The 47,100-nt window shown below is 64.7% G+C and carries 37 protein-coding genes and 1 tRNA gene (1 of these 38 cut by a window edge); 19 read left to right on the top strand and 19 right to left on the bottom strand.

From position 1 onward, the window contains the following. The 7 genes from ACT6QU_RS16295 to ACT6QU_RS16325 form a co-directional block, all read right to left on the bottom strand. A protein-coding gene (locus ACT6QU_RS16295; RefSeq protein WP_444564575.1) for a thioesterase family protein crosses the window boundary here: on the bottom strand, positions 1–78 show its beginning. Its footprint begins 468 nt before the window's first position; 78 of the gene's 546 nt are visible here — the first part of the coding sequence; its start codon is at positions 76–78; its stop codon lies off the left edge, out of view. Between the two features lie 99 nt (positions 79–177). Next, positions 178–2,394 (bottom strand): 3-hydroxyacyl-CoA dehydrogenase NAD-binding domain-containing protein, encoded by a 2,217-nt coding sequence (locus ACT6QU_RS16300; RefSeq protein ID WP_444564576.1) that lies wholly within the window; start codon positions 2,392–2,394, stop codon positions 178–180. 22 nt (positions 2,395–2,416) lie between these two features. Then, a complete protein-coding gene (locus ACT6QU_RS16305) occupies positions 2,417–3,625 on the bottom strand; it encodes an acetyl-CoA C-acetyltransferase (RefSeq protein ID WP_444564577.1) in 1,209 nt (402 codons plus the stop codon). 19 nt (positions 3,626–3,644) lie between these two features. Next, positions 3,645–4,100 carry an OsmC family protein gene (locus ACT6QU_RS16310; protein WP_444564578.1) on the bottom strand — a complete coding sequence of 152 codons (456 nt, stop codon included), beginning with the start codon at positions 4,098–4,100 and terminating at the stop codon, positions 3,645–3,647. Positions 4,101–4,109: 9 nt separating this feature from the next. Then, entirely contained in the window at positions 4,110–5,282 is a 1,173-nt protein-coding gene (locus ACT6QU_RS16315) for an acyl-CoA dehydrogenase family protein (RefSeq protein ID WP_444564579.1), read from the bottom strand. Between the two features lie 101 nt (positions 5,283–5,383). Further along, the gene (locus ACT6QU_RS16320; protein WP_444564580.1) at positions 5,384–7,180 is read right to left on the bottom strand and encodes an acyl-CoA dehydrogenase C-terminal domain-containing protein; all 1,797 of its coding nucleotides are present in this window, start codon (positions 7,178–7,180) and stop codon (positions 5,384–5,386) included. 188 nt (positions 7,181–7,368) lie between these two features. Then, positions 7,369–7,821: a MerR family transcriptional regulator gene (locus ACT6QU_RS16325; RefSeq protein ID WP_444564581.1), complete on the bottom strand. Its 453-nt coding sequence runs from the start codon at positions 7,819–7,821 to the stop codon at positions 7,369–7,371. Positions 7,822–8,203: 382 nt separating this feature from the next. On the opposite strand from ACT6QU_RS16325, the gene ACT6QU_RS16330 reads away from it, so the two are divergent. From ACT6QU_RS16330 to ACT6QU_RS16340, 3 genes are all read left to right on the top strand, one after another. Then, positions 8,204–11,638, top strand: a complete 3,435-nt coding sequence (locus ACT6QU_RS16330) for a peptidoglycan-binding protein (RefSeq protein ID WP_444564582.1) — start codon at positions 8,204–8,206, stop codon at positions 11,636–11,638. A 178-nt stretch (positions 11,639–11,816) separates the two neighbouring features. After that, positions 11,817–12,740, top strand: coding sequence for a sulfite exporter TauE/SafE family protein (locus tag ACT6QU_RS16335; protein WP_444564583.1), 924 nt, complete (start codon positions 11,817–11,819; stop codon positions 12,738–12,740). After that, positions 12,740–13,525: a TIGR02186 family protein gene (locus ACT6QU_RS16340; protein WP_444564584.1), complete on the top strand. Its 786-nt coding sequence runs from the start codon at positions 12,740–12,742 to the stop codon at positions 13,523–13,525. The genes ACT6QU_RS16335 and ACT6QU_RS16340 overlap by 1 nt, the downstream gene beginning before the upstream one ends. Before the next feature lie 55 nt (positions 13,526–13,580). Here ACT6QU_RS16340 and pdeM read toward each other — a convergent pair whose 3' ends face one another. Genes pdeM through ACT6QU_RS16355 form a run of 3 tightly spaced genes read right to left on the bottom strand, consistent with a single transcriptional unit; the run spans position 13,581 to position 17,819 of the window. After that, the gene (pdeM, locus tag ACT6QU_RS16345; RefSeq protein WP_444564585.1) at positions 13,581–14,291 is read right to left on the bottom strand and encodes a ligase-associated DNA damage response endonuclease PdeM; all 711 of its coding nucleotides are present in this window, start codon (positions 14,289–14,291) and stop codon (positions 13,581–13,583) included. Continuing rightward, positions 14,288–16,810: a ligase-associated DNA damage response DEXH box helicase gene (locus tag ACT6QU_RS16350; RefSeq protein WP_444564586.1), complete on the bottom strand. Its 2,523-nt coding sequence runs from the start codon at positions 16,808–16,810 to the stop codon at positions 14,288–14,290. Before ACT6QU_RS16350 ends, pdeM begins: the two co-directional genes overlap by 4 nt. A 37-nt stretch (positions 16,811–16,847) precedes the next feature. Further along, positions 16,848–17,819, bottom strand: coding sequence for a methyltransferase domain-containing protein (locus tag ACT6QU_RS16355; RefSeq protein ID WP_444564587.1), 972 nt, complete (start codon positions 17,817–17,819; stop codon positions 16,848–16,850). 107 nt (positions 17,820–17,926) lie between these two features. On the opposite strand from ACT6QU_RS16355, the gene ACT6QU_RS16360 reads away from it, so the two are divergent. After that, entirely contained in the window at positions 17,927–18,937 is a 1,011-nt protein-coding gene (locus ACT6QU_RS16360) for a ligase-associated DNA damage response exonuclease (RefSeq protein ID WP_444564612.1), read from the top strand. After that, complete coding sequence (locus ACT6QU_RS16365; RefSeq protein WP_444564588.1) at positions 18,937–20,541, top strand: cisplatin damage response ATP-dependent DNA ligase; 1,605 nt, start codon at positions 18,937–18,939, stop codon at positions 20,539–20,541. The genes ACT6QU_RS16360 and ACT6QU_RS16365 overlap by 1 nt, the downstream gene beginning before the upstream one ends. Here ACT6QU_RS16365 and ACT6QU_RS16370 read toward each other — a convergent pair whose 3' ends face one another. Then, positions 20,542–21,579: a hypothetical protein gene (locus tag ACT6QU_RS16370; RefSeq protein ID WP_444564589.1), complete on the bottom strand. Its 1,038-nt coding sequence runs from the start codon at positions 21,577–21,579 to the stop codon at positions 20,542–20,544. 214 nt (positions 21,580–21,793) lie between these two features. Between ACT6QU_RS16370 and ACT6QU_RS16375 the strand changes: the two genes are divergently transcribed. Further along, positions 21,794–22,747 carry an NAD(P)H-dependent flavin oxidoreductase gene (locus ACT6QU_RS16375; RefSeq protein WP_444564590.1) on the top strand — a complete coding sequence of 318 codons (954 nt, stop codon included), beginning with the start codon at positions 21,794–21,796 and terminating at the stop codon, positions 22,745–22,747. Next, on the top strand, positions 22,744–23,658 hold the full coding sequence (locus tag ACT6QU_RS16380) for a DMT family transporter (RefSeq protein ID WP_444564591.1): 915 nt from the start codon (positions 22,744–22,746) through the stop codon (positions 23,656–23,658). The genes ACT6QU_RS16375 and ACT6QU_RS16380 overlap by 4 nt, the downstream gene beginning before the upstream one ends. Positions 23,659–23,691: 33 nt before the next feature. Here the strand turns inward: ACT6QU_RS16380 and ACT6QU_RS16385 are convergent, their stop codons facing one another. From ACT6QU_RS16385 to ACT6QU_RS16395, 3 genes are read right to left on the bottom strand one after another with little or no spacing between them, the layout of a single operon-like run. Then, on the bottom strand, positions 23,692–24,492 hold the full coding sequence (locus ACT6QU_RS16385) for an FAD binding domain-containing protein (protein WP_444564592.1): 801 nt from the start codon (positions 24,490–24,492) through the stop codon (positions 23,692–23,694). Between the two features lie 10 nt (positions 24,493–24,502). After that, a complete protein-coding gene (locus ACT6QU_RS16390) occupies positions 24,503–26,857 on the bottom strand; it encodes a xanthine dehydrogenase family protein molybdopterin-binding subunit (protein ID WP_444564593.1) in 2,355 nt (784 codons plus the stop codon). 58 nt (positions 26,858–26,915) lie between these two features. After that, positions 26,916–27,407, bottom strand: coding sequence for a (2Fe-2S)-binding protein (locus tag ACT6QU_RS16395; RefSeq protein WP_024588549.1), 492 nt, complete (start codon positions 27,405–27,407; stop codon positions 26,916–26,918). Between the two features lie 264 nt (positions 27,408–27,671). On the opposite strand from ACT6QU_RS16395, the gene ACT6QU_RS16400 reads away from it, so the two are divergent. Further along, positions 27,672–27,747: transfer RNA gene (locus ACT6QU_RS16400), tRNA-Thr, on the top strand. Between the two features lie 77 nt (positions 27,748–27,824). Here the strand turns inward: ACT6QU_RS16400 and ACT6QU_RS16405 are convergent. Then, a complete protein-coding gene (locus ACT6QU_RS16405; protein WP_444836707.1) occupies positions 27,825–29,927 on the bottom strand; it encodes a PQQ-dependent dehydrogenase, methanol/ethanol family in 2,103 nt (700 codons plus the stop codon). A gap of 226 nt (positions 29,928–30,153) precedes the next feature. Between ACT6QU_RS16405 and ACT6QU_RS16410 the strand changes: the two genes are divergently transcribed. Beyond that, on the top strand, positions 30,154–31,059 hold the full coding sequence (locus ACT6QU_RS16410; protein ID WP_444564595.1) for a helix-turn-helix domain-containing protein: 906 nt from the start codon (positions 30,154–30,156) through the stop codon (positions 31,057–31,059). 55 nt (positions 31,060–31,114) lie between these two features. On the opposite strand, the gene ACT6QU_RS16415 is transcribed toward ACT6QU_RS16410, so the two are convergent. After that, positions 31,115–31,648 (bottom strand): BA14K family protein, encoded by a 534-nt coding sequence (locus tag ACT6QU_RS16415; RefSeq protein WP_024588552.1) that lies wholly within the window; start codon positions 31,646–31,648, stop codon positions 31,115–31,117. Between the two features lie 333 nt (positions 31,649–31,981). Here ACT6QU_RS16415 and ACT6QU_RS16420 point away from each other — a divergent pair, with 333 nt between their 5' ends. From ACT6QU_RS16420 to ACT6QU_RS16445, 6 genes are all read left to right on the top strand, one after another. Then, positions 31,982–33,559 (top strand): ABC transporter substrate-binding protein, encoded by a 1,578-nt coding sequence (locus ACT6QU_RS16420; RefSeq protein ID WP_444564596.1) that lies wholly within the window; start codon positions 31,982–31,984, stop codon positions 33,557–33,559. Between the two features lie 235 nt (positions 33,560–33,794). Beyond that, entirely contained in the window at positions 33,795–34,772 is a 978-nt protein-coding gene (locus ACT6QU_RS16425) for an ABC transporter permease (protein WP_024588554.1), read from the top strand. Positions 34,773–34,803: 31 nt separating this feature from the next. Then, positions 34,804–35,757: an ABC transporter permease gene (locus ACT6QU_RS16430; RefSeq protein ID WP_444564613.1), complete on the top strand. Its 954-nt coding sequence runs from the start codon at positions 34,804–34,806 to the stop codon at positions 35,755–35,757. Positions 35,758–35,761: 4 nt separating this feature from the next. Beyond that, entirely contained in the window at positions 35,762–36,739 is a 978-nt protein-coding gene (locus ACT6QU_RS16435) for an ABC transporter ATP-binding protein (protein WP_444564597.1), read from the top strand. Beyond that, positions 36,736–37,737: an ABC transporter ATP-binding protein gene (locus tag ACT6QU_RS16440; RefSeq protein ID WP_444564598.1), complete on the top strand. Its 1,002-nt coding sequence runs from the start codon at positions 36,736–36,738 to the stop codon at positions 37,735–37,737. Before ACT6QU_RS16435 ends, ACT6QU_RS16440 begins: the two co-directional genes overlap by 4 nt. A gap of 77 nt (positions 37,738–37,814) precedes the next feature. Then, positions 37,815–38,366 carry a DUF924 family protein gene (locus ACT6QU_RS16445; protein ID WP_444564599.1) on the top strand — a complete coding sequence of 184 codons (552 nt, stop codon included), beginning with the start codon at positions 37,815–37,817 and terminating at the stop codon, positions 38,364–38,366. Positions 38,367–38,513: 147 nt separating this feature from the next. Here ACT6QU_RS16445 and ACT6QU_RS16450 read toward each other — a convergent pair whose 3' ends face one another. After that, positions 38,514–38,954, bottom strand: coding sequence for a hypothetical protein (locus tag ACT6QU_RS16450; protein WP_444564600.1), 441 nt, complete (start codon positions 38,952–38,954; stop codon positions 38,514–38,516). 52 nt (positions 38,955–39,006) lie between these two features. On the opposite strand from ACT6QU_RS16450, the gene ACT6QU_RS16455 reads away from it, so the two are divergent. Next, a complete protein-coding gene (locus ACT6QU_RS16455; protein WP_024588560.1) occupies positions 39,007–40,692 on the top strand; it encodes a long-chain-fatty-acid--CoA ligase in 1,686 nt (561 codons plus the stop codon). A 41-nt stretch (positions 40,693–40,733) separates the two neighbouring features. Here the strand turns inward: ACT6QU_RS16455 and ACT6QU_RS16460 are convergent, their stop codons facing one another. Both ACT6QU_RS16460 and pgi read right to left on the bottom strand, forming a co-directional pair. Continuing rightward, on the bottom strand, positions 40,734–41,438 hold the full coding sequence (locus ACT6QU_RS16460) for an HAD family hydrolase (RefSeq protein WP_444564601.1): 705 nt from the start codon (positions 41,436–41,438) through the stop codon (positions 40,734–40,736). Continuing rightward, complete coding sequence (pgi, locus tag ACT6QU_RS16465) at positions 41,438–43,060, bottom strand: glucose-6-phosphate isomerase (RefSeq protein WP_444564602.1); 1,623 nt, start codon at positions 43,058–43,060, stop codon at positions 41,438–41,440. The genes ACT6QU_RS16460 and pgi overlap by 1 nt, the downstream gene beginning before the upstream one ends. Positions 43,061–43,258: 198 nt before the next feature. Here pgi and pdxR point away from each other — a divergent pair, with 198 nt between their 5' ends. From pdxR to ACT6QU_RS16480, 3 genes are all read left to right on the top strand, one after another. Further along, complete coding sequence (gene pdxR, locus ACT6QU_RS16470; RefSeq protein ID WP_444564603.1) at positions 43,259–44,752, top strand: MocR-like pyridoxine biosynthesis transcription factor PdxR; 1,494 nt, start codon at positions 43,259–43,261, stop codon at positions 44,750–44,752. Positions 44,753–44,850: 98 nt separating this feature from the next. Further along, positions 44,851–46,428 carry a trimethylamine methyltransferase family protein gene (locus tag ACT6QU_RS16475; protein ID WP_444564604.1) on the top strand — a complete coding sequence of 526 codons (1,578 nt, stop codon included), beginning with the start codon at positions 44,851–44,853 and terminating at the stop codon, positions 46,426–46,428. A gap of 73 nt (positions 46,429–46,501) precedes the next feature. Continuing rightward, positions 46,502–46,963 carry a CoxG family protein gene (locus ACT6QU_RS16480; protein ID WP_444564605.1) on the top strand — a complete coding sequence of 154 codons (462 nt, stop codon included), beginning with the start codon at positions 46,502–46,504 and terminating at the stop codon, positions 46,961–46,963. Positions 46,964–47,100: the final 137 nt, after the last annotated feature.

Consider the following 47,100-nt stretch of genomic DNA (forward strand, 5'->3'; position numbering starts at 1 on the left):
GCTTTCGTCGCCCGGACGGAACGGGCCGCGCGATTTCGCAGTGGCGACCATGCGCGCGAGGCGCCCCCAAACGTACATTCTTGGCTCCGGGAAAAAGGCCCCCACTCCGTCTTGGACTTCGTCCGAGCCACCTCTCCCCCGAAACTGGGGGAGAGGAAAGACGGCCTAGAGATCGTATCAGGCCGCCTTTTTGGCACCTGCGTAGGGATCGAAGCGCTGGTAGAAGGTGTCGCCCTTGGCGGCCATGTCCTTCAGGAGCGCCGGCACGTCGAACTCCTTGCCATACTTGGCGCCGAGCTTTTCGGCGAGCGCGACGAAGTTTTTGACGCCCATGCCGTCGATGTAGGAAAGCGCGCCGCCCGTATAGGGCGCGAAGCCGAAGGCGAGGATCGAGCCGACATCCGCTTCGCGCGGGTCGGTGACGATGCCTTCTTCCATGACGCGCGCGGCCTCCAGCGCGATGACGACGAGGAAGCGCTGCTTCAGCTCCTCGACGTCGACGCTGTCAGCGTCCTGCTGCGGGTAGAGCGTCTTCAGCTCCGGCCACAGATGCTTCTTGGCGGGCTTCGCCGGATAGTCGTAGAAGCCCTTGCCGTTCTTGCGGCCGTGGCGTCCGTGCGTGTCGACCATGGTGTTGATCAGCTCGAACTGCTTCGGGTCGACGGCGCCCTCGCCCATGTCGCGGATGGTCTGCTTCATGATCTTCTGCGCGAGGTCGATCGCGGTCTCGTCGGTCAGCGCGAGCGGGCCGACCGGCATGCCGGCCATCTTGGCCGCGTTTTCGATCATCGCCGGCGGGACGCCCTCGATCAGCATCTTGAACGCTTCGGCCATATAGCGCAGAACGCAGCGATTGACGTAGAAGCCGCGCGTGTCATTGACGACGATCGGCGTCTTCCTGATCGCGCGGACATAGTCGATGGCGGTGGCGAGCGCCTTGTCCTCGGTCTTCTCGCCCATGATGATCTCGACGAGCATCATCTTGTCGACCGGCGAGAAGAAGTGGATGCCGATGAACTGGCCGGGACGCTTCGAGTTCTTCGCCAGGCCCGAAATCGGGATGGTCGAGGTGTTGGAGGCGAAGATCGCACTTTCGGCGATGACGGCCTCGGTTTTCTCGGTCGCTCCCTTCTTGACTTCCGAATCCTCGAACACAGCCTCGATGACGAGGTCGCAGCCTTCGAGCTTGGCGTAGTCATCCGTGGCGGTGATGAGCGAGAGCAGCTTCTGCTTGTCCTCCTCGCTGGCGCGGCCCTTCTTGATCGCGCCGTCGACGAGGCCTTCCGAATGGGCCTTGCCCTTTTCGGCCGACGCCATGTCGCGGTCGAGGAGGACGACCGGGATGCCGGCCTTGGCCGTGACATAGGCAATGCCCGCGCCCATGAAGCCGGCGCCGAGGACGCCGATCTTGGAGAACTTGGTCGGCGCGACACCCGCCGGGCGGCGGGCGCCCTTGTTCAGTTCCTGCAGCGAGATGAAGAGCGAACGGATCATCATCGCCGCTTCGGTCGAGCGCAGGATCTCGGTGAAGTAGCGCTGCTCGATCTTGAGCGCGGTGTCGAAGGGCACGAGAAGGCCCTCATAGGCGCATTTCAGGATCGCGGACGCGGCCGGATAGTTGCCGTAGGTTTCGCGGCGCAGGATGGCGATCGCCGGGGGCCAGAGATTTGCGCCGGCGGCCGAATAGACGGGACCGCCGGGCAGCTTGAAGCCCTTTTCGTCCCAGGGCTGCGTGGCCTTGAGACCATTTTTGATCATGCCCTTCGCGGTCTCGATCAGCTTGTCGGGGGCGGCGATCTCGTGGATCAGGCCCATCGACTTCGCCTTCTTCGGCGACAGGTTCTGGCCGGTCGTCAGCATCTGGAGGGCCGACTGCGGATCGGTCAGGCGCGGGACGCGCTGCGTGCCGCCGGCGCCGGGGAAGATGCCGACCTTGACCTCGGGCAGCGCCATCTTGACGCTGTCGCTGTCGGCCGCCACGCGGCCGTGGCAGGCGAGCGACAATTCGAACGCGCCGCCCATGCAAGTGCCGTTGATGGCCGAGACCCAGGGCTTGCCGCTGGTCTCGAGCTTGCGCCAGAGCCACGACATGCGGCCCGCGCCGTCGAAGAGCATCTTCATCGCGGCGTCCGGATTGGTCGCCTTTTCCTTGGTGAAGATGCCGAGCATGCGGTTGAGCATGGTCAGGTCCGCGCCGCCGGAGAAGGTGTCCTTGCCCGAGGTGATGACCGCGCCCTTGATCGCGGCGTCGCCGGCGACCTGGTCGATGATCTTGTCGAGTTCGTCCATCACCTCTTCGGTGAAGACGTTCATCGAACGGTCGGGCATGTCCCAGGTGACGAGGGCGATGCCGTCGGCATCGGTTTCGACAGTGAAGTTCTTGTAGTCAGCCATAGTCAAATCTCCTCCGCCCGGCTCAAACGCGCTCGATGATCGTTGCGGTGCCCATGCCCGCGCCGATGCACAGCGTGACGAGTGCGGTGTTCAAATCGCGGCGCTCCAGTTCGTCGAGCACGGTGCCGAAGATCATCGCACCGGTCGCGCCGAGCGGATGGCCCATGGCGATCGCGCCGCCATTGACGTTGATCTTGTCATGCGGGATGTCGAAGGCCTGCATGTAGCGCAGCACGACCGAGGCGAAGGCCTCGTTGAGCTCGAAGAGGTCGATGTCGGAAAGCTGCATGCCGGCGCGCTCGAGGAGCTTTTCGGTCACGTCGACCGGGCCGGTGAGCATCAGCGCCGGTTCGGAGCCGATATTGGTGAACGCCCTGATACGCGCGCGGGGTTTGGACGACAGCTTCTCGCCGCCTTCCTTCGAGCCGAGAAGCACGACCGCCGCGCCGTCAACGATGCCGGAGGAATTGCCGGCATGGTGGACGTGGTTGATGGCCTCGACTTCCGGATGGCGCTGGATGGCGACGGCGTTGAAGCCGCCCATTTCGCCCGGCATCACGAAGGACGGGTTGAGCGAGGCCAGTGACTGCATGTCGGTCGACGGGCGCATGTGCTCGTCATGATCGAGGATGGTGAGGCCGTTCTGGTCCTTCACCGGCACAACCGAATTCTTGAAGTAGCCGTTCTTCCAAGCGTTGGCCGCGCGCTTCTGGCTCTCGACGGCATAGGCGTCGACGTCGTCGCGGGAAAAGCCGTACTTCGTCGCGATCAGGTCGGCGGAGACGCCCTGCGGCATGAAATAACCGGGCAGGCCGACCGAGGGGTCCATGAACCAGGCGCCGCCCGACATGCCCATGCCGACGCGCGACATGGATTCGACGCCGCCCGCGACGACGAGTTCGTCCGAGCCGCCGGCGATCTTGGCCGCGCCGAGATTGATGGCGTCGAGGCCCGAGGCACAAAAGCGCGAGAGCTGGATGCCGGGCGCCTTCATGTCGTACCCAGCCTCGAATGCGGACGAGCGCGGGATAACGGAGCCGGCTTCGCCGACCGGGTCGACGCAGCCGAAGATGATGTCGTCGACATTGGCGGTGTCGATGCCATTGCGGTCGCGCACGGCTTCCAGAACCTTGGCGCCGAGGCGCACGGCCGGCACTTCGTGCAGCGAGCCGTCCTTCTTGCCGCGGCCGCGCGGCGTGCGCACGGCGTCGTAGACGAATACGTCAGTCATCGGGGTTCTCCTCTGATCCTCAGAACTGGGGTTCGACCGTCACATCGGTCGTGACCGAATTGGCAATGAAGCAGGCGTCGTGCGCCTTGTGATGCAGCTCTTCGATGGTCGCCGCATCGCCGTCGGATTCGATGCGCGGGTGCAGCGTGACCTTCACGATGGCCATGCGGCCCTCCGCATTCTTCGTCATCACGCCTTCCGCACGATCCATATAGGAGCGGATGTCGATCTTTGCCCGTTTGGCGAAATCGAGGAACCACAGCATGTGGCAGGAGGCGAGCGAGGCGACGAACATTTCCTCGGGGTCGATGGAGGCGGCGTCGCTGTAAGGCGCAGGCACGATGGTCGGCGCCGCAGAGGCCGACAGGACGGCGCCGCCGTCGAAGCGCAGCTCGTGGACGCGCGAATAGCGGCCTGCGAGGAAGTCCGCTCCGGCTTCCTGCGTCCACTTCAATTCGGCGACGTGGTGCGACATTCCTTATCCTCAGAGCGAGCGGGCGATCAGGAGTTTCATGATCTCGTTGGTGCCGCCATAGATGCGCTGGACGCGCGCGTCGCGGAACATGCGGGCGATCGGATATTCGTTCATGTAGCCATAGCCGCCGAAGAGTTGCAGGCACTCGTCGACGATCTTGTTCTGCAAATCCGACAGCCAGTATTTCGCCATCGAGGCGGTGACCGGATCGAGGCCGCCATTCACGTGGCGCGCGACGCAGTCATTGTAGAAGACGCGGCCGATGGTGGCCTCGGTTTTCAGTTCGGCAAGCTTGAACTGGGTGTTCTGGAACTCGATCACCGCCTTGCCGAAAGCCTTGCGCTCCTTGACGTAGTCGATGGTGAGCGAGAGGGCGCGTTCGATCATCGCGATCGCGCCGGCGCCGATCTGGAGGCGCTCCTGCGGCAATTGCTGCATCAACTGGATGAATCCCTGCCCTTCCTCATGGCCAAGAAGGTTCGAGGTCGGCACGCGCACATCGTTGAAGAAGAGCTCGGAGGTGTCGTTCGACTTCAGACCGATCTTGTCAAGGTTGCGGCCGCGCTCGAAACCCTCGACCTCGTCGGTTTCGACGACGATCAGCGAGGTGCCCTTGGCGCCGGCCGACGGGTTGGTCTTGGCGACGACGATGATGAGGTTGGCGAGCTGGCCGTTGGTGATGAAGGTCTTGGAGCCGTTGATGCGGTAGTGGTTGCCGTCCTTCTCCGCGCGCGTCTTCACGCCCTGCAGATCGGAGCCGGCGCCCGGCTCGGTCATGGCGATAGCGCCGATCAGCTCGCCCGACGCCATCTTCGGCAGCCACTTCTTTTTCTGCTCCTCGGAGCCGTAGTGGAGGATATAGGGCGCGACGATGGAATTGTGCAGCGAGATGCCGAAGCCGTCGACGCCGACATGCCCGATCGCCTCGATGATGGCGCTCTCATGGGCGTAGGTGCCGCCCGAACCGCCGTATTCTTCCGGCATGGAGGCGCAGAGAAGTCCCGCCTCGCCGGCCTTCTTCCAGCTCGCACGATCGAAGCATTCCGCCTTCTCGAATTCCTCGTAGCGTGGCGCGATCTCGGCATCGAGAAATTTCTCGGCCATGTCGTAGAGCATGGCGACGTCGTCGCCGGCCCAGTCGGGCTTCGGCAGGCCGAGAACGGTTGCGGGATGCGTTGCCAATTGGGTCTCCTCCGACGACCGCGCCCCCTCTTCCGGGCGCGGCCAGATTGGTAGCAAAAAAGTTCAAGCCTGAACAGATCAGGCTCGAATGGCGGCAGAGCTTAGAAGGCGTCCGCCGAAAGCGCCATCATGGAATCGGCGCCCGACGAGATGCGCGCAAGATGGGCCGAGGTTTCGGGCATCAGGCGGTCCATGAAGAAGCGCGCGGTGGCGAGTTTGTTCTCGTAGAACTCGGCCGAGCCGTTGGCGCCGGCGGCGATCTTTTCCTGCGCGGTCTTGGCCATCATCGCCCACATGTAGCCGAGCGAGACGAGCCCGAAGAGGTGCATGTAGTCGGTCGAGGCGGCGCCGGCATTGTCGGGCTTGCCCATGGCGTTCTGCATCAGCCACATGGTCGCGGCCTGAAGGTCGTTGAGGCCCTTCTTCAGCGACTTGGTGTAGGGTGCCATCTTATCGTCGGCGCGGTTTTCCTCGCAGAAGGCGCCGACATCCTTGAAGAAGGCCTGCACGGCGCGGCCGCCATTCTGGCCGAGCTTGCGGCCGACGAGGTCGAGCGCCTGGATGCCGTTGGCGCCCTCGTAGATCTGGGCGATGCGGGCGTCGCGCACGAACTGGCTCATGCCCCATTCCTCGATGTAGCCGTGGCCGCCATAGACCTGCTGGGCCATCACGGCATTATCGAAGCCCTTGTCGGTCAGGACGCCCTTGATGACCGGCGTCATCAGGCTCATGTGGTCCTCGGCCTGCTCGCGGGCGGCTGCATCTTCCGAGCGGTGGGCGACGTCGGACTTGAGCGCGGTCCACAGGATCAGGGCGCGGCCGGCCTCGTTGATGGCGCGCATGGTCATCAGCTTGCGGCGGATGTCGGGGTGGACGATGATCGGGTCGGCCTTCTTTTCCGGTGCCTTGGCGCCCGAAAGCGAGCGGCCCTGGATGCGGTCCTTGGCGTAGACGACGGCGTTCTGGTAGGCGATCTCGGAGATCGACAGGCCTTGGAGGCCGACGCCGAGGCGGGCCTCGTTCATCATCACGAACATGGCCTTGAGGCCACCATTCTCCTGGCCGATCAGCACGCCCTCGGCCTCGTCATAATTCATGACGCAGGTCGCATTGCCGTGGATGCCCATCTTCTCCTCGATGGAGCCGCAGGAGACGCCGTTCTTTTCGCCCGGATTGCCGTTCGCATCGAGCTTGAACTTCGGCACGATGAAGAGCGATATGCCCTTGACGCCTTCCGGCGCGCCCTCAATGCGGGCAAGCACCAGATGAATGATGTTCTCCGACATGTCGTGCTCACCGGCGGAGATGAAGATTTTCTGCCCGGAAATCTTGTAGGTGCCGTCGCCGTTCGGCACGGCGCGGGTGCGCAGGAGGCCGAGATCGGTGCCGCAATGGGGCTCGGTCAGGTTCATCGTGCCGGTCCAGACGCCATCGACCATCTTCGGCAGATAGGTCTGCTTCTGCTCGTCGGAACCGTGGGCGAGGATCGCGGCGACCGCGCCTTGCGTCAGGCCGGGATACATCATCAGCGCCATGTTGGCCGACGACATGTATTCGCCGATGGCCGAATGAACCGTGTAGGGCAGCCCTTGACCGCCGTACTCGGCCGGAACGGCAAGACCCATCCAGCCACCTTCGCGATACTGGTCATAGGCGGCCTTGAAGCCCTTCGGGGTCGTCACCGAGCCATCCTCGTGTCGAGTGCAGCCTTCCTCGTCGCCGATGCGGTTCAGGGGATGGAGCACGTTTTCGGCGAGCTTGGCACCTTCCTGGAGGATCGCCTCCAGCACGTCCGGTGTCGCGTCGGCGAAGCCGGCGAGATTGCCGTAGCGCTCGTAGCCGAGAACTTCATTCAGAACGAAAAGCGTGTCCGCGACGGGCGCCTTGTAGGTCGGCATGGCAGTCCTCCGAAAGAAAGCTGAAAGCCCCTTTCCCGGTCCTGCCGGCGGGGCGCTGATCCGGAGATGATGACTATCAAACTTTGACGTTTGCGTAAACGTCAAAGTTTGTCGCAGCATTGGGCCGCAACAATGAAAAAGGCCGGCTTTGCGGGCCGGCCTTTCGAATGCGGAGTGAAAAAAAGCGATCAGGCGGCGTTGGCGCGCTGACGCTCCTCGACCAGCGAGGCGACGCCGTCGCGCGTCTGGCGTAGTTCGTCGATCGCCTCGTCAAGCTGGCGGCGCTGCTCCTCGAGGCGGGCGATCTGGCGCTCCGACTTGTCGAGGACGAAGCGGTACTGCTTCATGTTGGTGCCATTCGGATCGTAGAGATCCATCATCTGCTTGATCTCGCGCAGCGAGAAGCCAACCTTGGTGCCGAAAGTGATGAGCTTCAGGCGCGCCAGGTCGCGGTGGGCGTAAAGCCGCGTGGTGCCTTCGCGCTTGGGCTGGATGAGCCCCTTGTCCTCATAGAAGCGCAGCGTGCGCAGGCTGACGTCGAACTTGCGCGCGACATCGCCGATGCGCATGAGTTCGCCATCTTCTTCGCCCGAGGCATTGGAAAAGGAGGCCACGTCCGTGCCGGCCGGCATGATGTTCATGTCAGATCCCGTGATTCTTGATTCGGTTCGCTTGTCGCGAAAATTTGTGGCGAGGCGAAGGACGCCTTCGCAAATGAGTCCCCCTCGCCTTCCGTAAGGCAAGCGGGGCATGGGGCGCGCATATAATCCGAGACGGATTGTGCTGCAAGTGCGAAACGCCCGCCTGCGCCACTTTGCGCACGGCTTGCGCCCACACCCGCGCTCAACCTTTGGTAAGTTTGGTTAACGGCTTGTTTACCATGGATGAGGAAAGGTGACCGTCAGCGACTCACCGTGATCTGTCTCGTATCTTGTTCCTCACGGCTTGATCCTCCGGCGCCGGGACGTCGCCGGAACGTCAACGGGTTCGGCAAAGGCCGGCAGAGGGCAACGGGCGTCTAGGATGACACAGAAGCAAGCCTATCTCGATGCATTGAACAGCGGTCGCCGCCGGCGCCCGACGACCTCCATCGACGATCTCAATCGGACGCTGGCAGAACTCGAGACGCGCATTGCGGGGCGCGCGGACGAACCCGCAGCGCCGATCGCGGCGGAAAAACTCGCTGCCGACATCGAAGCGCAGCGCAAGCGCGAGGAGAGCGTCGAGGCTGCCGGTTCGATCGCGGCCGAGCTGAAGCTCCTGCGCGACGATCTCAATGCCAAGCTGGCAGCGGGCATCGAACGCGAATTCGCCGCGCTCAAGACGCAGATCGAAGGCGCCCGCACCGCGCCCGCCGCGTGCCGCGCCGACGAAATCTCCGGCGAAGTGGAGCGTCTCGGCGGGATGATCGACGCGCTGGCCGCCCGCGGCGGCGAGGACAATGCAGTCCGGCTCCAGGCGGAAATGGAAGAAATCCGGCAGGCGCTCGCCGATGTCGCCCGCGAATCGACGGCCGAAAAGCGCTGGAACGAATTCGACCGCCGGTTCGAGGCTTTTGCCGGCCCCGAATCTGAGCTGGTAAAAACGATCCAGAGCCGTCTCGAGGAAATGGGCTCGGTCGTCGCGACGCTGCCGGAGCCGGCCGCCATGCACGCGCTGGACGACAAGCTTAAGGTGCTCGCCGCCGCGATGGACCGTTTCGCGCAGAAGCAGGGGCCGCTCGGCGACGGCGCGCTTTCGCTGATCGACGAACGCCTCGACGAAATCTCGCGCGCCATCGCCGCCTCGGCCGGCACCGGGCGCGGCCTCATCGTCGATGGTAAGCCGTTCGAGCGCATCGAAGCGCGGATCGGCTCGCTGGCCAAGCAGATCGACGAACTGATCGAGGATCGCCCGACCGCAGACATCGGCGCGCAGATCGCCGCGATGAGCGAGCGGATCGACGAAATCGCCGCGCGCTCGGCGATGCCGCACGAGACGATGGCGCGCCTGGCCGAACAGATGAACGCGATCGCCGGCAAGGTCGATGCGATCCCGGCCTCGCCAGACCTGTCCGAAATCTTCAAGGGCGTCGAAAGCCGCTTTGCGGCCTTCTCGCAGACCGTGGACGAACGCAGCGTGGCCGGCGCGGCCAAGAGCGAGCAGCTCTTCGCCGAACTGGATCTGCGCCTCGGCGCGCTCGCCGAAAAGCTCGAGGCTGTCCAGGCCGGGCAGTCGCGCGAGGCGCTGATAGCTGCCATGGACGAACGGCTCGCCGTCTTCGCCGACAGCTTCGAACAACGCCTCGGCGGCATCTCGCAGCGGCTGGAGACGACCACGGCGACGCTGGTCTCGATCGATCCGGAACTGGTGAAGAGCCTCGAAGCCCAGGTCGCGAGCCTAGCCGAGGCGATCCAGTCCCCAGCGCGCGTGCCGGCCGAGTTCGAGGACGTCGCGCCGCGGCTGGAACGGCTCGAACGCATCATCGCCGACAACCACGCCGCCATGCTCGAATCCGCCCGCGAGGCGGCCGAACAAGCGGCTCGCACGATCGGACAGGCCGGTTCGGGCGACAATGACGTCGTCCAGGGTCTGGCCGATGATTTGCGTGCGCTCGAAGCTCTGGCCCGCCGCTCCGACGAGCGCAACACCAAGACCTTCGAGGCCATTCACGACACGCTCCTGAAGATCGTCGAACGCCTCGGGGCAATGGAGTATGACGCGCAGGACGAGCACGAGGCTCCGCGCGTCGGCATCGCCGAAACGCCGGCGCTCCATGCCGACGTCGACGACATGTCGATGGATACGGCGCTCGATACGGATATGCCCGTCATCAGCGAACGGGCCACCGAGGCACGCGCGGATGCGAGCCAGCCGCGCTCGATGATCGCCCGCGTTCTCGGCCGCAAACGCCGGGACAGGCAAGAACCGGCAGCTACGACGACGACGACCGCAGAACTCCAGCTCGATGCGCCGATCGATCCGGCCATCGTGAACCAGCCGATCGAGCCGGGCCACGGCTCGCCCGATCTCAGCGCAATCATGCGCCGGGTGCGCGACGAGCGGACCGTCTCCGGAAAGGACGGCAGCACGGCGGCTCCCGGCGTCGATGCCAAGGCGGATTTCATCGCGGCCGCGCGCCGCGCCGCGCAGGCAGCGGCCGCGGAAGCGGAGACGCTGAAGTCCGGCAAGTCGGCCGACGGCTCGCAGCGCTTCAGCCTGGCGAAGCTGCTGAAGTCCAAGAACCGGGCCGTGTCGATGGGCATCGTCGCCGTGACGCTGGCTCTCGCCGGCATCCAGATCGGCAAGACGCTGACAGCAGACGAGGCGGTCGCGAGCGTCGAGCCCTCCGAACCGATCACGCTTGCCGCCGTCTTCACAGAGCCTGCCGAGACGATCAACGCATCTGCCCAGCCGCAAGCCGTTCGCGACATGACGGCCATGGCCAAGGAACCGACAGCCACCCCTGCCGCGAAGCCGGTGCTCGCTGCCGTGAAGGCGCCTGCGGCTGACGACGCCCGCATCGAGACCGCCTCGATCGCGCCGGATGTTCGCAATCCTGCACCAATCCAGCCGACGATGCCGGCAGATACGGCTAACGACGACGCGGACGAGGCACCGACCGTCACGGCCGTTCCGTTGGAAGCCGGCAACGCCGTGCTGCGCGAGGCCGCCGAGGCAGGCGATCCGAAGGCCTGGTTCGAGATCGGCAATCGCTATGCGGAAGGCCGCGGCGTCGCGGCGGACATGAAGGCTGCGGCTCTATGGTACGAGAGCGCGGCGGAGGCCGGCCTTGCGCCCGCCCAGTACCGCTTCGCCAACATGCTCGAAAAGGCAACGGGCATCGAACGCGACGTGCCGCGCGCAATCGACCTGTACGAAAGGGCCGCGGCGAAGGGAAACGCCAGCGCCATGCACAATCTCGCCGTCCTCCACGCGATGGGCGCGAGCGGGCGCACCGACAATGAAGCGGCAGCGCGCAACTTCACCAAGGCCGCGGAACTCGGCGTTCGCGACAGCCAGTTCAACCTCGCCATCCTGGCGGCCAAGGGCATCGGCATGAGGCAGGATCTGGCGGCGGCCTACAAGTGGCTCGCCATCGTCGCCGAAGCCGGCGACGCGGATGCAGCCGCCAAGCGCGACGAGGTCGCAACGCTGCTTCAACCCGCCGATCTCGAAAAGGCCAAAAAGTCCGCCGAATTGTGGGCGCCCAAGCCGCTCGATGCGCAAGCCAATTCGGTCACCATCCCGGACGCCTGGACCGAGGACATGGAAGCGACCGCAAGCGTCGACCTCGGCGCCGCGATCAAGCGCGTGCAGACGATCCTCAACGCGAACGGATACGATGCCGGCAGCGCCGACGGGATCATGGGAACCCGGACGACCTCCGCCATCGCGACCTTCCAGAAGGACAACCAGATGGAGCCGACCGGGCGCATCGACGAACCGCTGGTCCGCGCCCTGCTCGCGCTCGGCTGACCCTTTCCCGCATCGCTTCCGCAACCACCGCGTCCGCCTTTTTCGGCGGGCGCAACTTTTTCGGCCAATGTCGCCGCAGCGGTTTGACTTCGCCTTTTCCAAAGCGCAAGAACGACTATGCTTCGACCATGAAATCCAAGGGAAATCCCCTTTCCCGAACACTGAGCGAGATGAGCCGGTGGGCATCTATCTCCCGATCGCCGAATTGTCCGTCAACATGCTGGTTCTGCTCGGCATGGGATGGGCGGTCGGGTTCCTGTCGGGCATGTTCGGGGTTGGCGGCGGGTTCCTGATCACGCCGCTCCTGATCTTCTACAACATCCCCCCGGCCATCGCGGTCGCAACCGGCGCGAACCAGGTCGTCGCCTCGTCCGTATCGGGCGTCCTGGCGCACCTGAAGAAAGGGACGCTCGACTTCAAGCTCGGGACGGTGCTGCTTCTGGGCGGCATATTCGGCTCGACGTTCGGCGTCTTCGTTTTCGCCTTCCTGCGCGGGCTCGGCCAGCTCGATCTGGTCGTTTCGCTGCTCTATGTCGGGCTGCTCGGCACGGTCGGCGGGCTGATGCTGGCCGAAAGCATCCGTGCGCTGCGACGCGCCAAGGGCGGACAGGTCGCCAGCCTGCGCAAGCCGGGCCAGCACAACTGGATTCACCGCCTGCCGCTGAAGATGCGGTTTCGCACCTCGAAGCTTTTCGTCAGCGTGATCCCGGTCCTGGGTCTTGGTGCCGTCATCGGCTTTCTCGCCTCGATCATGGGCGTCGGCGGCGGCTTCATCATGGTGCCGGCGCTGATCTATCTGCTCAAGGTGCCGACCAACGTTGTCATCGGCACCTCGCTGTTCCAGATCATTTTCGTCGCCGCCTACACCACGATCGTCCATGCGGCCACCAACCAGGCGGTCGACATCGTGCTCGCCTTCCTCCTGATGATCGGCGGCGTGGCGGGCGCGCAATATGGCGCGCGCGCCGGGCAGAAGCTGCGCGGCGAACAGTTGCGCGCGCTCCTCGCGTTGCTCGTGTTGATGGTGGCGGGACGCCTCGCGGTCGACCTTTTCGTGCCGCCCGCAAGTCCCTACTCGCTGGCAACGGTGGGAGGCCTTTGATGCGTGCGCTGCTGATCGCCCTGGCTCTGCTGATCCCAATGACGGCCGCGCACGCGCAGGACCCGGATGCGCCGGAATCCTTCCAGATCGGCCTTTCGACGAACCGCGTCGCGATCTCATCGGATTTATCGGGCGCCGATCTGACGATTTTCGGTGCGCTCGACAATGCCGACCAGATGCTCGCGCGGCAGGGTCGATACGACATCATCGTCGTCCTCGAAGGTCCGGCGCGGCCGATCGTCGTGCGCAAGAAGAACCGGGTGCTGGGCGTGTGGATCAACACCCAGTCGCAAAGCTTCACCAGCGTGCCGGTTTCCTATTCCGTCTCGACGACGCGGCCATTGCAGGACGTGACGCAGCCGCAGGTCTACCGGCAACTGGCACTTGGTTCGGAAAACATCTTCCTGCGAGCGGTCGAGCAAGAGGGCCAGCGCGACCCCGAGAAGGTGACCGAATTCACCGCGGCGCTGCGCGATCAGAAGCGCGCGGCCGGGCTTTACAACGAGCGCGTAGGCGGCGTGCAGTTCCTGTCGCCGAGCCTCTTTCGCGCCACGGTGGCGCTCGCGCCCAACGTGCCGGTCGGCACGCACCGCGCACGCGCGTTCCTGTTTCGCAACGGCACCTTCGTCAAGGAAACCTCGGCGCAGCTCACCATCGTCAAGGCCGGCCTCGAACAGCGGATCTATCGCACGGCGCAGGAGAACGGGCTGCTGTTCGGCATCTTCGCCGTGTTCCTGGCCGTCGTCACCGGCTGGCTCGGCCGGATGATCTTCAAGCGGGATTGAGGCATATTACGCAATTCCGGACGCAAAACCGCTTCGCACTTTTGCTGGAATTGCTTCAGTCTGCGCGCAGCAGCCGCCGGTCCATCGGATAGACGCGGTCGGTGCCGAGCATGTAGGCGACGAAATTGTCGGGGCAGAAGAGGTTGGCGAAGGCGCGGTCGAGGACGTTGAGCGCGCCGGTGAACGTGCCGAAGGCGGGCATGATCAGGCGGTTCCCATCGGCGGCGAAGCAGCGGCGGCGCACGGAGCGGCCGCGCTGGACGATGCGGGCGCCCGGATGAAGATGGCCCGCGATTTCACCGGCGAGCCGCCCGGCCGACGGCTCGTGACGGAAGACGATGCCGCCGATGCCGAGTTCCTGCACCGTCGCGCCGGGAAGGTCGGCCGGCTTTTCGGGATCGTGATTGCCGGCGACCCAGAACCAGTCGCGGCCTTTCATCAGCGCGAGAAGCTGGCCGCGGTAGATGGCCGGCATCCGTGCGGCGCCGCCGATGTCGTCGAAGCTGTCGCCGAGCGAGACCACCATCGCCGGATCGTAGTCGGCGATGACGGCGCCAAGGCGTGCGAGTGTCGCGGCGGTGTCGTAGGGCGGCAGCATGTAGCCGCGGCGGGCTTGGCGGGAGCCCTTTTCCAGATGCAGGTCGGAGACGGCGAGCAGGCGCATTTCGGGGAACCAGGCGACGCCGCGCGCATCGCAGACCACGCGTTCGCCCCGCACCGCCATTTCGCTCGTCGCTGAAAACCGGCTCTGCACCCTCAGATTCATTCCGTACCCATCGCCTCGTCGATCAGACTGTCCGCAGCTTCACCGAGAAGTTCGTCCTCGGCCCCGCCCGCCACGCGCTCCTTGCCGATCTCGAGCATGACCGGCACGGCGAGCGGCGAGATGCGCGGAAGGTCCTTATGCATGATTCGACCCTTCACCCGCGAGAGCATCTCGCCAAGCCTCCTGACATCTAGAAGCCCGGATGCCGCATCCGCGCGCGTCGCGCGCAGCAGGATGTGGTCGGGGTCGTGGCTGCGCAGGACGTCGTAGATCAGGTCTGCCGAGACCGTCACCTGCCGGCCGGATTTCTCCTTGCCGGGGTGACGGCGCTCGATCAAGCCGGCAATCACGGCGCAATTGCGGAAGGTGCGCTTCAACAGCCAGCTATCGGCGAGCCATGCGTCGAGATCGTCGCCCAGCATGTCCTCGTCGAAGAGTTCGCCGAAGGTGAGTTTGCCCGAACGATGCAGCGCGCCCATGTCGCGCAGGCCCCAGATGGCAATGGCGTAGTCGGTGGCGACGAAGCCGAGCGGACGCGCGCCGCCGCGCTCCAGCCGGCGTGTCAGCAGCATGCCGAGCGTCTGGTGGGCGAGCCTGCCTTCGAACGGATAGGCGACCATGTAGAAGCGGTTGCCGCGCGGAAAGGTCTCGATGAGGAGATCGTCGCGGCCGGGCAGGACCGACTTTTCCTTCTGGATGGCCAACCATTCGGAGACCTGATCGGGCAGGCGATGCCAGCGCGACGGATCGGCAAGCATGGCGCGCACTTCGGCCGCCAGATAGGTCGACAGGGGAAACTTTCCGCCGCCATAGGACGGCACCAGCGCATCGGCGCCCGGCGCTGGCGTGACGTAGCACTCGTTCTCGCGGATGCCGGCAAAGCGGACGACCTGGCCGGCGAAGATGAAAGTGTCGCCTGCCGTCAGTGTTTCGAGGAAATATTCCTCGATCTTGCCGAGCGAATAGCCACCCGCCAGCGCGCTCTTCGTCTTGCCGCGCACGAGGCGGATGTTGAGCATCGGCGCCTCAACGATGGTGCCGACATTGAGACGGTATTGCTGCGCGATCATCGGATGCGAGACGCGCCAGCGGCCGTCCTTCATCTGGCGGATGCGGGCGAAGCGTTCATAGGTGCGCAGCGCGTAGCCGCCGGTCGCGACGAAATCGACGATGCGGTCGAAGGTTTCGCGGTCGAGGCGCGCATAGGGAGCGGCGCTGACGATTTCCGCGTAGAGTTCGTCGGCGAAGAAGGGTTCCGCGCAGGCCATGCCCATGACGTGCTGGGCGAGAACGTCGAGCCCGCCCTCGCCCACCGGCGGCGTGTCCTGTGCGCCGAGATAGTTCGCGTCGAGCGCGGCCTGGCACTCCAGCACCTCGAACCGGTTGGCCGGCACGAGGATGGCGCGGCTCGGCTCGTCCATGCGGTGGTTGGAGCGGCCGATGCGCTGGGCGAGCCGGCTCGCGCCCTTCGGCGCGCCGACATGGACGACGAGATCGACGTCGCCCCAGTCGATGCCGAGATCGAGCGTCGAGGTGGCGACGATGGCGCGCAGGCTGTTCGTCTCCATCGCCTTTTCGACGCGCCTTCGCTGGCCGACGTCCAGCGAGCCGTGGTGGAGCGCGATCGGCAGCGTGTCGGCGTTGACGTGCCAGAGTTCCTGGAACAGGCGTTCGGCCTGGCTGCGGGTGTTGACGAAGAGGAGCGTCGTGCGGTGCGCCTTGATCGCCTCGTAAACGTCCGGGACCGAATATTGCGCCGAGTGCCCGGCCCAGGGCACGCGCTCGGCGGATTGCAAAATGGTGATATGCGGCTTTGCGCCGCCAGCGACGGTGATCAGGTCCGCCATCTCGCCCGGCGGGTTCTGGCTGACGAGCCAGCGCCGCAATTCGTCCGGCTCGGCCACCGTCGCCGACAGGCCGATGGTGCGCAGGTCGGGCACGAACTTTCGCAAGCGCGCGAGACCGAGCGACAGGAGCTGGCCGCGCTTGGAGGTGACGAGCGCGTGGAGTTCGTCGAAGATGACGTAGCGCAGATCGGCGAAGAAGCGCTCGGCATCCTTCGAGGCCAGCATCAGCGCGAGTTGTTCGGGCGTCGTCAGGAGGATGTCGGGCGGCGCCTGCTTCTGGCGCTGACGCTTGTGCGCGGGTGTGTCGCCGGTGCGCGTTTCCATCGAGATGGGCAAGCCCATTTCGGTGACCGGCCGGGTCAGGTTTCGCTCGATGTCGACCGCAAGCGCCTTCAGCGGGGAGAGGTAGAGCGTGTGGACCCCCCGCGCGGCCGCGCCCGGCTTGCGCTTGCCGCGTTTCGCGAGGTCCACCAGCGAAGGCATGAAGCCGGCGAGCGTCTTACCCGCGCCGGTCGGGGCGATGAGCAGGACGGAACGGCCGGCTTCAGTGCGGGCGAGCAGGTCGAGCTGGTGGGAGCGCGGCTGCCATCCGCGCAGGGCGAACCAGCGCGAAAAGGCCTCGGGCAACAGGGTGGCGCCTTCAAGCGCTCGATCGTCGATGGGTCGGTTCACGGACGAGATGTAGCGTCGGGTCGGTGACGCGCCAAGGTCAGTGCGGGTGCGCGTGGAGCGTTGGCGCGTTGGTGACCGTGGCGTCCAGCCGTGCGGGCAGTGTTTGGCGCCGGGCGACGACGATCAAGCCGGCGACATCCGTGCCTCGGTCGCGGCGGATGATCGCATCGTCCATCGCGACGAGATCGAAGCCATTCTCGGACAGGAGGCGGCGCAAATAGTCTGGCGCATGGGCGTAGCGGCGGGAGTCGCCGAGTTGGAGATCGCCCGCGCCATCGTGGCGCTCGACGGAGAAAGCGAGGAGACCGCCCGGCACGAGCGCGCCCGCGACCTGCGCGAAGATGCGCTCCAGCCGCCCGACATAGAGGAAGACGTCGGCGGCGGTGACGAGATCGGCCGAATTGCGCTCGGGCTCAAAGGTCAGGAGGTCCTGCCGGGCCAGCCGGTCATAGACGCCCTTGGCGCGGGCCTTCTTCAGCATGTTTTCCGACAGGTCGCCGCCTTCGAGGAAGCTCGCCATTGCGCGCAGGCGCTCGCCCATCAGGCCGGTGCCGCAGCCGAGGTCGAGCACGTGGGCGAAGCTAGTGCGGCCGGTCGCGCGCAGGGCGTCCGCGATCAGTTCGGGCACGCGGTAGCCGAGTTTCTGGACCAGCTCCGCGTCGAACTTTCCGGCATACTGGTCGAACAGCGTTTCGGCGAAGGCGCTCGAAATGCCGCCGGCATTTTCGATCGCGCCGACGAGTTCGAGCTTCAGGGCGCTGCCCAGCCGATCGGCCGGGTCGAGCCGCAACGCCTCGCGCCAGGCGTCGGTCGCGCCCGCGATCTCGCCCGCGGCCTCGCGCATCTCGCCGAGCCGGAACCAGCCCGTCGCCCAGCCGGGGGCGAGGGTCATGATGTCGGCCATCAGTTCCGATGCGGCGCCATGGTCGCCTGAGGCGAACAGCATTTCGGCATAGTCGGCACGACGGTCGGCGGCAGCGTCGCCGGACGAGTACAGAATGGGCTTCATGTTCGAAGGGGCTCGCGACCCATGATCGGGCGCGCGGCTTATCTGCCAATTTCGCAGCTTTCGCAATCCCTTTCCGAGCGGCCCAGAAATCCTATCTGTTGGGAACCATGAACCCGCATCAGTTGCTGATCCCGCGTCCCGAAGGCCTCTATTGTCCACCTGGCGACTTCTTCATCGATCCGGTGCGCCCGGTCGCGCGCGCGCTGATCACGCACGGCCATGCCGACCATGCGCGGCCCGGCCATGCGCATGTGCTGGCCACGCCGCAGACGCTCGACATCATGGGCATCCGCTATGGCGAGAATTTCGCCGGCGCGTCGCAGGCAACCGATTTCGGGGAAAGCCTCGACATCAACGGCGTGCGCGTCTCGTTTCATCCGGCGGGCCACGTGCTCGGCTCGGCGCAAATCGCGGTCGAGAAGGACGGGCTTCGGATCGTGGCCTCGGGCGACTACAAGCGCCGGCCCGATGCGACGGCGCAGGAATTCGAGCCGGTCGAGTGCGACGTCTTCATCACCGAGGCGACCTTCGCCCTTCCCGTCTTCCGCCATCCGGACGACAAGGCGGAGATCGCGCGGCTCTTGAAATCCGTCCGCCAGTTTCCCGAGCGCGCGCATCTCGTCGGAGCCTATGCGCTCGGCAAGGCGCAGCGCGTCATCAAGCTCATCCGCCAGGCGGGTCATAACGAGCCGATCTACATCCACGGCGCGCTGCAGAAGCTGTGCGATTATTACCAGAGCCAGGGCATCGACCTTGGACCGCTCGAACCGGCAACGATTGAGCGCGGGTCGAAGGCGCAGTTCGCCGGGGCGATCGTCGTTGGAACGCCGTCGGCCTTCGCCGACCGTTGGGCACGCCGCTTTCCCGACCCCGTCGCCTCCTTCGCGTCAGGCTGGATGCGGATCAGGCAGCGGGTAAAGCAGCGCGGGGTGGAGCTGCCGCTGATCATCTCCGACCATTCCGACTGGGACGAACTGATCGCCACGATCCGCGAAGTGAAGGCGGGCGAAGTGTGGGTGACCCATGGCCGCGAGGAGGCGCTGGTGCGCTGGTGCGAGCTCAACGGCATCAAGGCGCGCCCGCTACATCTCGTCGGCTACGAGGACGAAGCCGAATAATGGACCGGTTCGCGGAACTGCTCGACCGCCTCCTGATCACATCCTCGCGCAATGCGAAGCTGACCTTGATGCAGGACTATTTCCGCGAGGCGCCCGACCCCGATCGCGGGCTGGCGCTGGCGGCGATCACCGGCAATCTATCGTTCAACGCGGTCAAGCCCGGGGTTCTGCGCGCGCTGATGGCCGAGCGGATGGACGAGACGCTGTTCGCCTATTCCTACGACTATGTCGGCGATCTTGCCGAGACGGTCTCGCTCGTCTGGGGCATCGATGCGGAGGTGGAGGCGATCCCCGGCGGGGTGCCGCTGTCCGAAGCCGTGGAGCGGCTTCATGCCGCCAGCCGCTCGGACGCACCGAAGGTGCTCGCCGGCCTGCTCGATCGCATGGAGACGGCGTCGCGCTTTGCCGTGCTGAAGCTCGTCACCGGCGGTCTGCGCGTCGGCGTTTCGGCGCGTCTCGCCAAGCAGGCGCTGGCCGACTACGGCAAGGTGCATGTCCACGAAATCGAGGAACTGTGGCACGGGCTGGAGCCGCCCTATCTCAGTCTGTTCGCCTGGCTCGACGGCAAGGGCGAAAAGCCGGTTCACGCGGCGCGGGCGATGTTCCGGCCGGTCATGCTGTCGAACGCGGTCGAGGATGCGGACCTCGCCCGGATCGAACCGGCCGACTATGCGGCGGAATGGAAATGGGACGGCATCCGCGTGCAGGTCGTCTGCGAGGACGGCGTCGCGCGGCTTTATTCGCGCACCGGCGACGATATTTCCGGCACCTTCCCCGACCTTCTCGAAGCGATGGATTTCGACGCCGCGATCGACGGCGAATTGCTGGTCGGCGCGCCGGACGGGGATACCGGCACGTTTTCCGATCTCCAGCAGCGGCTCAATCGCAAGGTCGTGGCGCCGAAGATCCAGAAGCAGTTTCCGGCCTTCGTGCGCTGCTACGACCTTCTCCAACTCGGTGACGAGGATTTGCGCAAGCTGCCTTTTGCGGAACGCCGGCAACGGCTCGAAGCGTTCGTGGCGACGCTCGATCCATCGCGCTTCGACCTCTCGCCGCTGGTCGACTTCTCCGGGTGGGACGAACTCGACGCCATGCGCCAGACGCCGCCGCATCCGGTGATCGAGGGGGTGATGCTGAAGCGACTCGACTCGACCTATGTGCCGGGCCGCCCGAAAGGGCCGTGGTTCAAATGGAAGCGCAATCCCTACACGGTCGATGCCGTCTTGATGTATGCGCAGCGCGGGCATGGCAAGCGCTCGAGCTTCTATTCCGACTATACGTTCGGCGTGTGGACCGGTCCGGAGGACCAACCGGAACTCGTGCCTGTCGGCAAGGCCTATTTCGGCTTCACCGACGAGGAACTGAAGCTGCTCGACAAATATATCCGCGACAACACGATCGACCGCTTCGGGCCGGTGCGCTCGGTGCGGGCAGAGCCGGACCATGGACTCGTCATCGAGGTGGCGTTCGAAGGGCTCAACCGCTCGACGCGGCACAAATCGGGCGTTGCCATGCGCTTTCCGCGGGTCTCGCGCCTGCGATGGGACAAGCCGGCCGGCGAGGCGGACCGGCTCGATGTCCTGTTGTCGATGCTCGACGGCTGATCAATCCGCCGCGCGCATGCGGATCGCGAAGATTTCCACGCCGCGGCCCTCGCCGGACACATCCGTGTTGATTGCTATGGAGGCGGATCGGCCGGCCGCCGCGTCGGCAAGCGCGACTTCGAACAGATGATCCTCCTGCGCCGTTCCGACGTCGTAGCGGGTGCGCCCGCAATTGCCCATGGCGCCGAAATTGCACTCGACGGACATCTGCGTCGCTTCGCCGTCGATGCCGCGCGCGACGATATTGAACACGACGCGCTCACCGGCGAGGCGCTCGAGAAGATTTTGCGCCACGTTGAAGGCGATCGGGGCGCCCGAGGCATCCGAGCGAATCCGCAGATAAGCGCCGGTTTCATCCTCGATCGCGTCGACTGAGGCACCTTCGGGCGGAGAGACGAGCTGGATGTCCTCCGGCCGGAAGATGGTCGTCCATCCCGCTTCGGCATTCGCACCGTCGGCAGAAAGCGGGGGCGGTCCCGACTGGCCCCGGCTCTCGTTGATGGCCGCTTCGATCTGGCGCATGTCGCTGCCGAGGAAATGGCCGAAATTGGCGTAGGCCCACCAGAGGCCGGTGCCGAGCACCACGAGGATGACGAGGCCGGTGATGAGGGAAAGAATGCGTCCGCCGCCGCGCCGCTTCTTGCGAGGTTCGCGGGCCGGGCGCGGCTGATCGAGCCTGACGGGCCGGCGCGCTTGCGCGGGCGTTTCCGGTTCGAGACGCGGCGCGGCATCGGCCACTGCCACCCGCCGTTCGGCGCGCAGTTCGGGCGCGACGGCAGGCGTCGGCTGCGGCTGGACCGGCGCGACCGCGATCGGCTCCGGCGCCAATGCCGGCACATATTCGGTTTCGATCGACTTGACCGTCGCCTGCAGCGTCTTGCGCCGCTTGATCGCGTTCTCGACGGTCAACTCAGGCTTTTCCTTCAACGAGCGATCCAGCGCGGCGAATGCCGAGCGATAGACCTTTTCGCGAAAAGCGCGGTCGTCCGAATTTCCCTTGGCGAGGGCTCGTCTGATTGCTTGCTCGATCCCGTCCAAGCGGCACCCTTTTATTGTTTACCGATCATTGACCACGATCGTTGCAACATCGTTAAACGTGCCCGGCGCGAGGTTCAATGCCGCAGCGCCCCGCATGTGACCGAACGACGCTCGCCCCGAAAGACTCCTGCGCCTGAAAACCGGTTTCCACTTTTCGGTTCGATGCTCTAGTAATGACGTTTACGCAAACGTCAAATTTCCGCGGAGGACCCGAATGGCGCTGCCCGACATCCTGAAGACCAATCTGCGCATTCCCGTCGTCGGCTCGCCGCTGTTCATCATTTCGCATCCGCCGCTAGTGCTGGCCCAGTGCAAGGCCGGCATCGTCGGCTCCTTTCCGGCGCTCAATGCGCGTCCGGCCTCGCAGCTTGACGAATGGCTGGCGCAGATCACCGAGGAACTCGCGGCGCATGACGCGGCGAACCCGGACGCCAAGGCTGCGCCCTTCGCGGTCAACCAGATCGTCCACAAGTCGAATACGCGGCTGGAAGAGGATCTGGCGCTCTGCGTCAAGTACAAGGTTCCGATCGTCATCTCCTCGCTGGGTGCTGTCGAAGAGGTCAACCAGGCCGTTCACTCCTATGGCGGCATCGTGCTGCACGACATCATCCACGACCGACATGCGCGCAACGCCATCAGGCGCGGCGCGGACGGGTTGATCGCGGTTGCGGCGGGCGCCGGCGGTCATGCCGGAACGCTCTCGCCCTTCGCCCTCGTCCAGGAAATCCGGCAGTGGTTCGACGGGCCGCTGCTGCTTTCGGGCGCAATCGCCAATGGCGGCGCAGTGCTGGCTGCGCAGGCGATGGGGGCCGACATGGCCTATATCGGCTCGCCCTTCATCGCCACGCGCGAGGCGCGCGCGGCCGAGGACTACAAGCAGATGATCGTCGATTCCAAGGCGGCCGACATCGTCTATTCCAACCTCTTCACCGGCGTTCACGGCAACTACCTCAAGGGCTCGGTCGAAAAAGCCGGCATGGACCCGAACAATCTGCCCGAATCCGACCCGTCCAAGATGAATTTTGGCGGCGACAAGTCGAAGGCGTGGAAGGACATTTGGGGTTGCGGCCAGGGCATCGGCGCGGTCGATTCCGTTATCGGCGCGGCCGAACTCGTCGACAGGCTGGCGCGCGAATACGAGGACGCGAAGAAGAAGCTCGCCGCTTGAGCGATCGCCCGGCGAAGCACAGCCCGAAGGATGCGGCCGTCGCCGTCGGGCTGATGGTTCTGGCCTGCGCGCTTCTTGCCGGCACGACACTGATCGCCAAGATGCTCGGGCCTGCGGGCGGAGACAACCCGCTTCATCCGTTCCAGATTTCGGCGGGTCGGTTCTGCTTCGCAGCGCTCGTCCTGACGCCGTTCCTTGTGGCGTGGCGCCCCTCCTTCGCCGGGACGCGGTGGGCCAACCACGCCTTGCGCGTACTGTTCGGCTGGGCGGGCGTCAGTGCGCTCTTTGCGGCATCGGGGCTGATGCGACTGGCAGACGCCAATGCCATCTCGTTCCTCAATCCCGTCGTCGCTATGCTGCTCTCGATCCCGCTGCTGGGCGAAAGGGTGGGGCCGTGGCGCTGGGGCGCGGCGGCGGTCGCGTTCATCGGCGCGATGATCATCGTCCAGCCCGGGTCGGCAGCGTTCCAGCCGATCGCGCTGGTGGCATTGATCGCCGCGCTTTTCATGGGCGCCGAGGCGATCCTGATCAAGAAGCTCGCCGACAGCGAGCCGCCACTGCGCATCCTGGCAATCAACAATTTCGCCGGCGCGGCACTGGCGGCGACCGCCGCGAGCTTCGTTTGGATCGCGCCTAACTCCGGGCAATGGATATTGATGGCGGCACTAGGCGCAACCATGATTTCCGTGCAAGCGCTTTTCATCCAAGCGCTACAGCGCGGCGAATCGAGCTTCGTGATGCCGTTCTTCTACCTGACGCTGATCTTCGCGGCGTTCTACGACTACGTCCTGTTCGCGGAAGTGCCGGCACTGGCAAGCTGGCTCGGCGCGGCGCTGATCATCGCCAGCGCGATCACGATCGCTTGGCGGGAGCGGATGAATCGCCGCAATTCACCAGTAATCACCAGATAGACGAGCGGGCGGCCGAAGCCGCCCGCGTCCAATTCAGCCCGCGGCCTTCGCGACGGCGCGCTTTGCCATCACCACCACCAGATTGGCGCGGTATTCCGACGAGGCGTGCATGTCGGACATCAGGTTGGACGACGGCACGGTCGCACCATCCAATGCTCCGGCCGAAAAATTGGAGGAAAGCTTCTCCTCCAGTTCCTTCGCCCGGTAGACACCGTTCTCGCCCGCACCGGTGACGGCGACGCGAACGCCTCCGGCACCCTTGGCCACGAAGACGCCCGTCATCGCGTAGCGCGACGCGGGATTGCGGAACTTTTCGTAGCCGCATTTTTCCGGCGCGGTGAACTTCACCGCCGTCACGATCTCGTCCTCTTCCAGCGCGGTTTCGAACAGGCCGGTGAAGAAGGCGTCGGCCTTCAGTTCGCGCTTGTTGGTCACGATCGTGCCGTCGACCGCCAGAAGTGCCGCCGGATAGTCCTGCGCCGGATCGTTGTTGGCGACCGAACCGCCGATCGTGCCTAGATGGCGGACCAGCGGATCGCCGATGTGGTTCGCCATGTAGTGCAGGGCCGGACAGGCGCTCTCGATCTCCTTCGACTGCGCGATGTCTGCATGGGTCGTCGCCGCACCGATCTCGACCTCGCGGCCGGAGACCCTGATGCCCTTCAAGCCATCGACATGGCGCAGGTCGATCAGGTCGGACGGTGCCGACAGGCGCGTCTTCATGGCCGGGATGAGCGTCATGCCGCCCGACACATACTTCGCCTCATCCGCTCCGGAATGCAGCTTTGCGGCGTCTTCGAGGGACGACGCGCGGTGATAATTGGTCTGGTACATGTGCGTCCTCCTAGTGCCGCGTTGCCGCGTTCAGCGCCGCCCACACCTTTTGCGGCGTGGCAGGCATCGACAGGTCGTTGTTTCCGATCGCATCGGTGATCGCGTTGATGACGGCCGGCGGGGAGCCGATCGCGCCCGCCTCGCCGCAACCCTTGATGCCGAGCGGATTGCCGGGGCAGATCGTCTCGGTCATCGGCACCTGGAAGGACGGCAGGTCGTCGGCGCGCGGCATGGTGTAATCCATGTAGCTGCCGGTGACGAGCTGGCCGGTATCGCGGTCATAGGCCGCGCCTTCCAGAAGCGCCTGGCCGATGCCTTGAGCCAGGCCGCCATGGACCTGACCCTCGACGATCATCGGATTGATGACGCGACCGAAATCATCGGCAGCGACGAACTGCACGATCTCGGTCTTGCCCGTATCGGGATCGATTTCGACCTCGCAGATGTAGCAGCCCGACGGGAAGGTGAAGTTGGTCGGGTCGTAGAACGCGCCTTCCTTCAGGCCCGGCTCCATGCCGCCCGGCAAATTGTGCGCGGTGTACGCGGCGAGCGCCAACTGGAACCACGGCACCGTCTTGTCGGTGCCGGCGACCTTGCACTCGCCATTCTCGATGACGATGTCGCCTTCGTCGGCTTCGAGGATATGCGCCGCGATCTTCTTCGCCTTGGCCTCGACCTTGTCGAGCGCCTTGACGATGGCCGACATGCCGACCGGACCGGAGCGCGAGCCATAGGTGCCCATGCCCATCTGCACCTTGTCGGTGTCGCCATGAACGATCGAGACGTTGTCCATCGGCAGACCGAACCGGTCGCAGACGAGCTGGGCGAAAGTGGTCTCGTGACCCTGGCCATGACTGTGGGCGCCGGTCAGGACTTCCACCGTACCGACGGCATTGACGCGGACTTCTGCCGATTCCCAAAGCCCGACGCCGGCGCCGAGCGAGCCGACAGCAGCCGACGGCGCGATGCCGCAGGCCTCGATATAGCAGCTCATGCCGATGCCGCGCAGCTTGCCCCTGCCTTTGGCTTCCTCCTTGCGGCGGGCGAAGCCGTCATAGTCGATGGCCTTGGTGGCGGCATCGATCAGCGCGTTGAAGTCGCCGGAATCGTAATTCATGATCACGGGCGTCTGGTAGGGGAAGGACTTGATGAAGTTCTTCCGGCGCAGTTCAACCGGCGAGATGCCGAGTTCGCGCGCGGCCGTCTCGACCAGGCGCTCGACGACATAGGTCGCCTCCGGTCGGCCGGCGCCGCGATAGGCATCGACCGGGCAGGTGTGCGTATAGACTGCCTTCACGTTGCAGTAGATCGCAGGGATTTCGTACTGGCCCGACAGGAGCGTGGCGTAGAGATAGGTCGGCGTCGCGGACGAGAAGAGCGACATGTAGGCGCCGAGATTGGCGATCGTGTCGGCGCGAAGGGCGGTGATCTTGTGGTCGGCGTCGAGTGCGATCTCGGCCGTCGTCACGTGGTCGCGGGCGTGGGCGTCGGTCAGGAAGCTTTCCGAGCGATCCGCCGTCCACTTTACCGGCACGCCGGTCTTCTTCGAGGCCCAGAGGCAGGTGATTTCCTCGGGATAGATGTAGATCTTCGAGCCGAAGCCGCCGCCGACATCCGGCGCGATGACGCGCAGCTTGTTTTCCGGCGCGACATTGTAGAACGCGCTCATGACGAGACGCGCCACATGCGGATTCTGTGAGGTGGTGTAGCAGGTGTAGTGATCTTCGGCCTTGTTGTAGTGGCCGATGGCCGAGCGCGGCTCGATCGCGTTCGGGATCAGGCGGTTGTTCAAAATGTCGAGCTTGACGCGATGCGCGGCCTTCCCGAACGCCTCCTCGACCGCGCCTTCGTCGCCGATCACCCAGTCGAAGATCAAATTGTTGTCCGCCTCGGGATGGACCTGCGGCGCGCCCGCGTCCATCGCCTTTTCCGGCAGGATGACGGCTTCGAGTTCCTCATAGTCGACATCGACCGCCTCGGCGGCGTCACGCGCCTGGCCCTTGGTCTCGGCGACGACGATCGCCACCGCATCGCCGACATAGCGCACCGTATCCGTCGCCAGCGGCGACCAGGCGCCCATCTTCATCGGCGAACCATCCTTCGAATGGATCATCCAGCCGCAGATGATGTTGCCGATGCCGTCGGTTTTCATCTCTGGACCGGTCAGGACGTCGATGACGCCGGGCATCGCCCGCGCCGCCTCGACGTCGATGCCGCGAATGCGCGCATGCGCATGCGGGCTCCGGACGAAGGCCGCGAACTTCATGCCGGGGACGACGAAATCGTCGGTGTAGCGCCCCGCGCCGGTGATGAACCTCTTGTCTTCCTTACGCGCCACCCGGGCGCCAATGCCTTCCATACCCATTTTCAGTACCTCCTCCGGTTACCGAACCGAGTGAATTTTCAAAGGATCGGACCGGCGGTCAGGCCGCCTTGGTCTCGCCCGTTCCGGCCATCGTCTTCGATCCCGACAGAATCGCCTGGACGATGTTGTGGTAGCCGGTGCAGCGGCAGATATTGCCCTCGAGATCGTTGCGGACGGTCTTTTCGTCCAGTCCTTCCGGATGGCGGCGGACCATGTCGACGGCGGTCATGATCATGCCCGGCGTGCAGAAACCGCACTGGAGGCCGTGATGCTCCTTGAAGGCGGCCTGCATGGGATGGAGATCGGCGCCTGGGGCGAGGCCCTCGATGGTGGTGATCTCGGCCCCGGAGGCCTGGGCGGCAAGGATGGAGCAGGACTTGATCGCCTTGCCGTCCATGTGAACCACGCAGGCGCCGCACTGCGACGTGTCGCAACCGACATGCGTGCCGGTCAGACCCAGATGCTCGCGCAGATAATGAACGAGCAATGTCCGGTCCTCCACATTGCCCGAGACCTTGCGGCCATTCACGACCATAGAAACGTCTGACATGCGTTCTCCCTCCACTTTTCCGATCACGCCCAGAAGGCCTGGGCAAAACTTTAGCGCAGCTTGGTCAGGAGTCCACAGCCGCAGCAAGGACTTACAACCTTCGTTGCATCACATCGACGGCACCGGAGCCGCGCCTTGCGGGCATTTGCGCCGGTGCCGATCGCGGGTCTCGAAATTCCGCGCAGGGTGCTTGAATTTGCCGGCCGATGGCGATATCAAGCGCTCACTTTCGAGCCCCCCGCAGTTCCGGGCGGTTTTCGACGGGCCGCTTTAGCTCAGTTGGTAGAGCACATCATTCGTAATGATGGGGTCAGGTGTTCGAGTCACCTAAGCGGCACCAGTTCCTTCCCTCCCTTTCTTCGTTCGCACCTCTCTTTGAAGAGGCCGCGGAACCCATCGATCCCGCGGCCCGACGCGTCACGGCTTGGGGCGTACCGCGTCCGCTGTGCCCTGGATGAAGGCGACGATCTGCTTGATCTCCGCCTCGGTGAGCTTGCCCTCGAATGTCGGCATGCCACTTTCGACGAACGCGCCGCTCAACAGAAGCTCAGGCGCGCCTTCCAGCATGGCGGCGTCGGAGAAACCGAGATTGGGAATGTTGCCGCCATTGTTGACGCCCGGAACGCCGTGGCAGAACAGGCAGTTCGAGACGTAGAGTGCGCCGCCGGGTGCGATGTCGTCCGGGCTGTAGGCGACGCCTTCGACGAGTTCGGCCGGATCATTCTCAACCATTTCGGGCATCGAAGCCGTGCCGCCGGCCTTGAACGTGTAGACCTTGCCAGGCCCGATCGTGTCCGTCGCGCGCTGCGACAGACCATAGACCCCACCCCAGCCGACCGCGACCGACACATATTGCTCCTCGTCGATCATGTAGGTGACGGGCGCGGCGACGACGCCGGAGCCGACCGGCGTCTGCCAGAGCATTTCGCCGGTCGCGGCGTTGTAGGCGATGAAACGGCCGTCGGCGGTGCCCTGGAAAACGAGGTTGCCGGCCGTCGTTAGCGTGCCGCCGTTCCACGGCGAGACATGCTCGGCGCGCCAGACCTCCTTTTGCGCGACCGGGTCCCAGGCCAAAAGATGGCCGAAGGGCGTCGCGGTCGGCTGCGTCGTGTTGAACAGGTAGCCGAGATTCCAGCCGAGATTGGAGTGGGCGCGTCCGGGCAGGTGCTCGTTGAACGACCATTCGGGATCATGCTGCTGAACGAGCGGCACGCCCTGCGCAGGGATGTAGACGAGACCCGTTTGCGGATTGAACGACATCGGGTGCCAGTTGTGCGCGCCATAGGCGCTCGGCACCTGTTCCCAGCTATCCTCGCGCGAACGCGCCGCCGGGTTCTCGATCGGACGTCCATCCGCATCGTAGCCCTCGGCCCAGGTCACCTCGACGAATTTTTCCGCCGAGATGAACGAGCAGTCGGTGCGGTCGACGACATAGAAGAAGCCGTTCTTCGGGGCGTGCAGGAAGACCTTGCGCTCCTCGCCGTCAATTTCCAGGTCGGCGAGGATGATGTGCTGCGTCGAGGTGTAGTCCCAGCTATCGCCCGGCGTTTCCTGATAGTGGCAGACATATTCGCCGGTGTCGGGGTTCAAGGCCACGACGGAGGCCAGATAGAGATTGTCGCCGCCGGCGGGGCTACGCAGATTGGCGTTCCACGGGCTGCCATTGCCTGTGCCGACATACATCAAATCGAGTTCGGGATCGTAGGCCATCGAATCCCACATGGTGCCGCCACCGCCCGCTTCCCAATAGGGAACCGAGGCGTCCCAGGTCTCGGCGGCCTTTTCCATGCTTTCGTTCTCGAACGGCTTGGACGGGTCGCCCGGCACGGAATACCAGCGCCATTTCTCGTCGCCGGTTTCGGCGTCGTAGGCGGTGATGTAGCCGCGCACGCCATATTCGGCGCCGCCATTGCCGATGATCACATTGCCCTTGTAGACGCGCGGGGCGCCGGTGATCGTATAGGCCATGTCGCGGTTTTCGATGGTGTCGACCATCCATTTGCGCTCGCCGGTGACGGCGTCGATGGCATGAAGATTGCCGTCGAAGGCGCCGACATAGACGACGCCCTCATGCAGCGCGACGCCGCGATTGACAACGTCGCAGCAGCCCTTGGACGCATGCTCGCGCGGGACTTCCGGGTCGTAGCGCCAGATTTCCTCGCCGGTTCTGGCGTCCAGCGCGTGGACGACGCTCCACGATGCGGTGACGTACATGACGCCGTCGACGACGATCGGCGTCGCTTCCACGCCGCGGCGCGATTCCAGGCTGGTCGCCCAGGCGAGACCAAGCTCGCCGACATTTGTCGCATCGATCGCGTCGAGCTTCGAGTGGCGCGTTTCCTGAAAGTCGAGGCCGTGGGTCAGCCAGTTGCGCGTCGTCTCGCGGTTCTGGATGATCGCCTCGGCATTGACGCCGGTGACGGCCGCAGAAATCGCCTCGGGTGTCAGAGATTGGGCAGCGGCAACCGATGTCAGAACCGACAACGCGGCTGCGGTCGCCAGAAGATGGCTACGTGGCATGCGCTCCTCCCGTCATGTTCGCGACGGCGCATCGGTCTCCTCCCATGCGTCATCGCAAATCGCAGCGTAGAAGCGCGTTTCGCACTTGGCTTGGACTTTTACGCCATCACAGCCTGTGCCGGCATGGTGCGACCAAAGTCCTGCTGCCCGCGCTTGCATTGCCGCCTCACGCGGCTAGACTTCCCTTGCGGAATTTCGCCGCGCGGAAATCTGAGAGGAGTTCCGGGTGCATTTCGAGGATTGGGATGCGCGCCTGCGCACCACTTGCGGCAATTACTACGGCGTTCCCGGCACCCGGCAGCGCGAGGTCAAAGGCTATGTGCGCAGCTTCGCCTTTCACGGCCTCGACGTTGCGGATTTCGCGTGCGACCTCGACCAGATCATCCGCACGCGCAAGGGCATCCAGCAGGACGACAGCGAATACATCTTTCTGGTCGTGCAGATCAAAGGACAGTCGCGCATCGATCACAGGGGCCGCCACGAGACGCTTGACCCCGGCGAATTCTACCTGCTCGATTCCACCCGCGAGGCATCGATCGGCTATGGCGGACGCGAGGCGCAGTTCATTTCCGTCCACATGCCGCGCGGCTCGTTCCTGCTCGAAGCCGACAACCAGCTCAGGATCGGGCACAAGCTCGATGCGCACCATCCGATGCACGCGCCGATGCGCGGTTTTTTCAGCGCCGGACGCACGGCGATGGCAGAACAGAAGACGCGGGGCGACCCGCGCCTGCTTTATGACCTGACGCGGATCGCGTTTACGCCGGGCAATCATGGCATCGACGCCTCACGCGCCAGCAGCGCCGAGAACCGATGCGAGATGGCCGTGACGTTGATGGAGCGCAATCTGCATCGACCCGACATGTCGCTCGGCTGGCTGGCGCGGCGTCTGAATATTTCGGAGCGCCAGTTGCAGCGGGATTTTCTCGCCCGGGGGACCAGCTTCGTGCGCCTTCTGCGAGAAAAGCGGCTGAGGCTCGTCGCCGAATTCCTGCGTGTCGGTGGAGGAACGGACTCGATAACCGACGCCGCACTCGGCGCAGGCTTCAACGACATCTCGAATTTCAATCGCTCGTTCAAGAGCCGCTACGGCTGCGCGCCAAGCGACTATCTGCGACAGCACCGCAACTGAGCCGACGAAAAAGGGCGGCCCGAAGGCCGCCCTCTTTTCAAGCCGTCCTGCAATCTTAGCCGTAAGGCGACGAGCAGGCGCGGCGCGGGCCGTTATAGGGCTGGAACGTGTTGTCCGATGCCCGGTAGGAACGGTACTGCGAGTAGCACCAATCGACATGGGCCTGGGACATGCGTCCCGGCTGGACGACGACCGTGCGCGAGGGCTGGCTCACCGCGCCGCCGACGATGGCGCCGGCGACGAAGGCCGCTGCCGGGAACCAGAAGCCGTTGTGCTGGCGGTAGCCGGCACGGCGGTCGCGGTAGCCGCGGTGGCCGTTGTAGTAGCTGTAGTTGCCCTGGCGGTAGAAGCCGCGCTGTGCAGCCCGCTGGTTCTGGCGGCGATCGATGCGCCGATCGATACGGCGTTCAGTCCGGCGATCGAAACGACGGTCGTCGCGGCGATACTGAACATCGATGACGTTCGATGTGCCGGCACCCGCATCGACGGCACGGATCAATGCCGGAGATGCACTCGCAGTTACGCTCGTTGCGGCGACGCCGGTGAACGCCATTGTCGTGGCACAGATGATCGAAAGAAACTTCTTCATTTCGCTAACTCCTTTGTCCTCAAAGACGCCCAAGCAGAATGAAGGTTCCCACATGAACTCAACGTGAACCGCATCATGACATTTTGGTAAGGTTGGCCCTGCAGCGGATGATGACGGTTCTACTGACTATTCTTCCATGTCACGCCTCGGCAATGTCGACATCAGACAATCTAGACTTTCCTAGAATTCTTTCCGCAACGTCATTTACGCTGTGCGGCCAAAGCGTTTTCGCCCGCTTCCCATATCGAAAACCCTCTTTTATGGTACGCGCCAATCGTGGGAGGCGGAAAATGCCACTGCGGGGATCTCTAAAAGAAAAACATGGGAGCAATCATGCGTAAACTTCTCTTGACGGCCAGCGTTCTGGCCCTCGCCGCGACGGCAATGCCTGCGTCGGCCGAAACGATCCGCTGGGCACGTGGCGCCGACGCGCTGACGCTGGACCCGCATTCGCAGAACGAAGGCACCACCCACACTTTCGCCCACCACATCTACGAGACGCTCGTCTGGCGCGACACGGAAGGCACGCTGATCCCGCGCCTGGCCACCGAATGGGCACTGAAGGACGGCGACGACACGACCTGGGTTTTCACGCTGCGTGAAGGCGTCACCTTCCATGACGGTGCCGAGTTCAACGCCGAAGACGTCGTCTTCTCGCTCGACCGCGCCCGTTCGGAGCGCTCGAACATGCGCCAGCTCCACGCCGACGTCGAAAGCGTGACCGCCGTCGACGACTACACGGTCGAAGTCAAGCTGAAGGGCCCGAGCCCGCTCTACCCGAACAATCTGACCAACACTTTCATGATGGACAAGACCTGGTCCGAGACGAACGACGTCGTCGAGGTTCAGGACTATGCCGGCGGTGAAGACAACTACGCCGTGCGCAATACCAACGGCACCGGCCCCTACAAGCTCGTGTCGCGCGAAGTGGGCGTACGTTCCGTCCTCGAAGTGAACCCCGACCATTGGGCCGAAACCGATCCGGCCGTGACCGAAATCATCTACACGCCGATCTCGGATGCAGCCACGCGCGTTGCGGCCCTGCTCTCGGGCGAAGTCGACTTCGTTCAGGACGTGCCGGTGCAGGACATCGAGCGCCTTTCGTCGACCGACGGCATCAAGGTCGCGACCGGCCCTGAAAACCGCATCATCTATTTCGGCTACCGTCTCGGCGAAGAGCCGCTGGCAAGCTCGGACGTGACCGACAAGAACCCCTTCGCCGACCCGAAGGTGCTCGAGGCCATGCACCTTTCCATCGATCGCGACGCGATCAAGGAAGTCGTGATGCGCGGCAATTCGGTTCCGACCGGCGTTGCCACCCCGCCCTTCGTCAATGGCTGGACGGAAGAGCTCGACGCCTACCCGGCGCCGGACCTCGAGCGCGCCCGCGCGCTGATGGAAGAGGCAGGCTATGCGGACGGCTTCACCGTCACGCTCGACACGCCGAACAACCGCTACGTCAATGACGAGGCGATCAGCCAGGCGGTCGTCGGCATGCTCGGCCAGATCGGCATCCGCGTGACGCTGGCCTCGCGCCCGGTCGCGCAGCACTCGCCGCTGGTCACCAATGGCGACACCGACTTCTACCTGCTCGGCTGGGGCGTCCCGACCTTCGATTCGGCTTACATCTTCAACGATCTGATCCACACGAAGGCCGGCAATTACGGCGCCTACAACCCGTCCGGCTATTCCAATCCCGAACTCGACGCGAAGATCGAGTCGCTCGGCACGCAGACGGACCTCGAGGCCCGCGACGCGACGATCGCCGAAATCTGGGCGACGATCCAGGAGGACCGCGTTCTCCTGCCGGTCCACAACCAGGTGCTGGCCTACGCGACCAAGTCGAACTTCACCATCGACGTGCATCCGGAAAACCAGCCGAACATGTCGAATGTGACGATCGGCGAGTAATCCGCGCAACATTCCTAAAAGCCTCGCCCGCCGTGCAAGCAATTGCGCGGCGGGCTAGCATTATGGGCTTGATTGTGGCGATCTGAGTCGCCAAAAGGGCGCCTTTCGCGGCGCCGGCGCCGGTTGCGTGCCCATCTCGCTGCCTGAGCTGAAGTGCCGTCAGCACCCGTACCGACACACCGGGAGCCTCAAGCGGCGGCTTTGCCGACCCGCTCCCGATCCGGAGACAAACAACATGACAGCCTTTGTCATAAGGCGCCTGCTGCAATCCATCATCGTGATGCTGGCGGTCTCGCTCGTGGCATTCCTCGTGTTCCGCTATGTGGGCGACCCGGTCGACTCCATGGTGGGCCAGGATACAAGACTTGCGGACCGCGAAGCGATGCGTGATCGCCTCGGCCTGAACGACCCGTTCTACATCCAGTTCGCGACCTTCGTCGGCAATGCCGTCCAGGGCAATTTCGGCATCTCCTACCGGCTCCAGGAACCGGTGACGCGCCTCATCATGGAGCGCCTGCCGGCAACGATCGAACTTGCTTTCGCATCCGCGACGATCGCGCTGGTGTTCGGCCTGTTCTTCGGCGTCTACACGGCGCTGAAACCGAAATCGCCGCTGACCTCCGTGGTGATGACGCTGTCGCTCGCGGGCGTCTCGCTGCCGACCTTTTTGATCGGCATCGGCCTCATCTACATCTTCGCCGTCGAGCTTGGGTGGCTTCCCTCCTTCGGCAGAGGGACGACCGTGATGGTCGGCGGGTGGCGAACGGGGCTTTTGACCGAAAGCGGACTGAGATCGCTCATCTTGCCGGCGATAACGCTGTCGCTTTTCCAGTTGACGCTGATCATGCGCCTCGTGCGCGCGGAGATGCTGGAAGTGTTGCGCGCGGACTATATCCGCTTCGCCAAGGCGCGCGGCCTTTCCAACCGGGCGATCAATTTCGGCCACGCGCTGAAGAACACGCTGGTTCCGGTCATCACCATCACCGGCCTGCAGCTCGGCTCGGTCATCGCGTTCGCGATCGTCACCGAGACGGTGTTCCAGTGGCCGGGCGTCGGCTCGCTCTTCATCCAGTCGGTCCAGGTGGTCGACGTCCCGGTGATGGCGGCCTACCTGATGTTCATCGCCTTCGTCTTCGTCGTCATCAATCTGATCGTCGACATTCTCTACTACACGGTCGATCCGCGCCTGCGCGTCGGCACTGGCAAACGGTGATCGCATGACCACGCTTCCAGATCCCAAACTCATGGCCGCCGGCGACGGCAAGCCGATCCTTCCGCCCAAGCCGCCCGGCCGCCTCTATCGCGCCTGGGACTCGGACATCTTCTACTCCTACCGCCGCTCGCCGGTGACGATCATCGCATCGATCGTCGTCGTCATCATCGTCGGCGCGGCGCTGCTGGCGCCTTGGATCGCGCCCTACAATCCGTTTAATCCGGCCTCGCTCAACCTGATGGACGGCTTCACGCCGCCCTTCTCGGAGAGCCGGATGGGCAACTACTATCTGCTCGGGACGGACAATCAGGGCCGCGACGTCTTTTCGACGATCCTCTACGGCTCGCGCATCTCGCTCTTCGTCGGCTTCTCGGCGACGCTGTTCGCCATGGCGCTGGGCATTTCGCTCGGCCTCATCGCCGGCTACCAGGGCGGGACGACGGACGCGATCATCATGCGCGTCACCGACATCCAGCTTTCGTTCCCGGCGATCCTCATCGCGCTTCTGATCTTCGGCATCGCGCGCGGCATCATCCCGCCCTCGCAACAGGAAAGCATGGCGGTCTACGTGCTGATCGTCGCCATCGGCCTTGCCAACTGGGCGCAGTTCGCGCGTACGGTTCGCGGCGCGACGATGGTGGAGCGGCAGAAGGATTACGTGTCGGCGGCGCGCATCATGGGCGTCCATCCGATCCTGATCCTCGCCCGCCACGTGCTGCCCAACGTTATGGGACCGGTGCTGGTCATCGCGACGATCGGGCTTGCGCTCGCCATCATCGAAGAGGCGACGCTGTCGTTCCTCGGCGTCGGCGTTCCGCCCACGCAGCCTTCGCTCGGCACGCTGATCCGCATCGGCCAGCAATATCTGTTCTCGGGCGAGTGGTGGATTCTGTTCTTCCCCGCCTTCACGCTCATCCTGCTTGCGCTCTCGGTCAACCTTCTGGGCGACTGGCTGCGCGACGCGCTCAACCCGCGACTGAGGTAGGCGCATGCAACCTGTCCTTTCCGTCAAGAACCTGACCGTCCAGTTTCCCACCCGCCGTGGCATCCTGACGGCGGTCGACAACATCTCCTTCGACATCATGCCGGGCGAAGTGCTCGGCATGGTAGGCGAATCCGGCGCCGGCAAGTCGATGACCGGTTCGGCCGTCATCGGCCTGATCGATCCGCCCGGCCGCATCTCGAGCGGCGAGATTTTGCTGCAGGGCGAGCGCATCGACAATCTGAGCCCAGACCAGATGCGGCGCTATCGCGGCAAGCGCATCGGCATGGTCTTCCAGGACCCGCTGACATCGCTCAACCCGCTCTACACGGTCGCCGAGCAGCTCATCGAGACGATCCGCACGCACATGCCCCTGTCCGAGGCCGATGCGCGCAAACGGGCGATCAAGCTCCTCGACGATGTCGGCATTCCGGCGGCCGACCGGCGCATCGACGACTATCCGCACCAGTTCTCGGGCGGCATGCGCCAGCGCGTCGTGATCGCGCTCGCGCTGTGCGCGGACCCGGCGCTGGTCATCGCCGACGAGCCGACCACCGCGCTCGACGTTTCGGTGCAGGCGCAGATCATCGACGTGATGAAGAACATGTGCGCCGAATATGGCGCGGCGATCATGCTGATCACCCACGACATGGGCGTCATCGCCGAGACGGCGGACCGCGTGGCGGTCATGTATGCCGGCCGCATCGCCGAGATCGGGCCGGTGCGCGACGTCATCACAGATGCCAAGCACCCTTATACGGCCGGCCTGATGGGCTCGATCCCGACGCTGGCCACCAATTCCGACCGCCTGACGCAGATCCCAGGTTCCATGCCGCGCCTGTCGGCGATCCCGAAAGGCTGCGCCTTCAACCCCCGCTGCCCGCATGCCTTCGACCGCTGCTTCGTCGAGCGTCCCGAGCCGATCGTCTCGGGCACCCGCCGCGTCGCCTGCTGGCTGCATGCGTCCGAGGAGCAAGCCGCATGACGAACCCGACCCCTCTCGTCGAAGTCAATCACCTGTCACGCCGGTTCGACGTTTCGAAGCCGTGGCTGAACCGCGTCATCGAGCGGACGGACAAGGCCTATGTGCGCGCCGTGGACGACGTCACCTTCCGCATCAACAAGGGCGAGACGCTCGCGCTGGTCGGCGAATCCGGCTCGGGCAAGTCGACCATCGCGCGGCTGATCGTCGGACTGCTCGATCCGTCTGAAGGCGACATCCATTTCGACGGCAAGTCGCTGAAGAAGGGCCTGAAGGGCGGCGAGGCACGGCGCCTGCGCCGCCGCTTCCAGATGATCTTCCAGGACCCGTTCGCCAGCCTCAACCCGCGCTGGCGCGTCACCGACATCATCGGCGAGCCGCTGAAAGTGTTCGAGGGCGGACTGTCTTCGCTCGAGCGGCGCAAGCGCGTCGGCGAACTCCTGACGCTGGTCGGTCTCTCGCCCGAAGACGGCGTCAAGTTCCCGCACGAATTCTCGGGCGGCCAGCGCCAGCGCGTCGCCATCGCCCGCGCGCTCGCTGCCCGTCCGGATTTCATCGTCTGCGACGAGCCGACCTCGGCGCTCGACGTTTCGGTGCAGGCGCAGATCCTCAATTTGATGAAGGACTTGCAGGACGAGTTCGGCCTGACCTTCCTGTTCATCAGCCACGATCTTTCGGTCGTGCGCCACATGGCAAACCGGATCGGCGTTCTCTATCTCGGCCGTCTCGCCGAGGTCGCCGATTCCAAGACGCTCTTCGCCAAGCCGCGCCACCCGTACACGCGCATGCTGCTCGACGCCGTGCCGGACCTCGAGATGACCGGCCGCAAGCGGAAAAAGGTCGAGGGCGAAATCCCGAACCCGATCAATCCGCCGCCCGGCTGCGCCTTCCACCCGCGCTGTCCGTTTGCAAACGAGCGCTGCCGGATGGAAATTCCGCAGCTCCTGTGGAACGGTGAGGGCGAGACGGCTTGTCACGGTGTCGAGGAAGGCCGCATCTGACACAACGTTGAGGTGCAACGAAAAGATGAAGAGTGGCGCCATCGGCGCCTTCTTCCAAGAACAAGAGGGAGGACGAGATGAAGCAGGGTTGGCAAGACGATGTCCTGTCTTTCTGGTTCGGCGAATTGACCGCCGAAGACTGGTTCACCGGCAAGAGCGACATCGACGACAAGATCCGTTCGCGCTTTGCCGAACTCTACGAACAGTTGAAGACCGGGCTCGACCCGGACAAGGTCGACGACCAGCGCACCGCACTCGCCGCGGTCATCGTGCTCGATCAGTTTCCGCGCAACATGTTCCGCGGTCAGCCCGCAGCGTTCGGCACGGACAATCTGGCCATCGAGATCGCGCGCAACGCGACCGAGAATCGGCTCGATCACGGGCTTACCAACACCGAGAAGCAGTTTCTCTACATGCCGTTCATGCATTCGGAGATTTCGGCCGACCAGGAGCGCTGCGTCGATCTCTTCCGTTCACTCGACAACGAGGACGGCCTGAAATACGCGATCGAGCATCGCGACATCATTCAGGAATTCGGACGGTTCCCGCATCGAAACAAGGCGCTTGGGCGCCAGACGACGGATGCGGAACGCAAGTTCATGGAAGGGCATGCCGGATACGGCCAGTGACGGCCGGTTCCTGTCAGTTGAGTATTCCGCTGCGGCACGGCTTGCACCGCAGCGAATTGTGGCCCTAGATAGGCGCTAGCAACAAATTCCAGGATGCAGGCGGGCATCCGGTGCTGGGTGAGCGGGCAAATCAAGAATCCGGCCGCGTCAGTCGACCGATCCCGCCTCCATGCGAAACATTCCCAGGGAGGACGAATTGGCCAAAGCGACCGAAAAGACGAGCAAGGCTGCGAAGGACGACGCAAAGCCGGCAGCGAAGAAGCCAGCAGCCAAAAAGGCGCCGGCCGTAAAGGCGGCCGCAGCCGCAAAGCCCGCTGCCGCCAAGAAGAGCGTGGCTGCCAAGCCGAAATCGGCGCCGGCAAAGACTGCTGCGAAGAAGCCGGCTGCAAAGCCAGCGGTAGCCGCAGCCGCAACACCCGTCGATGCACCGGCGGCTGCGCCCGCACCCGCCAAGTCTGCCGCTGCCAAGGTCTCCACCCCGAAGACCACTGCGAAATCTGCTGCGAAGAAGCCTGCGGCCAAGGCCGCAAAGCCCTCTGCAGAAAAGGCAGCGGAAGCACCGGCCGCTTCGAAGCCGGCGGCTTCCAAGGCCAAGGCGTCCACCGCCAAGCCCAAACCGGCTGCCGCTGCTCCGGCAGCGGTGGCCAAGCAGTCGGCGGCGAAGGCCGACAAGCCCTGGCTCGCCAATTATCCGAACGGCGTTCCTGCCGAGATCGCGCCGCTCGAATATCAGTCGCTCGGCGATCTGATGGTCGATTCCTGCCGCAAATACGGCTCGAAGCCGGCCTTCACCTGCATGGGGAAATCGATCACCTTCACCGAGCTCGAAAAGCAGTCCGCTGCCTTTGCCGCCTATCTGCAGGGCAAGGGCCTGTCGAAGGGCGCGCGCGTCGCCATCATGATGCCGAACGTGCTGCAATACCCGATCGCGATGATGGCGGTGCTGCGGGCAGGCTATACGGTCGTCAACGTCAACCCGCTCTACACGCCCCGCGAACTCGAGCACCAGCTCAACGATTCGGGCGCCGAAGCGATCGTCATCCTGGAGAACTTCGCGGCCACCTTGCAGCAGGTGATCGGCCGCACCAAGGTGAAGCACGTCGTCGTCGCCGCGATGGGCGACCGGCTCGGGCTCAAGGGTATCGTCGTCAATCTGGTCGTGCGCCGCGTCAAGAAGATGGTGCCGAACTGGTCGCTTCCGGGTCACGTGCCGTTCAACGATGCGCTGAAGGAAGGCGCCAAGAAGACGTTCCGCAAGATCGATGTCGGCCAGGACGACGTCGCGTTCCTGCAATATACGGGCGGGACGACGGGCGTTTCGAAGGGCGCGACGCTGCTTCATCGCAACGTCCTCGCCAACGTCGCGCAGAACGCGCTTTGGGTCGAGGCGGCCTATTCCAAGAAGCCGAAGCCGAAGGATGTCGTCTATATCTGCGCGCTGCCGCTCTACCACATCTATGCGTTGACGGTGAACGCGCTTATGGGCATGCAGCAGGGCGCGCAGAACATCCTGATCCCCAATCCGCGCGACATTCCGGCCTTCGTCAAGGAACTGCAGAAGACGCCGTTCCACGTCTTCCCGGGCCTCAACACGCTGTTCAACGCGCTCCTCAACAATGCCGACTTCCAGAAGCTCGACTTCAAGCCGCTGATCCTGACCTTCGGCGGCGGCATGGCGGTGCAGAAGCCCGTCGCCGACCGCTGGCAGAAGCTTACCGGCATCGTCATCGCCGAGGGCTACGGCCTGTCGGAGACGGCACCGGTCGCGACCGCCAACCGCTTCGACGCGGACGAGTTCTCGGGCACGATCGGCATGCCGATCCCGTCGACCGAAATCGTCATCCGCGACGAGGACGGCAAGGACGTGTCGTCCGGCGAGGTCGGCGAGATCTGCATTCGCGGGCCGCAGGTCATGGCCGGCTACTGGAACCGGGCCGACGAGACCAGGAAGGTCATGACCGATGACGGCTTCTTCAAATCGGGCGACATGGGCTTCATCGACGAGCGTGGCTTCGTCAAGATCGTCGATCGCAAGAAGGACATGATCCTCGTCTCCGGCTTCAACGTCTATCCGAACGAGCTGGAAGAGGTCGTCGCGGAGCATCCGGGCGTCCTCGAAGTCGCCGCCGTCGGCGTGCCGGACGAGCATTCGGGCGAGGTGCCGAAGCTCTTCGTCGTCAAGAAGGACGAGAAGCTGACGGAGCAGGAGATCATCGACTTCACGCGCGACAAGCTGACCGGCTACAAGCGCCCGCGCCACGTGGAATTCCGCAAGGAACTGCCGAAGACAAATGTCGGCAAGATCCTGCGGCGTGAGTTGCGGTAGAAGTCGAAAGGCCCGCTTCGGCGGGCCTTTTTCTTTGGGCGTCAGCGTCCGTTCAAATATCCCGGCAGTTCCGCGATCGACCCCAGCACCACATGCGCCAGCGGCTCCAGCGTGGCGCGCGTGCCAGTGCCGCTGAGGACGGCGACGCGCAGGCCGGCGCCGGCCGCCCTGCCCGTTTCCATGTCATGATTGTTGTCGCCGACCATCGCGATTTCGGACGGCTTCAGGCCGGCCATGTCGGCGAAGGCGACGATGACGTCGGGGGCGGGCTTCGGGTTGGCGACGGCGTCATAGCCGTATGCGGCCTCGAACAATTGCGAGACGCCAAGGGTGGCCAGCGTCCGCTCCGCGCCTTGCGTGGAATCGTTGGTCGCGACGGCGAGGCGGAAGCCGCGCGCGTGCAGCGCAGACAGCGCGTCGATGATGCCGGGCAGCGCGACCGCGCGAGCGGCGCCCTCGATGGCCGTGACGGTGTCGAAATGGGCAACGTGCTCGCGGCGCTCCGTGGCGCTCGCCTGCGGATACCAGCAATCGACGATCTCGGCATTGGTGCCTGCCGCGAAGACCGAATCGGCGCGAAATTGTCCGGCGGCGAAGTCGTAACCGGCACGCTCCATCAGGAGGTTTGCCTCAGCACGATCGCCGCCGGCAGCCTCAAGCGCCAGATGGTCGCCGACCGCGAACCAGGTTGCGTTGAAGTCGACGAGGGTGCCGTCCTTGTCGAACAGGATTGCCTTGATCGCCATCACGCGTTTCCACGCAACGCATGGATGCGGGCGACGAGGCCGGCCGTCGAGCCGTCGCGGCCCGCCGTCCCTTCCTTGCCCTCGACGATGGGCAGGAGGCCGGTCGCGAGTTCCTTGCCGAGCTCAACGCCCCACTGGTCGAAGGCATTGATCTCGAAAAGCTGCGCCTCGACGAAGACGCGGTGCTCATAAAGCGCGATCAGCCGGCCGAGCGTGAAGGGGTCGAGCTTGCGGTACAGGATTGTTACCGAAGGCCGGTTGCCGGAGAAGACCCGGTGCGGCGCGATCTTCTCCACCTCGGCAGCATCCATGCCTTTGGCGAGCATCTGCGCGCGCGCTTCCTCCAGCGTGCGCCCTGTCATCAGCGCCTCGGACTGCGCGAGGCAGTTGGCGAGCAGGAGATCGTGCTGGTGCTTCAACTCCGGCTCGTGGCCCTCGGCGGCGGCGAGGAATTCGACCGGCACGATATCCGTGCCCTGGTGGAGAAGCTGGAAGAAGGCGTGCTGACCGTTTGTGCCGGGCTCGCCCCAGACGACCGGCCCGGTCGGCGTCGCGGCGGGCTCTCCGTCGACAGTGACGCCCTTGCCGTTCGACTCCATGTCGAGTTGCTGCAGGTATGCCGGCAGGCGTGCGAGGCGCTGGTCGTAGGGGATGATCGCGCGCGACGGATAGCGGCAGGCGACGCGGTGGAACCAGCCGATCAGGCCGAGCATGACGGGCAGGTTTTGCGCCAGCGGCGCTTCTGCAAGATGACGGTCGATCGAATGAGCGCCGGCGAGCAAACTGCGGAAATTTTCGGGACCGATGGCGAGCATGATGGGGAGGCCGATCGCCGACCAGAGCGAATAGCGCCCGCCGACCCAGTTCCAGAAGCCGAAGATGCGGTCTTCGCGAATACCGAAGGCTCCCACCTTGTCGAGCGCGGTCGAGACGGCGGCGAAGTGGTGGGCGACGGCCGCCTCGCCCAGCGCGTCGGCGATCCAGCGTTTCGCGGTCTCGGCATTCGTCATCGTCTCGATGGTGGTGAAGGTCTTCGAGGCGACGATGAAGAAGGTCGTCTTCGGATCGAGCCCCTTCAGCGTGTCGACGATATGCGCGCCGTCGACATTGGAGACGAAGTGAAGTCGCGGTCCGTCATGGTACGGGGCGAGCGCGAGCGTTGCCATGGCCGGTCCGAGATCGGAGCCGCCGATGCCGATATTGACGACGTCGGTGATGGTTCCGGCGCGCAATTCGTCCGCGAATGCGGCCATCGCATCCAGCACGCGGTGGATGCCGGGCACGACATTCTCGCCATCGACGACCAGCGAGGCCTCTCGCGGCAGGCGTAGCGCGGTGTGGAGAACGGCCCGCCCTTCGGTGATGTTGATCGGCTGGCCGGAAAGCATCGCGTCGCGCCGTGCTTCGAGATTTGCCGCCTCGGCGAGCGCGACCAGAAGGTCGATCGTCTGCGCGTCCACCGCGCATTTGGAGTAGTCCAGCAGCAGCTCGTCCAGCGTCAGCGAAAACGCATCGAAGCGACCCGGATCGGCGGCGAACAGGGCGCGCATGTCGACCGGCGCGCGGGTTCCCTGGTGCGCGATGATCTCGGTGCGGGCGGCTTCGAGCGTGGAGTTTGGCAAGCTGGCAACCTTCGGTCTGACGGGGTCGCGAAGGTTAATCAGCGCCCGCTCACGAGCGCAAGGGTAGCCCCTGCGTCAAGGACCAATCACTTTTGCACACTGGATGGATCAATAAATATCATTGGCGCAACCAATTGGACCAGACTTGATCCCGTTGGACCACAGGCATAGGCTGGTTCGCATGTGAAGGATATCGCCATGGCTGCTCGCACTGACCCCGCAATCTGGTCCGGACTGTTTCGTATCTCGCCCGAATCGGGCCAGACGCTGCAGGCGCAAATCCGCCAGGCGATCGTCGCGGCCATCCTCGACCGCCAGATCGCGGCCTCGATGCCCTTGCCCTCCTGCCGGGTGCTTGCGGAGAAGCTGGGCGTCGCGCGCGGCACCGTCGTCCTCGCCTTTCAGCAGCTCGTCGACCAGGGTTTCCTGATCGCCAAGGAGCGGCGCGGCCATTTCGTCAATCCGGAGATGCTGACCATGCCGGCGCGGGCACCCGGCGCGATCCGCAAGAGCGATCCGACGCTCGACTGGAAGAGCCGGCGCAAGGTCGCCGCCTCCGAAATGCCCGAGCCGTCAAAGCAGGAAAACTGGATCAGGGCCTCCTACCCCTTCGTCTACGGCCAGTTCGATCCGGGCCTTTTCCCGACCGCCGAATGGCGCGAGTGCAACCGCATGGCGCTGGCGGTGCTCGAAATCCGCAACTGGGCGTCGGACATGGTCGACCGGGACGATCCGCTGCTGATCGAGCAGATCCAGGCGCGGCTCCTGCCCCGGCGCGGCATTTTCGCCAATCCGGACGAGATCATCGTCACGCTCGGCGCGCAGCACGCGCTCTACATGCTGGCGACGCTGCTGATGGGCCGCGGCACCAAGGTCGCGATGGAAAACCCCGGCTATCCCGATGCGCGCTCGATCTTCCGCCTTTCCGGTGCCGATGTCGTGCCGGTGCCGGTCGATCGCGAGGGCATCGATCCCGACGCCATTCCGGACGATTGCGGCTTCGCTTTCGTCACGCCGAGCCACCAGTGCCCGACCATGGTGTCGCTCTCCGAAGAGCGGCGGCAGAAGCTGATCGCCGACGCGCAGAAGCACGACCGCATCATCATCGAGGACGGCTATGACAGCCAGCTCGTCGACGACGCACCGCAGCAGGCGCTGCGCGGGATCGATCGCTCCGGCCGCGTTATCTATGTCGGCTCGATGTCGAAGACGCTCGCACCGGGCCTGCGGCTCGGCTACATCGTCGCCTCGGCCGAGCTGATCGCCGAATTGCGCGCGCTGCGCCGCTTCATGCTGCGCCATCCGCCGGCCAACAATCAGCGCGCCGTCGCGCTGTTCCTCTCGCTCGGCCACCACGAGGCGCTGGTGCGCCGGCTGTCGACCGCCTTCCAGGAGCGCCGCGAGCGGCTGATCGGCGCGGTGTCGTCCTATCTGCCCGAATGGCGCATCACCGACACGCCGGGTGGCACCTCGCTCTGGCTCGAAGGCCCGCACGGGACCAGCGGCAAGGCGCTGGCGGAACTAGCCGCTTCGCGCAGCGTGCTGATCGAGCCAGGCGCACGCTTCTTCGACCAGCCGGAGAAGAATGGCCGCTTCGTGCGGCTCGGCATCTCGTCCATCGCGCTCCAGCATATCGAGCCCGGCATCCGCGAACTGGCGACTGCCGCCGGGCGGCGACCGGCGGCCGCCTGAGCCGAATTTGGTCCATCGGGCGAAATCCCGGTGGACTAACCGACCGTCATTTTCGGACGCATAGTTGAGCCACCAGATCCGCTTGGGTGGAGCGTCAGATGTCGGTCGTTCTCGAAGATCACGAAGCCCAAAGGTCGCGACGCTCGGGCGGGCGCGAGGCGCGGCGGGCGATCCGCGCAGCCCCGCTCGCCGAGGACATCCGCCCCGTCCGCGCGGGGCTCGAAGGCGGGCGCTACAAGCCGCTCGACCGCGCCGATCTCGACCGTATTCATGAAGCCGTGCTGACCGTTCTGGAGACGGTCGGCTTTGCCAACGCGATCCCGTCCTGCCTCGAGGCGCTGACCCGCGCCGGAGCAAGCTACGGTCCCGACAAGCGCATCCGGTTTCCGCGCCGGCTGGTGCTCGACACGATCCGCAATGCCGCACGCGGGTTCACGCTCCACGGGCAGGAGCCGCAGCACGACCTGAAGCTCCAGAGCACCCGCGTCCATTACGGGACGGCGGGCGCGGCGGTGCATGTCGTCGACGTGGAAAAGCGCGAATACCGCGAGTCGCTTCTGCAGGACATCTACGACGCCGCGCGCATCGTCGATCGGATGGACAGCATCCATTTTTTCCAGCGCCCGATGGTGCCGCGCGACATTCCCGATCCGTTCGAGATGGATTTGAACACGCTTTATGCCTGCGTGACCGGGACGACCAAGCATGTCGGGACGTCCTTCACCACAGCCGACAACGTCCGCCCGGCGCTCGACATGCTCTACGCTATCGCCGGCAGCGAGGAAAAGTTTCGCGCGCGGCCTTTCGTGTCGAACTCCAATTGCTTCGTCGTCCCGCCGATGAAGTTCGCCGAGGACGCCTGCGGCGTGCTTGAGGAATGCGTCAAGGGTGGCATCCCGATTCTGCTTCTCTCCGCCGGGCAGGCAGGCGCCACCGCGCCAGCGGCGATTGCCGGCGCGGTCGTGCAGGCAGTGGCGGAGGTTCTGGCTGGGCTCGTCTATGTCAACGCGTTGAAGCCCGGCCATCCGGCGATCTTCGGCACATGGCCCTTTGTCTCCGACCTGCGCACCGGCGCGATGTCGGGCGGCTCGGCCGAGCAGGCCCTATTGACCGCAGCCTGCGCGCAGATGGCGCAGTATTACGACCTTCCCGGAGGCTCGGCGGCCGGCATGGCGGACTCCAAGCTGCCGGACATCCAGTCCGGGTTCGAAAAGGGCATCACCGACGTGATGGCGGGGCTGTCGGGGCTCAATCTCGTCTATGAAGCCGCCGGCATGCATGCCTCGCTGCTCGGCTTCTGCCTCGAAAGCCTGATCATCGACAACGACATGATCGGTCAGTGCCTGCGCTGCGTGCGCGGCATCGACATGTCGGAGCCGTCCCTGTCGATCGACGCGATCAGCGATGTATGCCTCAACGGACCCGGCCATTATCTTGGCCACAGCCAGACGCTGGAGCTGATGCAGCGCGAATATTTCTACCCCGCCATCGCCGACCGGTTCAGCCCCAAGGAATGGGCCGAGAAGGGAAAGCCGGACATTCTCCAGCGCGCCATCGCCGAGAAGAAACGCATTCTGGCCACGCACTTCCCCCGTCACGTCTCACGCGTGCTCGACGACCAGCTTCGCGCTCGGTATCCGGAAATTCGCCTGCCGCGCAGCGCGATGGGGCACTGACCTTGGTGTAATGGACAAGACGGCGGCGCTGGGCTAGGCGTTGGCAAGACCAATCGAGGGAGGGATTTCTGCCATGGCGATGATCATCGAGGGCGAGGAGAAGATCGAGGCGCCGGTGCAGAAGGTCTGGGAAGCGCTCAACGATCCCAAAATCCTGCGCGAATGCATTCCCGGCTGCGAGAGCCTCGACAAGAAATCCGACACGGAAATGGCTGCGGTCGTCTCGCTGAAGATCGGGCCGATCAAGGCGCGGTTCAACGGTGAGGTCCAACTCGTCAATTTGAACCCACCGCACTCCTATACGATCCAGGGCGAGGGCAAGGGCGGCATCGCCGGTTTCGCCAAAGGCGGTGCGGACGTGTCGCTGAAGGAAGACGGCGACGCCACAATCCTCACCTATGCGGCAAAGGCCGATGTCGGCGGCAAGATGGCCCAGCTTGGCTCGCGCCTCATCACCTCGACCTCGAAGAAGCTGGCAGGCGAGTTCTTTTCGAATTTCAACGCGAAAGTGAGTAGCAGTCGGGCAGAGGTTTGAGCCAAAGCGGCACGTCAATGACGGGCGTCATCCCGGCCGAAGTCCGAGCGTAGCGAGGCGAGAGCCGGCAACTGTATTGTTTCATGCCGCGTATGGTGTTTTCGACCGCAGCATTGCATTGAGCGTGACGAGGATTT

This window comes from Aliihoeflea sp. (assembly GCF_052435475.1).
In the GTDB taxonomy this organism is placed as follows: domain Bacteria; phylum Pseudomonadota; class Alphaproteobacteria; order Rhizobiales; family Rhizobiaceae; genus Aliihoeflea.

Bases quoted from the DNA above. Each gene is read 5' to 3' on its own strand.
- ACT6QU_RS16300 (WP_444564576.1), bottom strand. From the start codon at position 2,394: ATGGCTGACTACAAGAACTTCACTGTCGAAACCGATGCCGACGGCATC.
- ACT6QU_RS16305 (WP_444564577.1), bottom strand. From the start codon at position 3,625: ATGACTGACGTATTCGTCTACGACGCCGTGCGCACGCCGCGCGGCCGC.
- ACT6QU_RS16310 (WP_444564578.1), bottom strand. From the start codon at position 4,100: ATGTCGCACCACGTCGCCGAATTGAAGTGGACGCAGGAAGCCGGAGCG.
- ACT6QU_RS16320 (WP_444564580.1), bottom strand. From the start codon at position 7,180: ATGCCGACCTACAAGGCGCCCGTCGCGGACACGCTTTTCGTTCTGAAT.
- ACT6QU_RS16325 (WP_444564581.1), bottom strand. From the start codon at position 7,821: ATGAACATCATGCCGGCCGGCACGGACGTGGCCTCCTTTTCCAATGCC.
- ACT6QU_RS16330 (WP_444564582.1), top strand. From the start codon at position 8,204: ATGACACAGAAGCAAGCCTATCTCGATGCATTGAACAGCGGTCGCCGC.
- ACT6QU_RS16340 (WP_444564584.1), top strand. From the start codon at position 12,740: ATGCGTGCGCTGCTGATCGCCCTGGCTCTGCTGATCCCAATGACGGCC.
- pdeM (WP_444564585.1), bottom strand. From the start codon at position 14,291: ATGAATCTGAGGGTGCAGAGCCGGTTTTCAGCGACGAGCGAAATGGCG.
- ACT6QU_RS16355 (WP_444564587.1), bottom strand. From the start codon at position 17,819: ATGAAGCCCATTCTGTACTCGTCCGGCGACGCTGCCGCCGACCGTCGT.
- ACT6QU_RS16360 (WP_444564612.1), top strand. From the start codon at position 17,927: ATGAACCCGCATCAGTTGCTGATCCCGCGTCCCGAAGGCCTCTATTGT.
- ACT6QU_RS16365 (WP_444564588.1), top strand. From the start codon at position 18,937: ATGGACCGGTTCGCGGAACTGCTCGACCGCCTCCTGATCACATCCTCG.
- ACT6QU_RS16375 (WP_444564590.1), top strand. From the start codon at position 21,794: ATGGCGCTGCCCGACATCCTGAAGACCAATCTGCGCATTCCCGTCGTC.
- ACT6QU_RS16385 (WP_444564592.1), bottom strand. From the start codon at position 24,492: ATGTACCAGACCAATTATCACCGCGCGTCGTCCCTCGAAGACGCCGCA.
- ACT6QU_RS16390 (WP_444564593.1), bottom strand. From the start codon at position 26,857: ATGGGTATGGAAGGCATTGGCGCCCGGGTGGCGCGTAAGGAAGACAAG.
- ACT6QU_RS16395 (WP_024588549.1), bottom strand. From the start codon at position 27,407: ATGTCAGACGTTTCTATGGTCGTGAATGGCCGCAAGGTCTCGGGCAAT.
- ACT6QU_RS16405 (WP_444836707.1), bottom strand. From the start codon at position 29,927: ATGCCACGTAGCCATCTTCTGGCGACCGCAGCCGCGTTGTCGGTTCTG.
- ACT6QU_RS16415 (WP_024588552.1), bottom strand. From the start codon at position 31,648: ATGAAGAAGTTTCTTTCGATCATCTGTGCCACGACAATGGCGTTCACC.
- ACT6QU_RS16420 (WP_444564596.1), top strand. From the start codon at position 31,982: ATGCGTAAACTTCTCTTGACGGCCAGCGTTCTGGCCCTCGCCGCGACG.
- ACT6QU_RS16425 (WP_024588554.1), top strand. From the start codon at position 33,795: ATGACAGCCTTTGTCATAAGGCGCCTGCTGCAATCCATCATCGTGATG.
- ACT6QU_RS16430 (WP_444564613.1), top strand. From the start codon at position 34,804: ATGGCCGCCGGCGACGGCAAGCCGATCCTTCCGCCCAAGCCGCCCGGC.
- ACT6QU_RS16435 (WP_444564597.1), top strand. From the start codon at position 35,762: ATGCAACCTGTCCTTTCCGTCAAGAACCTGACCGTCCAGTTTCCCACC.
- ACT6QU_RS16440 (WP_444564598.1), top strand. From the start codon at position 36,736: ATGACGAACCCGACCCCTCTCGTCGAAGTCAATCACCTGTCACGCCGG.
- ACT6QU_RS16445 (WP_444564599.1), top strand. From the start codon at position 37,815: ATGAAGCAGGGTTGGCAAGACGATGTCCTGTCTTTCTGGTTCGGCGAA.
- ACT6QU_RS16460 (WP_444564601.1), bottom strand. From the start codon at position 41,438: ATGGCGATCAAGGCAATCCTGTTCGACAAGGACGGCACCCTCGTCGAC.
- pdxR (WP_444564603.1), top strand. From the start codon at position 43,259: ATGGCTGCTCGCACTGACCCCGCAATCTGGTCCGGACTGTTTCGTATC.
- ACT6QU_RS16475 (WP_444564604.1), top strand. From the start codon at position 44,851: ATGTCGGTCGTTCTCGAAGATCACGAAGCCCAAAGGTCGCGACGCTCG.
- ACT6QU_RS16480 (WP_444564605.1), top strand. From the start codon at position 46,502: ATGGCGATGATCATCGAGGGCGAGGAGAAGATCGAGGCGCCGGTGCAG.